Source organism: Blautia sp. An249 (assembly GCF_002159835.1).
GTDB lineage: Bacteria > Bacillota > Clostridia > Lachnospirales > Lachnospiraceae > Blautia_A > Blautia_A avistercoris.
Window position 1 is genome coordinate 57,672 of sequence record NZ_NFJL01000001.1, and the last position, 56,994, is coordinate 114,665.

Here is a 56,994-nt window from a genome sequence, read left to right on the forward strand (position 1 = left end):
GGAAAGCAGGATAAGAAAGCAGAAAAGAAAAGCGTGACGGTCCGCGGGGCTTTGCGATTTGGGGAATTTGCCAGACCTAAGTACGATATTATGGGGCCGTTTGCCTGGATTCCCGCAATGGAATGCCGGCATACGGTTTACAGTATGAGACATCGGGTGGATGGGTATCTGAGAGTGGATCAGGAGAAGCTGATTTTCCAAAAGGGAGCGGGCTATATGGAAGGGGACAGCGGACACTCCTTTCCGGAAAAATATATCTGGACACAGCAGTTTTTCCCCCGGGGTTCATTTATGACTGCGGCCGCGACTGTTCCTCTGGCCAAAGTGGGTTTTACGGGAACGGTGGGCTTTCTTTTTACCGGGAAGAAAGAGTATCGTTTTGCAACGTATTTAGGAGCCGTGGTCGAAAAGATGGAAAAGCAAAAGCTGGTGATACGTCAGGGACGTTACAGACTTTATATCCGCTTTTCAGAAACCAGTGGAAATATGCTAAAGGCTCCGGAGAGCGGGAATATGACCCGGAGGGTGCGGGAAAGTGTGGCCTGCAATGCAGAGTATCTGTTAAAGCGGGGAAACCGGACACTACTGCATGTGAAGTCAGGGAAAGCCGCAGCAGAGCGGGATGTCAGATAAATATAGAGGAGATGAGGTGGTCTTTACGACTCCGGCTTACGGGCCGGAGTTATTTTATGCAATAGGAAATTCCGCCGGATTTCCTATTGCATAAAAATCGCTCCGCTGTGGATGCGACCAGATGCATTTGGAATTATGACTGCCTGCGGCAGTCTGCATCTGGCGCGCAAAGAGTACAAGTCCCTCATGAGTGAGGGATGTAGGGAGTTGAAGAGGACTTGTCCTCTTTGTTCTTATGTAATAGGATTAGGGTGTCAAAAGCCGCTCTTTTTTTCTATACTTGGCAAAATGCACAAAATATCCTTCCGCGCGAAGCGCACAAAAACACTCCGATGAGCCTCCGAAACCGGAAATCGTGTTCAGCAAAGGCTTCCACGATTCCCTGAGTCTCATCTCCATTGTGCGCAAAGTCGCGACGTCCGGATGATTTTGTGTATTTTACCGAAACATAATTCCAGAAGAGGCTTCTGACACCCGAATCGTAATAGGAAATCCCGTCGGATTTCCTATAAAACCTATTGACAATCTATGATATATCGGTTATGATAAATGCAAGTTAGTTAGTTACTCAAGTAACAAACATACAAACTAAGGAGTGATAGTGTGCGCATAGATACAAATTCGGAAAAACCGATTTTCATTCAGATAGCAGAACAACTGGAGGATTCCATATTCACCGGGGTTTTTCCGGAGGGATCGAAAGTTCCCTCTACCAATGAAATTTCCGCGTTGCTGAATATTAATCCCCATACGGTCCTGAAAGGGATGAATATGCTTGTGGATGAAGAAATTATTTATAAAAGGAGAGGTCTGGGAATGTATGTGAAAGAAGGGGCAGTCAGTAAGATTCGTGCGAAACGGCAGGGACAGTTTTTTGAACAGTACATAGCCACGTTAGTTGCTGAGGCATCGAAGCTGAACATGTCAAAAGAAGAAGTTATCCGGCTGATAGAAAGGGGTTATGAAAATGAATACAATTGAGATCAGGAATATAACGAAAAAATATAAGGATGTTACCGCCCTTGACAATGTCTCTTTCTCCTTTGAATACGGGAAAATTTATGGGTTTTTAGGAAGAAACGGTGCGGGGAAATCTACCTTGATTAACATTATTGCCAACCGTATTTTTGCAGATGAGGGTGAGATTCGGATTGATGGTTTAACGGCCAGAGAAAATATGCAGATCCATGAAAAGATTTTCTGCATGAGCGAGGCGGATCTGTATTCCACAGGTTTAAAAATCAGAGATCAGTTTAAATGGATTGACCGTTTTTATGAAGCGTTTGATTTGGAAAAAGCCTTTGAGACTGCAGAAAAATTTGAACTGAATGTGAACAAAAAATATAAACAGCTTTCCAAAGGGTATCAGTCCATTTTCAAATTAACGGTGGCTCTGGCGCTTAAGGTACCGTATGTGATTTTTGACGAGCCGGTGCTGGGGTTGGACGCCAACCACAGAGAACTGTTTTATCATCTTTTACTGAAAGAATATGAAGAAAGCGAACGAACCATTATTATTGCCACCCATCTGATTGAAGAAGTATCCCACCTGATAGAGGAAGTGGTGCTGATTGACAAAGGAAAAATACTGCTGCAGGACAGTGTGGAAAATCTGATGGAATCCGGATACAGTGTATCCGGCACTATGCAGGAGGTAGACGCTTACTGTAAAGGGAAGAATGTAATCGGCTGTGACGAACTGGGCGGATTGAAAATTGCCTATGTGCTGGGAGAAAAATCACCGCTGCCCCAGGAAAGTCACTTGCAGATTTCGGCCATAAATTTACAAAAGCTGTTTGTAAAACTGACAGAGAAAGGCGGGAAGGAAGATGAATAAATTAAAGGCGGTTATTCAATTTGAATGTATGACTTCATTTAAGTATATCTGGATTTTCTATGGAATTCAGTATGCAGTCGTTTTACTGGCGACGCTGATCGTGAGGGTCAGTGTCGATAACGCAGAATATATCGGGGTCAGTGGTCTGGAGACAAATACCTTTATTTATGTTGGGATTCTGGGAATGCTGGGATATAGTGAAGACTTTAAAATGCTGATACAAAACGGTTTTACCCGCAGATACATATTTATCGCCTGCGTTGCCATGTTTGGCTTTATATCAGGATGCATGGCTCTGGTAGATACAGTAGTGGGAAATGTGCTGCATTATGTTCTGCCCGGATACCAGTCTATATACGGCGGTTTATACGGATATGAAAATATTCTGCTAAACTGGCTGTGGCTTCTGCTTCTGTATATGCTTCTATGCAGTCTGTTTTATCTGGCTGTTCTGGTAGTGAATAAGGCAGGAAAGATCCTGTCCATTTCCCTGGGAGTTATCATTGGCAGTGTTGGATTGTTAGTTATGACTCGATTTGCTTTATCCGATTCCGCAGCAAATAAAGTGAGTGTGTTTCTGATGAAGGCCTTTGGCTTTATGCCGGACGGTACCATCAATCATTTTCTGCCTTTACTGACAATGCTTTTGCTGACAGTGGCTGCAGGCGCCGGCGCTTACGGGGTAATACGTAAAACAGAACTGAAATAATCCAGGTCTTTTGAGAAAAGTCTGTATACCTAAATGGGTGTATGGGCTTTTTCTTTTGCTGTTTAAAGAAGAAAAAGCAATGGGAAAGGCAGCTTTAAGCGGCAGTCCGAAAACAAAACTGACATAATGTCAAAATAAGTATTGACACGATGTCAGAAAAGTGGTATGTTGTAGATACTGACACAGAGTCAGAATAGATTAAAAGAGGAGTGATTGAAAATGAAGAAAAATATTGGTTCTCAATTGGCATTATATCCCACTCCCGTAACGGTCATCGGGGCAATGAATGGAGAAAGGCCCACATGGACACTGGTGGCGCATGTGGGAATTATCGGTCACGATCGGGTGCTGGTCAGTCTGGCAGCCCCTCATTTCATTAATCACTGTATTAAGGAGACCAGGAAACTTTCCGTCAATATCGTGGATGAGGAACTTCTTCCTTTGGCGGATTACAGCGGTTCTGTCAGCGGAACGAAAGAAGATAAAGGTGGGCTGTTTGCCTATACAAAGGGAGACGCAGGAACGCCAGTCATCGAAAGAGCACCTCTTACAATGGAATGTACCGTTGAAGACGTATACAATACAAAGGGATTCGAGAGTTTCATCTGTACCATTGACGGAACGTATGTGGAAGAAACACATCTGGATGAAAAAGGGAAGATTAATTATGGTTCCCTTAAGCCCGTGCTGTTTGAATTCCCGACGTATGAATATTTAAGAACAGGCGATGTGATTGGGAAATGTCTGTCCTTTAAAAATAAGGAGTGAGAATATGCCTAAAGGATCACCGGAGCGTACACAGGCAAGAAGAGAAGAAATTATTCATGCCTGTTCAAAACTGTACGAGACCATGGGTTTTAAAGAAATAACCATTAAAGAAATTGCAGCGTTTACCTCTTTTACCCGCCCTTCTATTTATAACTACTTTCAGACGAAGGAAGAAATTTTTCTGGGACTTTTGCAGCAGGAATATGAGCTGTGGACAGAGGAGCTGGACAGGATTTCCTTTTCCGGAAAGGGCAGTTCCAGACTGGAAGCGGCGGATAAGATTGCCCGTACTTTAGAGAACAGAGAGCTGCTTTTAAAACTGTTGTCTACCAATCTGAAAGAGATGGAACAGAACAGCCGACTGGAAAATCTGGTGGAATTTAAGAAAGCATATGGAGGGTCTATTCAGGCTGTCCGGGACTGTTTAAAGCGTTTCTGTCCGGATATGGAAGAGGCAGAGCGGGAAGAATTTGTCTATTCTTTTTTTCCGCTGGTATATGGAATTTATCCTTATGCTGTCGTTTCGGATATGCAGCGTGAGGCAATGAAGCAGGCAGATATAAAGTATCAGTACATGACGATTTATGAGCTTGCTTATCTTGGAGCAAGAAGACTGTTAGGGGTGTAAATTTGGAAGTGAACTTCCAAATCTACCATTATTGGCGCAGCCAGTGCGCCATGAAAGGAGTAAAAATGAAGATTGTTGTAATAGAGGGAAGTCCTCACAAAAAAGGATCTTCCAATCTGCTGGCAGAACAGTTTATGGAGGGTGCGAAAGAAGCCGGGCATACGGTCGGTGTCCTGGATGCAGCCCATATGAACATCCATCCGTGCATAGGATGTGAGCATTGCGGGATGGACGGAGACTGTGCATGGAATGACGATGTGGTGCAGATAAAAGAGGCATTATTGTCGTCAGATATGGCAGTTTTTGTGACACCGGTTTACTATTTTGGAATGTCGGCGCAGTTAAAAATGGTTATTGACCGTTTTTACAGCTATACAATGAAACTTTCCGGGAAAAGGCTGAAAACAGCCCTTATTGCGGCTGCCTGGGACAGCGATGAGGATGTTATGCCCTGCCTGGAAGCTCATTACCAAAAACTGTGCAGATATATGAACTTCGAGGACTGCGGCAGGATCCTTGGAACAGGGTGCGGAACGCCGTCCATGACAAAGAGAAGCATACATATGAAAGAAGCTTATCAGTTGGGAAAATCGTTATAAACGGGAAAGGATGGAAAAAGAGATGGATAAGAACAGAAACTTACCCAAAATCGCAATGGGTGCATGGGCCTGGGGCGATGACGGAACATTTGGAGGAGTTCATACGGCAGAAGCGATGAAACCGGTCTTTGAGGCAGCGATGAAAAACGGCCTGAATCTCTGGGATACGGCGTACGTATATGGTATGGGAACGTCAGAAAAGACGCTGGGCAGTTTTTTGAAAGAGCTTCCCAGAGATTCCTATTATTTATCCGATAAGTTTACGCCTCAGTGTGCTGACAGGAAATCAAATACCCCTGTCGCGGATATGCTGGAGACACAATACCGTTTATTGGAAACAGATTCCATGGACATTTACTGGATTCATAACCCTGTGGATGCACCTCATTGGACGAAAGAGCTGGCAAAGTATTTTGAAGGCAGGGAAAACGTCCCCATGCTGGGAATATCCAACCATAATCTGGCGGAAATCAAAGAAGCGGCCCGGATTTTAAAGGAACACGGATTAAGACTGTCTGCAGTACAAAATCATTACAGTCTTTTAAACCGTACTTCGGAAAGTTCCGGGATTTTGGAATACTGCAGAGAAAATGGGATGATATTCTTTGCCTATATGGTTCTGGAGCAGGGTGTTTTATCTGGTAAATACGATGTCGGACATCCGCTGCCTCAGGGAAGCGACAGGGGCGAGGTGTATAACGAAATTCTGCCTAAGGTAGAACCGCTGCTTGAAAAAATGAGAGAAATTGGAAATGAAAAAGGTGTTTCCCCGGCACAGATAGCTACAGCATGGGCGATTGGAAAGGGAACTCTCCCCATCGTCGGCGTAACGAAAATAAAGCATGTGGAGGATGCCGTAAAGGCACTGGAAATTTCTTTAAATGAGGAAGAAACTAATGCTCTTGAGCTTCTGGCTGACCAGGCAGGTGTAAATACGATTCGTTACTGGGAAAAAGCGATGGAATAATCCGGGGAGGTATGCCAATGAAAAAATGGACTTCCGTTTTTCTGACTCTGTTTTTGCTGTTTGGCCTTTCTGCCTGCAGTCAGAGTACAGAAAAAGCAGAGGATACAAAAGAGCAGGAAAGAAGAAAAGAAAATGGCACGGAACAGGTTTCAGCTGATGCTCCAAAGGTGTATATGACCACAGATATTAGCCCCCAGGGGCTGCAGGCGCTCTATGAGGCTTTAGGGGCTAAACCTGCGGGAAAAGTGGCGGTAAAGCTCTCCACCGGAGAAAACGGGAGCAATTACCTGCGGCCGGAACTGATTGGAGATTTGGTGCGGGGACTGGACGCAGCCATAGTAGAATGTAATACGGCCTACGGCGGACAGCGTGCCAGCACAGCCATGCACTATCAGGTTGCGGAGGATCACGGATATACAGAAATTGCAGAAGTGGATATTATGGATGAAGAGGGTTCCATGGTGCTTCCGGTGACCGGGGGAAAGAACCTGACAGAGAATTATGTGGGTTCCCACTTCGCCAATTATGATTATTATGTAGTGCTTTCTCATTTCAAGGGCCATGCTATGGCCGGATATGGAGGAGCAGTCAAAAATATTTCCATCGGTATTGCCTCCTCTGAAGGAAAAAGTCATATTCATACGGCCGGACAGGGAGGCAGCATGTGGACCGCGGATCAGGATTCTTTTCTGGAATCCATGGCTGAGGCAGGCAAATCGGTGGTCGATTATCTGGAGGGAAATATTCTGTATATCAATGTGATGAACCGGCTTTCTGTTGACTGTGACTGCGATGGAAATCCGGCAGAACCGGACATGCATGATATAGGGATACTGGCTTCTTTTGATCCCGTTGCTGTGGATCAGGCCTGTATTGATCTGGTTTACGATGCAGAGGACGGCCAGTCCCTTATTCAGCGCATTGAGTCCAGAAACGGCCTGCATACACTGGAATGGGCGGAGCAAATCGGACTGGGAAGCCGCGGCTACCAGCTTATATCTGTTGACTGACACAGAGAGAGGGAGGTGCCTGTATGGAAATCCTGCAGAGAGAACTGATTTATCTCTGGTACTACTTTTGCATACAGCTGGAACAGATTTTTCCTTACTGGGTATTGGGCATGGGGATTGGTTCCCTTATCTCTGTCTTTGCCAGAGATAAAATCCATCGGTTATTTGAAAAAATGGGGAACAGGAAACTGGGGATCTCCGGAATTGTTATCGCATGCATTCTCGGGATTCTTTCCCCTCTTTGTATGTACGGAACCATTCCCATTGCCGCTTCCTTTTCTCAGAAAGGGATGCGCAGTGACTGGCTGGCTGCTTTTATGACGGCTTCTTTGCTTTTAAATCCTCAGTTATTGATTTACAGTATGGCGCTTGGACAAACAGCGTTTTGGGTGCGGCTGTTATCCTGTTTTTTCTGCGGTACAGCGGCCGGACTGCTGGTATTTCTCTTCTTCAGAGAAAAGGAATTATTCAATTTTACCGACTTTGCCGCGCCGAAAACCCGGGACACAGATCCCCGTCCTTTCTTTCGGCTGGCAAAGAATTTCGGGCGCAATATAAAAGCCACAGGTCCTATGTTTCTACTGGGGATTGTCCTGTCAGCGCTGTTTCAGCGCTATGTTCCGGCTGAGACTTTTGCGGGGCTTTTCGGAAAAGAAAATGAAGGGTTTGGTATCTTAATGGCCGCCACAATCGGCGTTCCTTTATATGCCTGCGGAGGAGGTACTATTCCTCTTCTCCAGCAGTGGCTCTGGGACGGAATGTCTATGGGAAGCGCCGCCGCCTTTATGATTACCGGTCCGGCAACGAAAATTACGAATCTTGGGGCAGTAAAAATCGTACTGGGCATCCGCCATTTCCTTCTTTATCTGGCATTTATCATGATCTTTGCCCTAATGACCGGTTTCACTGTAAATCTGATTCTTTAAATCACAGGGGAATCCCTGGGAGAGTATGTAAAAACAGAGAAAAGCCTTAGTGTGTATTTTTATAATTACGTCCCCATTCTTCCATTGCGTCCAGAATCGGGCGCATGGACTCTCCCAGATCGCTTAAAGCATACTCCACCCGGGGAGGCACTTCCGGATAGACAGTACGGGTAATGATTCCGTCTTCTTCCATAGAACGAAGGCTGTCAGTTAATACTTTCTGGCTGATTCCTTCTAAATCTTTTTTCAATTCATTAAAGCGCCACGGCCGCTGCAGTAAATTTCTTATAATCAGTATTTTCCATTTGCTGCCAATCAACTGAACAGTAGTTGCCACAGGGCAGGCGGGCAGTTCTTCTTTCGTCAGCATCAAATCCCTCCTTTATGGTAATTTCGTACTGTGAAAATCAAGGTCTCTGTCATACTGGTATATTATCATATCCCCCGATATTATTCTAAGCGATTCCTTAAAGTTGTTCCATCTGTTCAGCGGGAAATACAATTCTCTGATATGACTTGAAGTTCCGTAGGACTACTTCCAAATTCATATTTCTCACAGAGCATGTTTGAGATAAGAAAGATGTTTTTATCTGTGTCAAACGTATTTTTAATTAGCTCAACGGTATTCTCTGGGCCGGCCCCATCAGCAATGCACTGGCTGCGATATTAAGTGCAGTTATGCTTATTTATCAGTGGAAACGTATCTTTAAGGAGAGATATAATGAGCAGTAAAATCATTTAAACGCAGAGCGTATAACACACTACACATTGTAAGCAAAGTTGTGTGTCAAGGGGCAAGCCCTTGTAAAGTGCTTGCCGCAACTCCTCTACAACATTGCCAAATAACTGTACAGCCTTTCATTCACATACCCTGCAAATAATTTCTCCATTGCTCCTAAATTATGTTTAACATGATATTCATCAAAAGCGTTATAATAGGCAATCCGATCTGTAAATTTAATATCAATCGGCGGATAACCTGCTTTCATCAATTCCAGATTCACAAGTAACCGTCCCGTGCGGCCGTTTCCGTCGATAAAAGGGTGGATGCCCTCAAACTCAATATGAAACTGTGCAAGCCGGGGGATGATATGCTCTGTGCTGTTCCTATAGTCATCCAGCAACTGTTCCATCTTAGGCTGGATAAGATAAGGCTGCACCGGTTCATGCTGCGCTCCCATGATTCTTACCGGAACTCTTCTGTAAACTCCACGGTCATCTTTTTTATCAGCCAGAACCAGATAATGAATCTGTTTGATTACGCGCTCTGATAAAGGCACCTGCTCTTTTACTAAATCCTGTACAAAATAAAAGGCTTCTTTATGTCCCACCGCCTCCATATGATCTTTTAACGGCTTTTTGTCAATCGTCAGCCCGCGCAGTACCATGTCCGTTTCCCGAAGGGTCAGCGTATTTCCCTCAATCGCATTGGAATTATAGGTGTATTCAACTACAAATTCCTCCGTGAGACGTTCCACCTCTCCCTCTGTCAGCGGACGTCTGGAGTTCAATTCTGTTTTTTTTCTGTCAATCATTTCCAATAAATTTTCTGTAGTCTTATATCGTCTATCCTCTGGTTTCTTTGCATTTTCTGGTATTTTCCAGCTACGTCCCTCACGGGTAACGCCTGGTATCTTCCCTTCTGAACAAAGTATCCTTACTCTTCTATCTGAAATGCCCCATTTCTCTGCAGCCTGCTTCACTGTCATGTACATAAATCTACACCTCACTTCAAACAATAGTATACCCTGTTATCGGAACAATATCAACGGTATCGGAACAATATTTTTTACTTATCGGAATAATGCAAAAGTTTTCCATGGTGCGCGTCCATTTTAAAGCCAGCCGCCTTGTGATAAACGGATAACGGCACACACCAAATTTTTTAATCAAGGAGGACATAGGAAATCCAAACTTTTCAGGTTACAAAAAGGTAACTATGTAATAAAAAAGTGCGTACTGTTTTTCTTTTTTTCCATGTTCTACAATAAGACCATGGAACAGGAAATCGTTCCAAAAATGAAAAGCGGAGGTAATATATTATGGCACTTTCTAATTTATTCGGATGGGCGAAGAAACAAGAGGAACCGGCAGCATCTGCCTGTGGAACCGCCTGCGGAGCCGGAGACAAACCGGAAGAGAAACCCGCTGCCTGCGGAACTGCCTGTGGTGCCGGAGACAAACCGGAGGAACAGCCCGCCGCCTGTGGAACTGCCTGCGGAGCCGGAGATAAATAAATCCGGACTCTTATTTCCGGCAGGAGTAAACCTGCCGGAAACAGGATTCAGGTGATTTCAAAGGAGGAAAAGAAGATGAAAGAGTATTTTGCTTTTCAATGGCATATAACAGATGAGTGTGATCAGCGTTGTAAGCACTGTTACATTTTTTCAGAAGATAATTGTAAGAAACCGGAGGCAATGACCTGGAACCAGATGCAGAAAACATTTGAGAACTGTCTTGATTTCTGCCGGACATTCGGACGACTTCCGTATTTTTATATTACAGGGGGCGATCCTATTTTGCATCCGGATTTCTGGAAACTGCTGTCATTGTTTAAAGAGCATGAAATTCCATTTACGATTTTAGGAAATCCATTCCATCTGAACACGCAGGTCTGTCAGAAACTAAAATTCTATGGATGTCAAAAATATCAGCTTTCCCTTGACGGGATGCGAAAAACTCATGACTGGTTCAGAAAACCGGGGTCCTTTGACTGCACTCTGGAAAAAATCCAATGCATCAAAGAGGCAGGGATACGTTCGGTGATTATGACAACCGTATCCGGTAAAAATATCAGGGAAGTTCCGGATATTATTGATACGGTAGTGAAATACGGGGCGGATGTATTTGCCTTTGCCCGTTATTGTCCTACAAGTGAGGAGAAAGAAATAGGAATCACGCCCTTGGAATACCGGGAACTGTTAGACCTCTGTTATAAAAAATTCCGAAAATATGAAGATGAGGGATGTTCTACTTATTTTAACAGAAAAGATCACCTCTGGACCCTTTATGAATATGAAGAGGGAATCTTTAAAATTCCCGAAGACGCTCAGGAGGGAATGATTTACGGCGGGTGCAATTGCGGAAACTGCCATATGACCATTCTCCCCACCGGAGATATTTATGCCTGCAGACGAGTACAGAACAGTAAAGTCGGAAACGTATTGAAAGACCGTATATCCGATGTCTGGGTCTGCCGGATGGAAGAATACCGGGACTATGGAAAGTTTGAAAAATGCTCCAGATGTGAATTACTGGCCTGGTGCCGGGGCTGTCCGGCAGTAGCGGCAGGAAAGGACGGCAACTTCTATGGTGTGGATCCCCAGTGCTGGAAAGAGGTGTAAAAATGGATGCACAGACTTGTCTGAAAAAACTGCAGTATGTGGGCGTATTAAATTTTGCCACGGTTGGGCTGGATAAATCTCCCCAGGTGCGGTGTATCAGCGCCGTTCATTACGAACCGGATGCATTGTATTTTTTTACTGCCAGAGGAAAGGAGTTCTGCAGAGAACTGCTGCATGACGGTCAGGTGCAGATCCTGGCATATACCAGATACAAAGAGATGATCCGCGTATCAGCAAAAGCGGTTGTAGTTCCCGAAGAAGAACAGAAAAAATACAGAGAACTGATTTTTCAGGAACAGCCCTATCTGGCTAATGTATATCCTGGTTCCACAAGGGAAATCGGAATCATATTCTGTGTCCGGGATATGCAGATAGAATATTTTCATCTGGGAGTTCATCCCATTTTCCGTATGCAGTATACTATAGGAAACGGTGAGAAAAAACCGAAAGGTTATACGATTACCGGGGACTGTATCGGATGTGGAACCTGTGCGGGGGTATGCCCTCAGGGATGCATTGAACCGGGAGAACCTTTCCGCATTATGCAGGAGCACTGTCTTCACTGCGGGAGTTGTTTAGAGCACTGCCCGGTACAGGCGGTAAGAAATATAAAGGAAGAAGTATGAATTTATTAAGAAGAAAGGCGGTGTATCCAATGCCAGGATGGTGTGTGTCGAAACCCCGGTTTACCATGGATGAAATACGGAGACTGGGTGAAGTCATAGAGCGGGCCGATGCAATTCTTATGGGAGCAGGAGCCGGGCTGTCTGCATCGGCGGGCTTTGATTATACAGGAGTCCGCTTTCAGAAATATTTTTCTGATTTTGCAGAAAAATACGGTTTCAGAGATATGTATTCCGGAGGCTTTTATCCTTATGAAACGTTGGAAGAACACTGGGCCTACTGGAGCAGATATATTTATATTAACCGCTATAGGAACGCCCCAAAACCGGTATATGAAAAGTTGTATGAGCTGGTGAAAGAGAAAGATTACTTCGTTCTGACAACCAATGTGGATCACTGTTTTCAGAAAGCCGGTTTTGATAAGAGCCGGTTGTTTTACACCCAGGGGGACTATGGATTGTTTCAGTGCAGTGTGCCCTGCCATCAGGAGACGTATGATAATGAAACAGTTATCCGTAAGATGGTTGAGGCTCAGGGATACGAAATTGCTGAAAATGGGGAACTGTATCTGCCGGAAGGAAGAAGACCGGAAAGGAAGGTTCCTTCGGAATGGATTCCTTACTGTCCCAGATGCGGAAAACCTATGAGTATGAATCTACGTGCGGATGACACCTTTGTGGAAGATACGGGATGGCGTAAAGCAGCCGGGCGTTATGCAGATTTTCGGCGCAGACATCAGGGAAGAATCCTGCTTTTGGAAATCGCTGTAGGATATAACACCCCGGGGGTCATCAAGTATCCCTTCTGGCAGATGACCTATGAGAATCCCATGGCGGTGTATGCCTGCGTGAATCTGGGGGAGGCCGCCGCTCCCGGGGAAATCGCAGACCGGTCAATTTGTATTGACGGGGATATTGGAGAGACGCTGAAATTTTTATAAAAGTATCTTTACCCGTGCTATTAGATGGGATGTGTGCTTTTCATATTCTTCAAAAATGATATAATTTAAATATTCATTGATATAAAAAATAGGGCGGAGGATAAATACTTGGAAAAAGAAATTGTGTTATTTGAAGATAATGGAATCAAACTGGAGGTTCCGGTAACTCCAGAAGAAGAAACAGTATGGCTCAACCGTGTTCAAATGGCAGAGTTGTTTGACCGAGATGTGAAAACAATAGGTAAGCATATTGCCAATGCCAGACGTGAGGAACTGGAAGGGCAAGTGGTGGTCGCAAAATTTGCGACTACCACTCCTCATGGGGCAGTAGAAGGAAAAACACAGACCCATATGACAGAATTTTATAATCTGGATGTTATCATTTCAGTTGGTTATCGTGTAAAATCAAAACGAGGCGTGGCTTTTCGCAAATGGGCAAATTTACCTGAAACGCCGGGTAAATTCTTCATAAGTAATTTTTCCCAATGCAAGTTCCGACATGGTAAGATACAGTTGTTCTCCCTTCGTATAGGGGCGATTCAGAGCAGGTTCCAGCAGGTTCAGTTCGTTTTTCAGCGGATGCAGTACATGGGTTCTTTTGGAAAAGGCTTCATAATAACGGACTCCGAATTTTCGCTGGGAGACGGCATTGATATGGATTCCGTCAGGATTAGAGGTCAATCCGCGGGCAGTGACGAAATACGTGTTTTTCTGCTCTCTGGCAAATCTCAGCAATTCGCAGTTTATCTGTTCGTATTCGGTACAGTTTCGTCCAAAGCCGTATTTCCCCAGAAAATCTGCCAGACCGCCGATCAGAAAGGGAACGTCTGGAGCATTCAGCTCTTTTCGCAGGGTATCGGAAAGAACTTTTAATTTATCATAATAGGTCTGATAGCGTCCTTCATAGCTGTCATTTTCCCCCTGATGCCATAAAATGCAGATAAGCTCACTGTTCTGGAGAGCAAATTTTGTCTGGAAGACGGCATTTCTGAACAGGATTTTATCTGCAGACCAGTCATCTAAAGAACTTCCGCCTTCGGCACAGGGAATGAGGCCTATTTTTTCTTTTTTATTTTCCAGGCACCACATGGCGGCGAATGAGACAGCAGGGCTGATTCCGGAAACAGGCCTATCATAATTAACAGGTTCTTCCATCATCTGCCATCTTCCGTTTCGGAGCATTTGAATCCGTTCATTACAGATGGCCGGTACTTCTTCTATAAATCCACGGCCGGCCATATTGGACTGGCCAATCATTAATACTGATTTCATAGAAAATTCCCCCTTACAGTAGTTTCAAAAGATTATATCACAGAGAAACTCCGGCAGCAATGGAATTTAGATTTTATAGAAAAGGAGGGGCAAAGGTGACCCATACGGAAAAAAGAGAATATCTGATAAAAGAATTACTGGGGGAACTTCCCCAGTACAGAGACATGGAGATACCAGGGGAGGAAGAGGAGCAGAAACGGCTTCTCAGAAGTCTGATGAATATTCGTTCTCCCCGTCTCATAAGCGATGAGTTCCTTGAAATTCAGGATGAATATTTAAGGGAAGAAGTCGAAAGAAAGGGAGTTACAGACAGTGCGTCTCTGCCGGTTTCCTCCCTTGACAGCCGTCTGGCATTATGGCGGGGAGATATTACCACTTTAAAAATTGATGCCATTGTAAATGCAGCTAACAGCGCTTTAAGGGGATGTTTCATACCCTGCCATTCCTGTGTAGATAATATCATTCACAGTGTGAGCGGTATTCAGCTAAGACTGGCCTGCGATGAATTAATGAAAAAACAGGGATATGACGAACCGACGGGAAAAGCAAAAATCACGCCGGCGTATAATTTACCTTCTGAATATGTAATCCATACGGTAGGCCCTATTGTATCCGGATGTCTGACGGATAAACACTGCAGACAACTGGCAGACTGCTATCAATCCTGCTTAAAGCTTGCCGCAGATAATGGACTGAAAAGTATTGCGTTCTGCTGTATTTCCACAGGAGAATTTCATTTTCCCCAGAAAAAAGCAGCGGAAATTGCAGTAAAAACAGTTACGGACTTTCTGGGTAAAGACACATCCGTGGAGAAAGTAGTATTTAATGTTTTCAGGCAGGAGGATTATGATATTTACCAGAAGCTTATGGGCTAAAGCCAGAAATACCTGAAAGGAATAGTCAGTTACTTAAAATAGGCATTTTACTTTTTGGCTTTTTGGAATTACAATAGAAACATAGTTCACAGACGTTATGTCTGTCTGACAGAAATGGAGGAATAGGGTATGAGTAAAACATTAGTTGCTTATTTTTCAGCCAGCGGTGTGACCGCAAAATTAGCAAAAACACTGGCCGACGCCATCGGGGCAGATTTGCATGAGATAAAGCCGGAGACTCCTTATACGGATGCAGACTTAAACTGGAACAATCCCAAGAGCCGCAGCAGTGTGGAAATGAATGATAAATCTTTCCGTCCCCCGGTTGCCGGAGGAGTAGATCATATGGAGGAGTATGACCGGATTTTCGTAGGTTTTCCTATTTGGTGGTATGTGGCCCCTACAATTATTAATACCTTCCTGGAACAGTACGATTTGGCAGGGAAAACGGTGGTTCCATTTGCAACTTCCGGTGGCAGCGGAATGGGAAATACTAACCGGGAGCTGAAGGATTCCTGTAAAGGAGCCAACTTAAAGGAAGGAAAAAGATTCAGCGCAAATGCAGGAACTTCGGAACTGAAAACATGGGCAGAACAGTTCTGAAACGTATTCTTGGGTAGTATTGTGAATGGATTTTTTAGAAAAACTGGTAGTCTGTTGTGTTGGAGGTGAGAAAGCGAGAACTGTATTTAAGACAGTGACTCTAATCTAATAAAAGGCGAATAAGGACTTGCGTCCTACCGTCAGCTGTGCTATATTGATAATAGAAAAAGGGAAACCAGAGAAGCGGCTACCCTTTATAATTACAACTGTTATTTACAAACAGCCGTCAACTATTGCAGTAGTTGGCGGCTACTTTCGTCTATCCCTGAAAATCTCGTAAACAAGACCGACAAGGGCAACAATGAATATCAAAAGCTGAATCAAGTCAGCGTATGTAACATACATTGGCAACGCCCTCCTTTCTTCTTCAGTCTGGAGGGTTAGCCCCTCCGAAAAGCAGGAGGGTTAGCCGCCTTAGGCTCTCTGGTTTCCCATGTGGGAAGTATAGCATATCTTCCCTTCTTCGGCAATAATCAATAGACACTTGTATATAATCGGCGTATTACCGTAGTGGCAGAACGATAAATTCAGCTTTGCAGGAGTTATCCGGAGGCAAAAGCCAAAGAATAGTAAAAAATCAACTACATATCATTATTATTTTTATCAGGCATCTGTTTATTGGGCAGGTGCCATTTTTGTAAACAGATAGTATTCCTTTTATATACAGGAAACAGTTGGTAAATATCTGGTTTTTTATCTCCGGATGTTGTATGATTATGCTTACTATACCTATTTTCGTTTTCTATACGTTAAGATACAGGAGGCTGGAAAGATGATTCGAGAATTTCATGCACCAGAGGATACCAGACAGGTCATGGATTTGTGGCTTGAAGGAAATAAAGACGCACACTCTTTTATCCCTGAGGAATACTGGCGTTCTCATTTGGAAGAAGTGCAGGAACAGATATTACAGGCGGAAGTTTTTGTCTGTGATACAGGCGGAAAAATACAGGGGTTTATCGGTATTGTAAACGGATATATTGCCGGAATTTTCGTGGATAAAAACTACCGTTCCCGAGGGATTGGAAAACAGCTTTTAGATTACGCCAAGGAAAGACATGCGGCTTTTACCCTGAGCGTGTATCAAAAAAATACAGGGGCAGTTGCATTTTATCTGAGAGAAGGATTTTCTGTACGGTCAGAAGCTGTTGATGAGACCACAGGAGAATATGAATATACCATGTTCTGGAAAAAGAAGCAGACAGCTATAGAACAGGCATTCTGCAGTAAGAAAGATTTGAGGTGAAAATGATATGAAACTGATTATGTTGGGGACAGGAAATGCTCTTGTGACAGAATGTTATAATACCTGTTTTGTCCTGGAGGAGAACAGGGAATATTTTCTGGTAGACGGGGGAGGCGGAAACGGGATATTGAGACAGTTAAAGGATGCGGGAATTAACTGGAAAAAGATTCATGAGATTTTTGTCACTCATAAACATGTGGATCATTTGCTGGGGATTATCTGGATGGTTCGTATGATCTGCCAGTATATGAATCAGAATCAGTATCAGGGTGAAACCAGGATCTATGCCCATGAGGAAGTGACCGCCCTTATCCGGGAGATGACTCCAAAACTGCTTACGGAAAAAGAAGCGCAGTTTCTCGGAAAAAGACTGCATTTAATTAGTGTGGAGGATAAAGAAGAACGTTTGATTCTGGAAAGAAAGGTGACTTTTTTTGATATTCATTCTAAGAAGGCGAAGCAGTTCGGATTCTGTATGGAACTGGGAAAAGGACAGAAATTAACCTGCTGCGGAGATGAACCTTATAATGATTGGGAAGAAGCGTATGCGAAAGAAAGCCGGTGGCTGCTCCATGAAGCTTTCTGCCTGCATTCTCAGGCAGAGGTGTTTAAGCCTTATGAGAAACACCATTCTACTGTAAAAGACGCCTGTGAATTGGCGGAAAGATTAAAGGTAAAAAATCTGCTTCTATATCATACAGAAGATAAAAATATACGAAACAGGAAGAGCTGTTATTTTTCAGAAGGAAAGAACTATTTTCATGGGAATCTTTATATACCCGATGACCTGGAGGTACTGGAATTAGAGGAAGAATAAAAAAACAGGTAAAAGGACAGGAGTGTGACAGGATGAAAGAAAAGTACTGGTCAGAAGAAAAAATCAGAAAGACAGGTCTGCTTCACCTGGCTGTTGTCTTAGCGGCAGCTCTTATATCCTTAAAAGCAGGGGAAATGCTGCAGGATACGCTGCCGTTATCGGTAAGAGAAGCAGGGAGCGCCCTTCCTCCGGCTTTATGCAGCGGGGCGTTGTATCTGTTTTATAAAAGCAGATGGGATCTTAGTGAATACAATTTAAAGAAAGGATTTTCCAGGGCGGCCGGAGCACTCTACATTTTCGAGGAAGTGATTTTCCGGGGACTTTTTCAGAATATGATGTGTCATCTGTTAAAGAAAAAGAACAGAATATATCCAGTGGCTGCTTCTTCCCTTGTTTTTGCTCTCCTGCATCTGCTTAATCTGACAGAGAATCCGCAGTTTCTGCTGGGAACGCTCACTCAGGTGGGCTATACCTTCTGTCTGGGGATGCTGCTGGGAACAGCCTATCTTATCTCCGATTCTCTCTGGGCGGTGATTTTGCTTCACGGAGGCTTTAACTTTCTGGGACAGTTTGTCTCTGTTTTTCAGACGGGGGGACAGCAGCCTGTACAGGGAGACATTCCGCTGTCTGCCATGGTGATTCAGATAGCGGTGATGCTTCCCTGTATCTGGATTGCTTTAAAAATCAGGAAACGAAATTTTACGTAAAAGATTCAGGATTCCAGGGCTGCTTTTGCATTTTTAACAAAAAATACAGCGATGAGAAACAGAACCAGGGCGCCGGCAGTCATCCCCCAGAATGCGGTATTTAATCCGTGCATATTTGCTTCTGCGCCGGAAAGAGCAGCCGAATGTCCGGCTGTAAAAGTCATAATACCAACAAAAACGGCTGACCCGATGGCTCCCGCTATGGTACGCAGGGAGGTCAGAAGGGCGGTGCCGTCCGCCACAAGGGAGGGACGCAGATGGGAGGTTCCCCAGGTGATCAGGGGCATCATCAGGCATCCGATGGCAATGCAGCGGATGACATTGTAAAATGCAGCCAGGAAAAGCGGGGTATTCATAGTAATAAAGCCCATTCCCAGGTTGCTGATAACCAGAAAGGCAGCTCCTGCCACAAACAGAGTTTTCATCCCCAGCTTATCAAAGATTTTTCCGGCGAAGGGGCTGACAATTGCCATAGCCAGAGAGCCCGGGAGGGTAGTCAGACCGGAAACCGTAGCTGAATACCCCATAACAGACTGGACGTACAGGGGCATAATCACGGAAGACCCCATCATAATGAAGTAAAGAAGCATACTTCCGATTACACTGAGGGTAAAATACCGGTTATTGAGAATTCTCAGATCCAGGAAAGGCTCTGTAATTTTAAACTGGCGAAGGGCGAACAGGATGGAAGTCAGGATTCCAATTCCCAGCGGGAGCAGCACAAAGGGATGGGAGCCTCCGTAAGTTCCCAGATTGCCAATGCCAAGGGTAACGCCGCCAAAGGCGAAGATACTTAACAGGAAAGAGAGACTGTCGAATTTCTTCTGCCAGGTCTCCAGCACGTTATCGAAGATGCCCCAGGCGATGCAGAAGGCAATGACCATTACGAGCAATGCCAGAGCAAAGATGGCTCTCCAGTTTATGACATCTACCAGGATGCCGGCCAGAGTAGGGGCAATGACCGGGGCCGCGCCGCAGGCCAGTCCATACCAGCCCATAACCGTGCCCTTTTTCTCTTCCGGATAAATAGTAAGGATCACCACCTGAGCAATGGACATAAGAACGCCGTTTCCGCAGGCCTGCAGGATTCTTCCTGCCATCATGGTCAGAAAACTGCCGGAAAACAGGCTGATTACAAGTCCTGCCATAAAGACAAAGATGCCTCCCAGATACAGTTTCCGGGTGGGAAGCCTGTGAATCAGAAAAGCAGTAAAAGGCATAATAATTCCCATTGCCAGAGAATATCCGCTGGTGAGCCACTGGCCGGTAGACACGCTGATGGACAGATCCGCCGAGATAGGCGGCAAAGCAGTGGTCATGGCTGTGGAAAGCATGGAAGAAGCAATGGTAGAAACCAGGATGTTGAGAAAGATGAGAAATCTTTTTTTATCTGTCATTGATTTTGAAGCATTCATTTCGTTATCCCCCTCTGTTCATAATAATCTTTTATTTTCGTAAGAATCTGATATAACTGCTGTTTGTCATCCCCGGAAAGGGGATCAGTCAGTTCGTGATGTTCTTTCAGACGCAGGCTTCGTACCCGACGAACCTCTTCTTTTCCCTCTGAAGTAATAGAAAGGATATAGGTGCGCTTATCTTTCTCGGAAAGTCTCCTGGTAATGTATCCTTTTTTCTCTAATTTACTTACCAGTTCACTGAGAGAAGGAGAGCGTATTTCCAGAATGGCAGCCAAGGCTTTCTGAGAGATGAAATCCACTCCGTCTAAGAGAAACAGACATTTATATTGCCCGGAGAAAGGATTCACATTCTGAGGAAAAGACTTTGCCAGTTGATTTAACTGACGGACAACCTGATAAAACAGCTCCGTCAATTCCTGATCGGTTGGATTCAATGATGTCACTCCTTTATTATAAAATTAAGAGGTACCTCTTGTTTTTAGAGGTACCTCCGAATAATACAATAACTATACGGGGATTGTCAATCATAAATTTGTGACAGGATTCGTTCGGTCAGTTCTTTTGCCCGGTTCCCGGAAGCGTCGGAATCCGCCTGAATATTGGTGGCGAAATAGGAGACATTCCCCTGATTTTCCAGACAACCGACGAACCAGCCGCTGACTTCCTTCTGATCGATTTGCCCGGTGCCGGTTTTGCCGAAAAGACGCCCGCGGGAAGAGGAAGACAGGAACAGGGACTGCTTCACTGCGTTCACATTTTCAGCAGAAAAATGGAAATCATTATGATATAGTTTCTGCAGCAATTCCACCTGTTCTGCGGGTGAAATTTTCAGAGAAGAGTCGGTCCAGTACAGATCCAGACGGCGGCTCATTTTCTGATTTCCGTATCCTATTTCATCCAGATAATCCTGCACCTGCGAAGCCCCCAGAGCTTCATCAATTCTCTGAAAATACCAGTTGACGGAGTTTTTTATGGCGGAATTCAGATCCTGATCGGCCTCCCAGGCATCTATGGGAAAGCTTTGGCCATCCCATGCCATCCGGGAATCTTCCGGAGTGATAATGCCCGATTCCAGCCCCAGAAGGGCGTCATAAATTTTGTAAGTGGAATAGGGGGAAGTCCTGGTGAGGGCAGCCTCCTGATTATAAATCTGCCAGAGGTCTTTTCCTTCATCATAGAGAACAAAGCATCCTTCATATCCTTCAAACTCCCGGCTGAGATCCAGATAAGTAACTGTTTCCGGCGCTTTTTCAAAGGAATACCTGTCCTCTGAGGCGTCGGATGCGAAAACGGGAGAAATTCCCACGGTAAAAGTCAGAGCCAGCAGACAGATAAAAGCGCCCAGAGTTCGTTGGCGGCGGGTACTTTTTCGGTAAGAGGCAATCTGAAGAATTCGCTGTTTTAACTGTTTTTTGGCTGCACCCATGGGGACAGCCAAAAAAAGAGAAGGCTTTTGCAGACTTTCTGTAACCTGAAGGAGTGTGAAGCCATAAGCGGAATAATCGCATTCCGGAAGCAGTTCCAGGACAGAAGCGTCACAGGCCAGTTCCCGTTCTCTTCGGAGCGTTTTCTGCATATACCAGACCAGGGGATTGAACCAGTATAAAATACAGGCTGCATTGGCCAGGCAGCTCATAAGGATGTCGTTGCTGCGGTAATGCTGCAGTTCATGAAGAAACATAAAGCGCATATCTTCAGCAGAAAAGTCCGAGATCATCCGGATGGGAAGATAAATACGGGGCCGGAAAAATCCGGCCAGAACAGGAGACGGCAGAAATGCCGTGCTGTAAACAGGAATTCTTCGCCGGATGTTCAGTTCGCTGAGGCAGCTTTCGCAGATATGCCTTACGTTCTCGTTTTGCAGCAAAAGGGCCGATTTGCGAATCCGTTGCAGCAAAAGCCAGGAGCGGAAAAAGGATAGGGAAAAAAAGAGGATTCCCAGTATCCAGACAATCAGTAAAAGGCAGCATATGGCAGAAGGAACCGGACGGCTGATGGAAACCGAAAAATCAGGAAGCTCATTGACGAAGAAGGCTGACGGAGTCCGTCCGGATGTCTGTCCTGCCGGAAGAAAAGCGGCAGAAGAGACTGCAGCTTTTTGGGGCAGCCAGGACCAGAGCCATGCAAAGTCTTCCCGCTTTAGAGGGAGAAAGGGAAGAAGAAACAGGAAAAAAAGAGGAAACCATAAGCGATACTGGGTACGGCTGGATAAAAGGTTTCTTCCCAGGTATTTGATCCCTGACAGAAGGCTAATGCACAGGCAGAGAAACAGATTACAGATTAAAAAATGGATTACAAAGGGCAGCAGATTAATCCCCTCCTTTCTCCCGGTGGTGACAGAGAAGGCCGCGGAGGGTTTCCAGCTCCGACGGGGAGAATGTTTCCTCCTCCAGGTACGAACATACCATGGCAGTCAGATCTCCGCCATAATAGCGGTTCAGAAAGGAACTGCTCTTTTGCCGGAGGTATTCCTGTTCCTGAACCAGAGGAGTATAAACAAAAACCCGGCCCTGCTTTTCATAGGTAAGGGCTTTTTTTGACACCAGGCGTTTTAACATGGTCTGGATGGTTTTCGGACTCCAGTCCGTGACGGATACCAGCATTTCTGTTACCTGATTGGTGTTGATGGGAGCGTATTTCCAGATGATTTTCATCACTTCAAATTCTGCTTCTGAAATCTGCGGAAGCTTTTCTGGTTTCATTTTCATTCCTCCAATCTTACGATTGTAATAGTTATATTATAAAGGCAGAACCCAAGGAAGTCAAAGGGAAGACGAAGAAATCTTGAAACAAAAGGGCTGGGATGATATATTAGGATAAAAGGCGAAGGGAATTGGAGGTTTAAAATATGACGGCTGTTTATAAATATGCTTCTCCCCTTGGAGAAATTACCATAGCAGGCTCGGAAAAAGGAGTGACGGGGCTCTGGCTGGAAGGGCAGAAATATTTTGCAGAGACGCTGCCCGGGGACTGTACAGAGGAAATGCTGCCTGTTTTTAAACAGACAAAAGAATGGCTGGATGTCTATTTCAGCGGAAGAGAGCCGGATTTTCTGCCTCCTTTGCAGCCGGAAGGATCTCCGTTCAGAAAGGCGGTCTGGAAGATCCTGTTGGAGATTCCTTATGGACAGACTATGACCTACGGAGAAATTGCAGAGAGAATGGCCCGGCAAATGGGTAAGACTTCCATGTCGGCTCAGGCAGTGGGAGGAGCAGTGGGGCATAATCCGATTTCCATTCTGATTCCCTGCCACAGGGTGGTGGGAACCAATGGAAGCTTAACCGGATATGCAGGAGGTATCCGGAAGAAAATACAATTACTTACTCTGGAGAAAGTGGATATGGAGCGATTCTTTATTCCCAAAAAGGGAACCGCTCTTTAAACGAAAAGACAGGAGGAACGAAAATGGCAGACGCAGTGGTAGTGCTGAAAAAAGGAGGGGGACGTTCTCTGAAAATGGGAGGTCTCTGGATTTACGATAACGAAGTGGCGCAGGTTATGGGAAGTTTTGAGGATGGAGATCTGGTTTTTGTCCGGGACTTTGACGGCTATCCTCTGGGAAGAGGATTTATCAACCGCAATTCCAGACTGCTGGTTCGGATGATGACCCGCAATTCTCATCAGGAGATTGACGATGCCTTCCTTCGGATGCGGGTAAAAAATGCCTGGGAATATAGGAAAAAGGTGGTAGATACCAAAAGCTGCCGGCTCATTTTCGGAGAAGCGGATTTCCTTCCGGGGCTTGTAATCGATAAGTTTTCTGATGTGCTGGTAGTGGAATCCCTGGCTCTTGGAATTGATCGGATGAAGATGAAAATCGTGGAGCTTCTCAAAGAGGTGCTGGCTGAGGACGGAATTGAGATTCGGGGCGTTTATGAAAGAAGCGATGCAAAAGTCCGGGAGCTGGAGGGAATGGAACGGTATAAGGGCTTTCTGGGAGAGCCTTTCGATACGAAAGTGGAAATAGAGGAAAACGGAGTCCGCTATCTGGTAGATGTAAAAGAAGGACAGAAGACGGGATTTTTCCTGGATCAGAAATATAACCGGAAAGCCATCGGAAGGCTCTGCAGGGGAGCAGAGGTTCTGGACTGTTTTACCCATACGGGATCCTTTGCCTTAAATGCGGGACTTGCCGGGGCTTCTCATGTAATTGGTGTGGATGCTTCCCAGCTTGGCGTGGAGCAGGCAAGAGAGAATGCAGCTTTGAATCATCTGGAAGATCGAGTGGAATTTCTGTGTGCAGATGTGTTTGATTTGCTGCCTGAACTGGAACGGCAGGGGAAGAAATTCGATGTAGTGATTCTGGATCCGCCGGCTTTTACCAAATCCAGAAATTCCATAAAGAAAGCAGTAAAAGGGTACCGGGAGATCAATCTGCGCGCCATGAAACTGGTAAAAGACGGAGGGTACCTGGCCACCTGTTCCTGTTCTCATTTCATGGACTACCAGCTTTTTACTCAGACTATCGGACAGGCAGCCAGAAATGTACATAAACGTCTGCGGCAGGTGGAGTACCGTACCCAGTCGCCGGATCATCCGATTCTGTGGGCGGCAGAGGAATCTTATTATCTGAAATTCTATATTTTCCAGGTATGCGGCGAATTCTAACTATTAAAAAAGTTTTTAGATCTAAGAAAGGAGAACGATATGGAACTGCAGGAAGCATTACAGAAACGAAGGAGCGTTCGTTCCTATCAGAAACAGAAGGTAGAAGAAGAAAAGATTAAAAAGATGCTGGAGGCGGCGATTCTGGCTCCTTCCTGGAAAAACTCCCAGGTGACCAGGTATTATGTGGTAACGGGAGAGGAAATGCTGGAGAAAGTAAAGGAAACCCTGCCGGAATTTAACAGAAAAAATGTACAGGACGCACCGGTTCTGATTGTTTCGGCAATCATCCGGGATCGTTCCGGATTTGAAAGAGACGGGACGCCTTCCAACGAACTGGGAAACGGCTGGGGATATTATGACTGTGGAATGCAGAGTATGAATCTGCTGCTGGCGGCAAAAGAACAGGGACTGGATACGCTGGTGATGGGGATCCGGGATGCCGGAAAAATCGCAGAGCTTCTGGAGATTCCTAAAGAGCAGTCCGTAGTCAGTGTAATAGGCGTGGGCTACAGTCAGGCAGAGCCTGCTATGCCAAAGCGAAAAACGGTAGCAGACATTGCCAGGTTTTATTAACAGGGAGGGCAGCTTTGAGCCAGGATGAGAAACGAAAGCCAGATGCGGTCTGCTTTACGAATATGTGTATGGTATATGACGGGAAAGGCAGAATCCTTGCACTGGATAAAGAAAATGATACTTATACAGGAACCACCTTTCCCGGCGGACATGTGGAAAAAGGAGAAACCTTTCAGGAAGCCGTAATCCGGGAAGTTCGGGAAGAGACGGGACTTGAGATTGAAAATCCTCAGTTATGCGGAGTTTATCACTGGATAAAATCGGGAGTTCATCAGGTTTTGTTTCTGTATAAGACCCAGGAGTATAAAGGGACATTGAGACGATCAGAAGAAGGGCCTGTTTACTGGATTGAGCGGGAAGCCTTTAAGAAGAAGGAGCTGGCCGGAGGAATGGAATATGTCCTGAAAATCATGGAATCCCCGCAGATAAACGAATGCTATATGCGTCTGGAAAACGGAAAATATGTGGAAACCCTCTATTAGGAGGCGCAAGCCGGCAGGAACAATTCTGCCGGCTTTTTATGGAATTAAATGCTTTTTGTAGCCGCAGGATTTCCGGATGGTCAGTTCCGGAGTCAGAAGAATTTCCTTTTTGGGAAAAGAAGCGTCTGAAAGCCGCTCAAATAAAAGTTCTGCCGCTATAGTTCCCATTTCGTAAGCAGATACGTCGATACAGGTCAGCGGAGAAAAGCAGATGGAGGCCCAGTCCGGCTCATAAAAAGAGACAATAGCAATATCTTCCGGAACCCGTATATTATGGGAATGTAAATAGTTAAGGCAGCCCAGGGTCATAAGATTATTGCCGATAAAAATCGCAGTGGGAGGCGTCTCCAGTTTCAGCAAGTCCCGGGTGGCTCTGTAGGCAGACTCGGCGGAGAAATCACAGGCACAGATATAAGAGTCTTCAATGGGAAGACGGCCGTCTTTCAGTGCGTTTAAATATCCCTGCAGACGCATCTGCCCGGGATAGGTGTCCTGCTTACCGCTGATGGTAGCGATTTTTTTGTGGCCGTTTCGAATCAGGTGAGTGACAGCCCGGTAAGCTCCGTAGTGATCATCAATCCCCACAAAGTCCGCTTCCACACAGGAGCATTTCCGGCTGATCATCACGAAGGGAATGTCCTGATAATTGATTTTCTTTAAACTGGGATCGTCTTCAGAAACCACAGAGATGACAAAGCCGTCGCACAGTCTGCCCCGGATTCCCTCCAGGTAGCTGTTTTGTTTCTCCAGGTTTTCATCAGTATTGCACAGAAGGAGACGGTACTTATGCTGGAGGCACACATCCTCCACACCTCTTGCAATATTGGTATAAAAAGGATTGCATACATCCGGAATCACCAGTGCGATTTGATTGGTTTTTCCCCGGATCATACTCTGAGCCACAGTATTTGGCGTATACCCCAGCTCTTCAATTGCCTTTAAGACTTTTATTCTGGTATTTTCAGAACCAAAATCAGACTCATTTAAAACTCTTGAAATCGTAGAGACGGACATCCCCACTTTATTTGCCACATCTTTTAAAGTAACCATATCGAATTGCTGTCCTCCTGTAAAATAAAAGTAATACGTTTTATCTCAGATGTTCTTCATTAAGTATAGACGATTTAAGGAAAAAAGAAAAGACAGAGAAAAATAAATAAAGGGATTGACAGAGAAAAAATAAAACGTTATACTTAAAAAAGAAAAGATAATACTATTAAATATGAAATATTATCAGAAAACAACAGGAAAATATGTATAAAATATACGAAAATAACCCTATAATGCGCGCGGATATAGGTTAAATAAGTAAAACGTTATATAAAGGAGGAGAGAAAGAACACATGAAAGCTCAGTTAAGTTCCAGAGAGAGGGTAAATCGCAGTTTAAACCATGAGGAAACGGATCGGATTCCTCTGGATTTAGGCTCCACTCCGTTTACTACACTTCACCTGGAAGTGGCAAAAGACCTGAACCGTTATTTCGGACTGACCCAGGAGAAGTATGAGTTTGTGTCCTTTAGCGCTCAGGCAGTGAAAATAAGTCCGGCGCTGAAAGAGAAACTGAACATTGATACCTGCGGTGTGACTACCCGTCTGCCGGATTCCTATAAGATGGTCATCGATGAAACAAACTCCTATGTGGATGAATGGGGGATTCAGTATCGGAGAGTTCCTCATTCCTTTCAGTACGATTTTGTAAAAAATCCTCTGGAAGAAGCCGATTTAGAGGAACTGGAAAACTTTGAATTCCCGGATCCGGTGGACGATACCCGGTTTGCCGGATTTCGGGAACAGGTAAAACAGCTCTATGATGAAACGGACAAAGCAATTGTATTAAATCCTCCCTATGGATGTCAGATCATGGCGGTGGAGGCGTGGCTGACGGGGTTTGAAAGGCACTACTGTGACATTGCAACGGATCATGAGTTTCTTCACGCCTTGTCGAAAAGGCTGCTGGACTGGTATGAGAAATGGCTGGACAGAGCTCTGGACGAAGTGGGAGAATACATTTCCGTGGTGGCCTGTGCAGATGATCTGGGAATTCAGTCAGGGCCGATGATTCGGCCGGAGACGTATCGGGAGTTATTCCAACCCTACCATAAACAATTGTATAACTACATAAAGGAAAGAACAGACGCTAAGATCTTTCTGCATTCCTGTGGCTCTGTGGTGCAGTTTATGGATGATATGATTGAAAATGGAGTAGAAATTCTCAATCCGGTTCAGGTAACGGCTAAGGACATGGATACTCAGTATTTAAAGAAGAACTGGGGAGACAGACTGACCTTCTGGGGAGGCGGATGCAATGCGCAGAAGATTCTGCCTTTTGGAACAGTCGAAGAAGTGAAAGAAGAAGTACACCGCAGAGTCCGGGATTTAAAACCTCAGGGAGGATTTGTATTTGCACCCATTCATAACGTGCTTCCGGGAATCAGCGGAGAAAAAGTGGCTGCCATGTATCAGACGGCATGGGAATGCGGACAGTATAAGCCGTCCTATTAAGTAAGAGAGGAGGGGACAGGATGGATGAAATTAATCAAAAACTTTCAGTATCAAGATTAGGTGTGCTGGGTCTGCAGCATGTACTGATTTTGTATTTCAGCTCGGTATCAGTTCCTATTATTGTGGGAAATGCGCTGGGATTTTCCACAGAGGAAACGGCGTTTCTGATTAACGCCAGTCTTTTATGCGCGGGAATTGCTACCCTGGTACAGAGTATTGGATTCGGGAAATATGTGGGCTTAAAGCTTCCTGTTATGCAGGGAATGACCCTGATGGCATCGGGAGGACTTACTGCCATTGCCACCGGCTATGATATTCAGACCGTGTTTGGATCCGTCATTGCTTCCGGAATTGTCTGTCTGGCAGTGGGGCCGGTATTCGGAAAACTGATGCCTCTGTTTCCGGGAATCGTCAGAGGCTGTGTAATCAGTATTGTGGGACTTACCCTGATTCCGGTGGCGGTAAACTGGATTGCAGGAACCAAGGACACCCCTATGTACGGACATCCCAGGAATTTCCTGCTGACATTAATTGTAGTGGCTGTTATTGTTGTATTAAATAAATTTGCCAGTGGCTTTGTGAAGAATATTGCGGTTCTGATTGCTCTGTGCGCCGGATTCCTGGCTGCTGTTGCCATGGGAATGGTGGATCTTTCCCAGGTGGCGGATGCATCCTGGTTTGGTGTGACCCTTCCGTTCCATTTCGGAATGCCGAAATTTGCAGTTACACCTATTTTATCTCTCAGCATTGTCATGCTGGTAATTATGGCGGAGTCGATTGTAATCTATCTGGCCATCGGGGAGATTGTAGAGAAAGAGATTACGGAACAGGACATGACCAGAGGCTTTCTGGCCAATGGAATCAATGCTATCTTTTCCGGAATTTTCAACTCTTTTGTCTTTACTTCGTTTACTCAGAATATCGGTTTGGTAGCTCTTACCAGAGTAAAGAGCAGATATACCACAGCGGCGGGCGGAGTAATCTTAATTTTGCTGGGCTTCTTTCCCAAAATAGCCACCGTGGTGGCATCCATTCCCTCTCCGGTACTGGGAGGCGTAGGGATTGTGGTGTTTGCTACCATTACCACAAGCGGAATGAAAACCATGTTAAGCAGTGGACTGGAGAAGGGGGAAAATGCGCTGATTGCGGCCCTTTCTATCGGAGTGGGACTTGGCTCTACCCTGCTTAAGAATCTGTCTGCGTTTGCAGCCTTCCATTCCAATATCCGGATCTTTCTGGAAGACGGTGTGATTACCGGATGTATTACGGCTGTGGTTCTGAATCTGATTTTTAATGGTTTAAAAGAAAAAAAGAAATGATAACCAGCCGGATGTGAAGGCGTTTTCCATCCGGCTGAATTTGTCAGAGAAAGGAGGGGTTAGATGGAAAGCCCGCAAGCCGTATTGGAAATGAAAGGGATCCGGAAGCATTTCTCTGAAAATCTGGTATTAAAAGATGTGGATTTTACTTTAAGGGCAGGTGAGGTTCATGCCCTTTTAGGAGCTAACGGCGCGGGGAAATCCACGCTGATGAAGATTGCCTGCGGAGTTCTTCCCTACGACCGGGGTCAGGTTTATGTGAGAGGAAAACAGGTACAGTTCCGGTCAGTGACAGAAGCCCGAAACGCCGGTCTGGCTATGATACATCAGGAACTGAGTCTGTTAAAAAACCGATGTGTATACGAGAATATTTTCATGGGAAGAGAGCTGACGAAACCAGGTTTTCCTGGTCTGTTAGACGAGAAAAAGATGATAGAAATCAGCCGGAAGATCCTGGGAGAGATGGGATATGAATTAGACCCGCAGAGAAAGACAGCAGATCTCAGTGTAGCCTGGCAGCAGATTGTAGAGATTGCCAAGGCTGTCTGGAAAAAAGCGGATATTATAATTATGGACGAGCCTACTTCCAGTCTCACGAAACAGGAGACCAGTCAACTGTTTCAGTTAATCGGCAGGCTGAAGGGGGAAGGCTGCGGTATCGTCTATATTTCTCATAAAATAGAAGAATTGTTTCAGATTGCAGACAGAATTACTGTACTAAACCAGGGAAAGGTCTGCCTGGAAAAGGAGATGTCACAGGTTTCAAAAGAAGAGCTTCTGTATGCTATGACAGGGAAACATATTTATGAAACCAGAAGGGAAAAAGCACGGACAGGAGAGGGGATTCTGCGGGTGGAAGGACTGGGCGGAAAAGGATTTCACAACTGCAGTCTCTCCGTCAGAAAAGGGGAGATTGTATCCATAACCGGAATTGTGGGAGCCGGAAGGAGCGAACTGGTCAGCAGTATTTTCGGGATAAATAAAGCGTCAGAAGGAAAAATTTTCCTGTTGGGGGAAGAAGTTCCTCTGCGTCATTCTCCCTCTTATAGTATAAAAAAGAAACTGGGGCTTTTGCCCGAAGATCGGAAAAAACAAGGGCTGATTATGGGAATGTCTGTGGAGAGAAACATTGTCCAGGCGGCATTGAACCTGCTGTTTCCCAGAGGGTTTATTTCAGCCTCTGCTGTTTCTGAACAGGCCGGAAAGTATGGCCGCCAGGCATTGTACCAACAGGAAATGGAGAAACTTCCGGAAAAGTTAAGCGGAGGAAATCAGCAGAAGGTTGTGCTGGCAAAATGGCTCTGTACAAACTGTCAGATACTCATTTTTGATGAACCCACAAAAGGGATCGATGCGGCGGCCAGAGAAGAAATTTACCGGCTAATGGAGGAACTGGCACGGCAGGGAAAAGGAATTCTGATGGTATCTTCTGACCAGAGAGAGGTACTGCAGATGAGCGATCGGGTTTATGTGATGAAACAGGGAACGATAAGCAGAGAATTAAAAAGAGAGGAAATAACAGAAGAAAAAATCATTTCAGCGGAATTTTAAGGGGATGGGAAAATGAGAAGAGGTGAAAAAAACAGGACTTCTCAGAGGGAAGGAATCGCTGCGCTGCAGGGTACAATTATGGTGTTTTTACTTTTTTCCATAGTTTCTGACAATTTTTTTACTGTGTACAATATATCGAATGTATTAAAAAACAGCGCTGTTTTATTTCTTGTATCCATTGGAATTACAATGGCAATTGTAATAGGCTGCAACGATATTTCAGCAGGTTCCGTGATGTCGGTAAGCGGTATAATAACAGCTCTGCTGTTAAAGAACGGGTTCGGACTTTGGACTGCCATTGCTGCCGGACTGGGGACGGGAATCCTGGCCGGCGTTTTAAACGGTATTCTGATTGTGTGGTTTCAGGCCAATTTCTGGGTTGCTACTTTTGCAACCTATAGCATTGCACAGGGCGCTGCCCTGGTTATGAGTAACGGAAACGGGATTGCAGGTTTTCCGGGCGCTTTTCGTTTCCTGGGAACAGGGAGGCTGGCCGGGATTTATGTGATTGTATATCTTGCTTTTTTTATGGGAGCCGGAGCCTGGTTTCTTATGAAAAAGACACGTTTTGGAGAACATATTTATGCAGTGGGCGGAAGTGAAGAGATTGCCCGCCTTTGCGGACTGTCTGTGGAAAAAATAAAGTTCGGAGTCTTTGTACTAAGCGGAACACTTGCGGGGGCCGCCGGGATTTTATTGGCGGCGAAAACGAACGTGGCTATGCCTTCGGGAGGCGCCGGATATGAATTCGACGCCATTGCGGCCGCCATGATTGGAGGCACTTCTCTGGAAGGGGGAAAAGGAACCATTCAGGGAACGGCGGTAGGCGTTTTTCTGATAACCATATTAAGAAATGGGCTGACTGTTCTGGGAATTTCTTCTGTTTTTCATTATCTTCTGATTGGTCTGATAATTATGGGGGTGATTATTCTGGATGTGACCCGTACAAGAGTGCAGGAGAGGAAAAAAGGAGGGAGGAGAGGTTGAAAAGCACAAGAAGACAGAAAATTTTTTCCTATGTTCCCCAGGTCGTCATGCTGTGGACGTTAGTACTGTTTCTTTCGGTAACAGAGCCGGCCTTTTTAACAAAAGAAAATCTGAGCAATATTTTTATCGGTCAGGTGCCTTTTTTACTGTTGCTTAGCCTGGGGATGACAATCTCTGTCATTGTCAGGGGACTGGATTTATCAATCGGCTCCAACATGGCGCTGTCCAGTTGTATTGCCGGACTGGTAATGAAACAGGCAGGGATGCTGCCGGGAATTCTGTCCGGACTTCTGACAGGCTGTCTGCTTGGAATGGCTAATGGGATACTGATTGCTAAAGTCCGCCTTCCCGCCTTTATTGCAACATACGGAATGGACTGGATTGGAAAAGGGCTTGCCTATGTGCTGATGATGGGAACCACTGCCTATGGATTTTCCCCCGCCTTCCGTAGTCTCAGCCTGGGAAGTACCGCTGGAATTCCTCACCTGCTGCTGATATGCCTCACAGGGTTTGCTGTGGTCTGCTTCCTCTTTTCCAGGACGGTATTCGGATGGAAAGTGTATGCAGTGGGCTTAAATACCCAGGGAGCAGTCTGCAGCGGAGTGGAAGTTGACAGGATTCTGACAGGCGCTTACATGCTGAACGGTCTGTTGGCTGGTTTGACAGGGCTTCTGTATATCAGTCAGCTGGATGCAGTAGATCCTACCATTGGAGAAGGATGGAGTATGAAACTGATTGCGGCTGTGTTAATCGGAGGCGCATCTATGAAGGGCGGTAGAGCCACTATGGGGCATACTCTGTTTGGGGTGCTGATTCTGGCAATTCTGACGAATGGGATTAATCTCTGGGGTGTTTCCTCTCTGTGGCAGCAGGTTGTTACAGGATGCGTGATCCTTTTTTCCATTCTGTTGGAACAGAGCAGCCGCCTGTTTAGAGCATATATGGAAAAGCGTCAGTGGGAGCAAAAGGAGAAAAAGATATGAAGAGATCGGTTTCCTGGGGGATTTGTATTATTCTGGCCGGGATTCTGGCCGTAAAAGTAATCACCGGCCAGAACGGTCAGGAAGAACCGAAAAAAGTGGCGGTTATCTTAAAAGGACTTACTACTTCCTACTGGTATTCGGTAAAAGACGGGGCGGAGGCAGCAGCAGAAGATTTGGGAGTAGAGATTGATATTTTAGCCCCGGTAAAAGCAGACAGCAATGAACTTCAGCTTCAGCTTCTGGAAGAAGCGGTGGGAGGTCAGTACGAAGTAATCTGCATCAGCCCGGCAGATTCCCGGGGGATTCTTCCGGGAATTGAACTGGCAAACGACGCAGGGATTCCTGTTGTGAATTACGCCACCGGTATAGACGGAGATGTGGAGATTGCAAGTTTCATCCGAATTGAAGATTTTGATGCAGAATATCAGGTGGCATCCCGTCTCTGCGATATAATTGGAGAAGGGGAAGTTGTTATTCTGGAGGGGCCGGCAGGACAGCAAAATGCCATAGATAAAACGGAAGGTGCGAAAAAAGCCATCGAAGAACATCCTCAAATCCAGCTTGTGGCCTCCCAGACAGCCAACTGGATCCGTAACGAGGCCTTTGTGGTGACCCAGAACCTCCTGCAGGCCCACCCTGATATCCGGGGAATCATTGCATGCAACGACGATATGGCAGTGGGTGCGGCAGAAGCGGTGGAGCAGGCAGGAAAAAAGGGAGAGATTTCTATCAGCGGGATGAATTGCGCGGATTTTGCCCTGGAAGCCATAAAAGAGGGAAGAATTCACGTTACCATTGACGTTATGGCTTACGAACTGGGGTATCAGGCTGTAGAAGTGGCAGATAAAATCAGGAACGGGGAAGAATATGAAGAAAATATTATCATGGAAACGGAGATATGTGATATAGAAAACGTAGAAAAGATGGAGAAGAAGCATCAGAGAGAATAGGCAGGACTTTATTCTCTTTTCTGTTCTTGAGACTTTCCGGGAAAAGGGATATACTGGGAAGAAAGAGAGCCTTCCTATGTGGTTTGGCAAAAGAGAAAGGAAATAAAGTCATGGAAAACAGAAAAGGATGTATATTTGAAAACGGAAAAATTTTTACATCCGATAAGAACAACTTATATGCAGATTCTATGATTGTAGAAGAAGGCCGGATTCGCTGGATTGGGAAGAGAGACAGCCGTCCGGACTGCGACTATGAAAAGGTGGATCTCGGGGGTGCGTGTGTCATTCCTGGATTTGTAGACGCTCATATGCACCCGGTGATGCTGGCGGATTTCAGCAGGAAAATTTCTGCACTGCCTCCGAAAGTCCATTCTATCGAAGAACTGGCAGAAGAAATCAGGAAAAAGCGAAAAGAGCAGGGGCCGGGTCAGTGGATTCAGGGTTGGGGTTATGATGAAGGAAAATTTTCGGAAAGACGTTCTCCTAACCGTTATGATTTGGATCGGGGGTGTGACGACGCACCTGTATCTATCCTCCGGACCTGCAGTCATATCCGCTGTGTGAACAGCTATGCCCTGAAAATGGCAGGAATCGACAGAAATACGCCGGATCCTCCGGGAGGAGAAATCGAAAGGGATGAAAAGGGGGAACCCACCGGTGTTTTGAAAGAGAATGCAAGAAACCTGATTATTCCCTTTATCCCCGAAGAAAAGAGGGAAGACACGGTACAGAGTCTGGTGGATTTAGGAGAGCTTCTGTTATCTCAGGGAATTGTGGCCGTCACCGATATGGGAAACCTGGACGGAGGGGACAATTATCTGCTGTATGAGGAAGCGGCAGAAAAAGGATTTAAACAGGAAGTGGCCGTTTATTATATATGGGATTTCTTTATGGATAAAGAAGACTTTACTCTTCCGGAAGAGGGAAGGCAAAAAGACAGGCAGATCTTTGCCGCAGGGCTGAAACTGATTGGGGACGGAAGTGTTTCCGGAAGAACTGCCTGGATGGAGAAACCATATCTGGGAAGTGAGAAAGAATATGGGATTTCTGTCTGCACAGACCGGCAGATGGAGACGGCCATTGAATTCTGTAAAAAAAATCACTGTCAGCTTTCTATGCATGCAATGGGAACAAAAGCCATCGCCCGTGTGGTAGACAGAGCGGCCAGGGAAGAAAAATGGACTTTGGATGATACTCCCTATGTCCGTGTAGAGCATATTACCGATCCTCGGGAGGAGAGTATTAAACTGGCAGCGGAAAAAGGAATCGGCTTTGCCACCCAGCCTATTTTTATGTATGCGGAGATTGAAAGTTATTTAAAAAATCTGGGCGAAGCATGGATGAAAACCTGTTATCCTGTCCGCCATATGCTGGAGAAAGGGGTAAAAGTCTGCTTTTCAACCGATGCTCCGGCTACCTCCTGGGCGGAGCCGTCCGATCCCTTCCCCTGCCTGAAAGGAGCTGTTACGCGAAGGGCTTACGATGGCACAGATTGCGGACAAGAGCAGGCAGTAGATGTGGAAACAGCCATTCAGTTATATACCAGAGAGGCGGCTGAAATGGCCGGATTTCAGAAACTGGGGCAGTTGAAATCGGGATACAAAGCGGATTTCGTAATTCTGGACAGAGATATTTTCCGGATTTCCAGGGAAGATATTGATAAAGTGAAGGTACAGGAAGTCTATATAAAAGGGAAAAGAGAGTTTCTCAGACAGACAAAAAAATGAGAAGGGAGAACCAAAATGTTTACATTTCCAAAATACAGGGAGCCGGATTTTCATCAGGAAAAATTTGAGAAATCTCCGGATGTGAAATGGGAGAAAGTCGCTCAAAAAGGAGTGGCGCCGGAAAATTTCCACAGTACATCCATGTATCCGGAATACTTTAAGATAGACGGAAAATGGATTCTGGCGGCTCAGAGCCGAATGGATTCCAGCGTGGTTTTAGGAGATGACGGCAGTCTGAAAGTGGTGGAAAACCGAAACCTGGAAGTGGGAGATAAGGTGATTGTGGGAAGGACAGAAAATGCAGAAGAAGGGATTTACCTTCACAGCAGAGGATTTGAAGATCCGGAAGATAATCCTGATGATCAGTTTGTTTTCCGCCAGGGGCGAAGCAGGGAAACCTCTTATGCCAGAGACTATGACCGTCTGTTTGAACTGCTGAATTATGAAAGAGAACACGGCAATATTTTATGGGTTATGGGGCCGGCCTTTGCCTTTGACGCAGACGCCAGAGCCGCCATGCAGGCGATGATTGAACATGGCTATGTGGATGGACTGATGGCAGGGAATGCCCTGGCTACCCATGACCTGGAAGGAGCCCAGTTTCATACGGCTCTGGGCCAGGACATCTATACTCAGAGATCTCAGCCAAACGGCCATTACCACCATCTGGATGTGATTAACCGGGTAAGAAGAAGCGGCTCTATTCCCCGGTTTATTGAAGATTACCAGATCGACAACGGTATTATCTATAGTTGTGTAAAAAATGAAATTCCCATTGTTCTAACGGGTTCCATCCGGGACGACGGTCCCCTGCCGGAGGTAATCGGGGACGCTTACGAGGGACAGACACAGATGCGGAAAATGGTATCTAAAGCCACTACAGTAATCTGTCTGGCTACTATGCTTCACACCATTGCAACCGGAAATATGACGCCTTCTTATAAAGTGCTGGAGGATGGAACCGTTCGTCCTGTGTTCCTGTATACCGTAGATGCCGACGAATTTGTGGTCAATAAACTTCTGGACAGAGGAAGTCTGTCGGCCACAACAATTGTTACCAACGTACAGGATTTCATAATGCTGGTAGTAAAAGGACTGGGCGTTTTATGAGGGCGATTTCAGAAAACATTCCTCTTTCTGTACAAAATATACAAAAAACAGAAGATGAAAATAGTAAGAATTTCGTATAGACAAAAATGAAAATTATTGCTATAGTATGCCTAGAAAGCAAGTTTGTTATTACGTAAGGGTAAGCAAGACTGCTTATAATGCTGAAGGAGTATTATAAGCAGTTTTTTTTATGAAAGCCCCGGACTGCGGTTGTGTGCCCGGGCAGGCTTGCCTGGGCGGACACACAGCCATAGGACGGGCAAGACAGAATGAGCACGGGGGCTGCCGTCAGGCAGACCGAAAAGAGCTAGAGAGGGGATTATCTGTCATGAAAATCATCAGAGTTCTGAATACAAACGCAGTTGTCTCTGTGGATGGAGAGAACAGAGAAGTCATCATTACCGGTCCCGGAATCGGCTTTAAGAAAAAGAAAGGGGAACACCTGGACGAATCCCTGATTGATAAGACCTACTGCCTGCAGAGCAAGGAGAGCAGTCACCGCCTTCAGGAAGTGGTAAAGGCCATATCGGAGCAGTATCTGGAGATTGCAGCCAGGGTAGTCCGGGCGGCCAGAACTGAACAGGGACTGAAAGTAAACGATATTTTATACGTAACCTTAACGGATCACATTCATTCGGCAGTAGAACGGTATCGGGCCGGGATACAGCTGAAGAATATCATAAAGATGGATATCCGCAAGTTCTATTCCAAAGAATATGCGGTAGGGAAACAGGCAATCCAATGGATTTATGAAGAATCCGGCATTGATTTGGGAGAAGATGAGGCGGCATTTATAGCCATGCATATTGTAGCTTCTGAGCTGGAGAACAATGAAGTATCCGATGTGAAGAAGATTACGGAATTGATTACCTCGATTGTACAGATTGTCAGAATACATTTTAAGGTCAGCTTCCATGAGGATTCTGTTTCTTATCAGCGTTTTATTACCCACCTGAAATTCTTTTCCGCCAGAGTGTTTGACCATACTGCTTATCAGGACAGCATGGAAGAAATTTATGAGGTTATGGTAAAGCAGAATGAATACGCCTATACGGGTGTGGAAAAGGTGGCGCAGTTTATTGAGAAGCAGTACCAATACAGCCTTAGCATTGATGAAAGACTGTATTTACTGATACACATTAAGAGAATTTTAGATGAACAGAAAAACGATTAAACGTTGTCTGGGCTTGTAATTATTCAGTTAAGCAAGGCCCGGTTATAAAGGGTGTATATCCCGGGAAGATATACCCTTTATAATCGGGTCTTTTTATATGAAAAAATTCAGAGAGGTGAAAATTATGGATTACGCAAGTGTAGCAAAAAAGATTTTACAGCGTGTAGGAGGTCAGGAAAATGTAATCAGCCTGATCCACTGCATGACAAGACTCCGTTTTACTTTAAAGGATGAGTCCATCGTAGACGATGAGGCAGTAAAGAAAACAAAAGGTGTTATGGGTGTTATGAAAAAGGCCGGACAGTACCAGATTATCATTGGAAATGATGTGGGAAATGTCTATGCTGAGCTGAACAAACTGGGAAATTTCTCCCATGATGCGCCTAAGAAGACAGAAGAGAAGAAAGAGAAAAGAAATCTGTTATCCATGCTGATGGATACCGTTTCCGGAGTTATGACTCCGATTATTCCGGCAATTATCGGAGCAGCCATGATCAAAGTGCTTCTGACACTGCTCCCGATGATTGGAATTCTGGATACCGAGGGAAATACCTATAATCTGCTGAGTGTTATCGGAGACGGAGCCTTCTTCTTCATGCCGGTACTCATTGGTATTTCCGCGGCTAAGAAGTTTGGAACTAATGTATATTATGCGGCCAGCATTGCCCTGATTATGCTTCATCCCAACTTCATCAGCATGATGGAGGGGGCTCATGAAGCAGAAGAAACCATTAAGTTTTTAGGCTTTCTGCCGGTAACCTATGCCACCTATTCCTATTCTGTCATTCCTATTATCCTGGCAGTCTGGTCACTGAAATATGTGGAAAAACTGGTGGACAGAATTACGCCTGTGGTAACGAAAAACTTCCTGAAACCGATGCTGGTGGTGCTGATTGAAGCCCCCATTGCGCTGATTGTTTTAGGACCGCTGGGAGCTATCTGCGGAAACGTATTATCTGACGCTGTATACTTTGTTCATGATAAACTGGGCTTTATCGCCATCGGACTTGTAGCCGGAATTTATCCTTTCGTGGTTATGGCAGGAATGCACCATGCCTTCACTCCTATTAAGCTGGGCGTGATTGCCACATCCGGATTTGAAAACTTTATCTGTATCGGAGAGCTTTGTTCAAACATGGCACAGGGAGCAGCGGCTCTGGCGGTATCTGTAAGAAGCAAGAATAAAGACTTTAAACAGATTGCGGGATCCTCTGCATTTTCAGCCCTTCTTGCAGGAATCACAGAACCGGCTCTTTATGGTGTTACTCTTCGTCTGAAGAGACCTATGCTGGGAGCCTGTATCGGCGCCACAGTGGGCGGACTTTTCGGAGGATTCTTCCAGATGAAATGTTTCGGAATCGCTACGCCGGCCATTGTAACCATTGTACAGTATGTGGAAGAAAGCCGTCCCGCCAGTCTTCTGATTGCGGCCCTGACGATTCTGCTTACGGTTGTGGTAACTTTTATTGCAACAGTTCTTATTGGATTTGAAGATGTGGTTGATGAAGAGGATGAAGAAGAAACAGCAGGAGGAATGGAGTTGGCAGCAACTGTGGCAGAACCCCTGCCGGAAGGAAAAGAGATTTTTGTTTTAAGCCCGGTGCAGGGAGAACAGATTCCTCTGGAAAAAGTAAATGACGCCACATTCTCTCAGGAAATTCTGGGGAAAGGAACCGCTGTGATACCGGAAAAAGGCGTGATTTGCGCCCCCTTTGACGGAAAGGTAGATGTGATGTTTGAGACAGGACACGCGGCAGGGCTGGTCAGCGAAGAAGGCGTTGAGCTTCTGGTACACGTGGGTGTGGATACCGTTAATCTGGAAGGGAAATACTTCTATCCCAAAAAGAAATCCGGAGATACCATTAAAAAAGGCGAAGTGATTCTGGAATTTGACAAAGAGAAAATCGCGGAGGCAGGATACGATATTACTACCCCGGTGATTGTATCAAACTCAGAACGGTATGCCCGGATAACCCCGGTACAAAATGGAAAGGTACAGGAACTGACGCCTATTTTAGAAATCGTATAAGTGAAAAACAGGAGGATTATAACATGGAAGAAAGAGAAAGAACCGGTTTTCCGGAAGGCTTTTTATGGGGAAGCGCATCTGCTTCCTACCAGGTAGAAGGCGGTTATCAGGAAGATGGAAAGGGGATGACCAACTGGGATACTTTTGTGAGGATTCCCGGGAAAACCTATAAGGCAACAACGGGAGATACAGCGGTGGATCATTACCACCGCTACAAAGAGGACATCGCTCTTATGGCAGAAATGGGACTGAAAACCTATCGTTTTTCCATTGCCTGGGCCAGGATCTACCCGCAGGGAAACGGACAGATCAATGAAAAAGGAATTGCTTTTTACCGGGATATTATTGAGGAGTGCAGAAAACATCAGATCGAACCGATGGTAACCATCTTTCACTGGGATTTGCCCCAGGCGCTGGTGGACGCCTACGGAGGCTGGGAAAGCCGGGAAATCGTGGATGATTATGTGAACTATGCTAAGACACTGTTTCAGTATTTTGGAGATAAGGTGAAGTATTGGATCACTCTTAATGAGCAGAATATTTTCACCTCTCTGGGCTGGCTGACTGCGCAGCATCCGCCGGGAAAATTCGATGACCAGAAGACATTTTACCAGGTAAACCACCATGCTTTTATGGCACATGCCAAGGCAGTGCTGGCTTACCGGGAGATGGGAGGCACAGGGGAAATCGGCGCCAGCTTTGCCTATACGCCTTCTTACGCTCTGGACTGCAATCCCATCAATGTTATGGCAAAACGGGACTATGACGAATTAAAGAATTTCTGGTGGATGGACGTATACGGCTATGGCCGTTACCCTAAAGCAGCCATGGCATATCTGAAGAAAAAGGGATTCGCCCCGCATCTGGAAGAGGGAGACGAAGAGATTCTGAAGAAAGCGGCGAAAGAGATTACCTTTATGGGTGTGAACTATTACCAGAGCTGTGTATGCGAATACAATCCCCTGGACGGAGTGACGCCCTACGGTACCATGAATACCACTGGAGTGAAAGGTTCCGCCCAGGAAGTGGGAATACCGGGCATTTATAAAAATCCGGCCAATCCGTATCTGATGACTACAGACTGGGACTGGACCATTGATCCTGTGGGACTGCGTTTCTGCTGCCGGGAGATTACCAGCCGCTATGGACTTCCCATCGTAATTTCCGAAAACGGTCTGGGAGCCTTTGACAAAAAAGAAGAAGATGATAAAATCCATGACGATTACCGGATCTGTTATTTAAAGGAACATTTGAAAGAACTGGAAAAAGCCATCGAGGAGGGCTGTGATGTGCTGGCCTACTGTACCTGGTCCTTCACAGATTTATTAAGCTGGCTGAACGGGTATCAGAAACGGTACGGCCTGATTTATGTGGACAGAGAGGAAGAAGAGGGAGCTTCCATGAACCGGTATAAAAAAGACAGCTATTACTGGTACCAGGAAGTGATCCGCACCAACGGGGCAAGTCTATTTGACAAATAAAAACAGAAAATGAGACAGGAGCTTATTCCGACGTTGCAGAAAAATGTGGGAATAAGCTCTTTTCTTTGAAAATTTTTGGCGGTATATAGGAGCATATTTTAACGGAAAAAGGCAAATCCTAAGAAAAGAATAGAAGGAAAAGAACAAGGAGGAAATACAGAGATGGAAGCCTTTGGTGTGATTGCGTTGGGAGTATCTGCAGCTTTGGCGGCTTTTTATGGTGTGAGAGCATGGAATCGTGCGGCAGACAGAGAAAGGAAACGGGAAGAAGTAAGAAAAGATATGAATAAATAAAGAAGAACTTTCAGGATAAGGGCTCCGGAGACATCTAAAAAAATGTCTTCGGAGCCCTTTTTGAAAGAATGAGAGCTACTGGCGGATAAATACGCCGCTTTCTTCAATGAAATCATCCAGGTCGGCCAATGCGTCCTGGGCCCATGTTTCTGATAATTCTTTTGGCTGTTCCTGTACGCCGTCCTTCTTTTCCATTTCCTCCTGAGGAAAATCTCCGTTCTCTTTTCTCATTTGAATCACCTCCGAATAAGAATAAAAGCCGATACCAGGAGAATTTCTGCAGGTATCGACTTCCTTGTCCGCTGTTATTATTATACAGGGAAACCGGAAATTTTGTCAATGATCTTTCAAAAGAGAGAATTGACAAACAGAAACAAAAAATATATATTGCAGTTAGAAAAGCGATAAGTAAATGAGAAAGGAAACGGATGCCCATGACTTTAGAAGAACAGAAACAGAGAATTCTGAATGGAGAAATGTATGATGATACCACAGAGGAACTGGTAAATGCCAGAGAACGAACAGTATTTCTAACTAATGAATATAATAAGACGTTCGGACAGCCCAAAGAAGTAAGAGAGGCTGCTTTAAGAAAGATTTTAGGAGAAATGGGAGAAAATGTGTTCTTTGAGCCCACCTTTCGCTGTGAGTTCGGCTTCCATATTAAAATAGGAAATGATTTTTATGCTAATTTTGACTGTGTGATGCTGGACGGCGGCGGAATTGAAATCGGTAATAACGTTTTATTCGGTCCCAGAGTCGGAATCTATACCACCAATCACGCAAATGATGCAGAAGAAAGGGCGAAAGGAGCCTGTTATGCGAAACCGGTGAAAATCGGAGATCGTGTATGGGTCGGCGCAGGCGTCCATATTACCCAGGGAGTTACCATTGGAGAAAATACCATAATCGGTGCGGGAAGCGTTGTAACGAAAGATATTCCGGCCAATGTAATTGCAGCAGGAGTTCCCTGCAGAGTTATCCGGGAAATCACAGAAAAAGATAAAACAGATTATCTGGAAAAACAGGGTTGACATTCCCCGTTTTTTTGCATAGAATATGTAGGATGCGACATATATAGCAGGGAAAATGAAGGAGCAAAAGAAGTGGAAGATGTAAGCATTGCCTCAATGATTAAGATTTTAAGCGAGACCATTGGGCGCAGAGCCAATAAGGATTTCAGGGAATTTAACCTGACATTACAGCAGATGAAAATTCTGTGGTTTTTAAAAAGCCGTGAGGGAGAACTGGAAACCAGCCAGAAGGATATTCAGAAACATTTGAGAGTGGCACATCCAACGATTGTGAGTATTCTGAAAGGCATGGAAACGAAGGGATTCATCACAGCTTTTCCCAGTGAAAAGGACAGGAGGATGAAAATTGTCCAGTTGACGGGAAAAGAGGAGTGTATTTTCCGGGAACTGGAAAAAGGCAGAGAGAAGATGGAGGCGCAGCTGCTGAAAGGATTTTCTTCGGAAGATCAGGAGCGTCTGTTATGTTATCTGAAGTTACTATATGAGAATATTAGGGAGGAATGATAGAAACATGAATAGAAAACTTTTACAGTCTGTTCGGGAATATAAAAAGGAATCTATTCTGGCACCTATTTTCGTAATCTTAGAGGTCTTCATGGAAGTGCTGATACCTTATCAGATGGCTAAGATTATTGATGATGGAATTCAGCTGGGAAATCTTTCCTATATTGTTAAGGTAGGAATCAGCCTGGTGATTATGGCCATGCTTGCCTTGCTTTTCGGTGTGATTGCAGGAAGGCTGGCGGCAGTTGCAGGTGCAGGATATGCTAAGAATTTAAGACATGACATTTTTTACAAAATACAGGAATTCTCATTTAAGAATATCGACCATTTTTCCACCTCCGGTCTGGTAACCCGATTAACCACAGATATTACAAACGTGCAGATGGCTTACATGTTCAGTATAAGACTGCTGGCAAGAGCGCCGATCATGATTATTTTATCCCTGATTATGACGGTGGCCATCAACAGAAAGATTGCACTTTTATTCTTGATTGTAATCCCATTTCTTGGATTTGCTCTGATTTTTATTGCAAAGAAAGCGCATCCTCATTTTATCAGAGTATTTGACGAATACGATGTACTGAATAATTCCGTTCAGGAGAATGTAAATGCTGCCCGTGTGGTTAAAGCATATGTAAGAGAGGATCATGAGATTGAGAAGTTCCACGGAATTTCAAAAGTGGTTTATGATCTGTTTTCCAAAGCGGAGAAAATTGTGGCATGGAACTCACCGGTGATGCAGTTTACCATGTATGTGGTTGTTCTTTGCATGGTTTTAATCGGCGGAAAGGACATTATCTTCGGCGCTATGGCGGCAGGGGAACTGACCAGTGTGATTGTCTATGCCCTTCAGATCCTGATGTCTCTGATGATGGTTTCTTTCGTGTTTGTTATGATTATGATTGCGGAGGCATCCTCTGATCGAATCCGGGAAGTACTGGAAGAAGTACCGGAAATGCAGAATCAGCCGGAAGCAGTAACCGATGTGCCAAACGGAGACATTAAATTTGAAAATGTAGATTTCAGTTATGCAGGAGAAGGCGGAAATCTTTCGCTGAAGAAGGCCAACCTGCATATCAAATCCGGCCAGACCGTGGGAATTATCGGCGGAACAGGAAGTTCCAAATCCACACTGGTGCAGTTAATCCCCAGACTTTACGACGTCACAGGCGGAAGCGTAAAAGTCGGAGATATTGATGTGAGAAATTATGATCTGGAAGCCCTTCGGGATCAGGTATCCATGGTACTGCAGAAAAACGTCCTTTTCTCCGGAACCATTTATGAGAATATCCGGTGGGGGGATGAAAACGCCAGCAACGAAGAAGTTAAAAGAGTCTGTAAACTGGCGCAGGCAGACGGCTTTGTACAGGAATTTCCGGCCGGTTACAATACAATGATTGTGCAGGGCGGAAATAACGTTTCCGGAGGCCAGAAACAGAGGCTCTGTATTGCAAGAGCGCTGCTGAAGAAACCGAAGATCCTGATTCTGGATGATTCCACCAGCGCGGTGGACACCAAGACAGACGCCATGATTCGTAAGGCATTTCGTGAGGAAATACCGGATACCACCAAGATTATCATTGCCCAGAGAATTTCCTCAGTGGAAGACGCAGATATGATTATTGTAATGGATAACGGTAAGATTAACGGAATCGGAACCTCAGAGGAGTTACTGAAGAATAATGCCATTTACAGAGAAGTTTATGAGTCTCAGATGAAAGGAGGAGAGGAAAATGAATAAGAAGCCAGGTTTATCCAGAAATACGTTGAAAACAGCGAAACGTCTTTTGGGATATGTAACGAATACGTATAAAGTTCAGTTTATTATTGTCTGCATCTGTATTTTAGTCAGTTCTGTGGCGACAATTTCTGTATCCTTTTCTCTCAAGTTTCTGCTGGATGACTTTATTATGCCGCTGATAGGCCAGACAGATCCGAATTTTAAAGAACTGTATCAGGCGCTGACGGTTCTGGCAGGAATCTTTGCCTTTGGTGTAATTGCATCCTTTGTTTATACCAGGCTGATGGTTGTTATCGGGCAGGGAGTTCTGAAAAAAGTCAGAGACGAAATGTTTGAACATATGCAGACCCTTCCTATCCGCTACTTTGATCAGAACACCAACGGTTCCATCATGAGTCTTTATACCAATGATACGGATACCCTCCGTCAGATGATTAACCAGTCCATTCCCCAGGTACTGATGTCCGCCTTTACCATCGTGGTGACCTTTTTTTTCATGCTGGTGCTGAGTCCGCTGCTTACGATTTTAGCGGTGCTTATGATTATGCTGATGTTTTTCGTCTCCCGAAAAATCGGCGGACAAAGCGGAAAATACTTTGTAAAACAGCAGTTGGATTTGGCCGCGGTTACCGGTTTTGTGGAAGAACGTATGAATGGTCAGAGAGTGATTAAAATCTTTAACCATGAAAGAATCTCCGAGGAAGAGTTTGACAAATTCAATGATCAGTTATATGAGAGCGCTTCCAACGCCCATACCTTTGCAAGTGTTATGGGACCGATAATCGGAAACCTGGGAAATGTGCAGTTCGTATTAACGGCGATTCTGGGAGGTATTTTATCTGTTTCCGGTATTGGCGGAATCACCATTGGTGTTATTGCCTCTTATCTGCAGTTTACAAAGAGCTTTACCCAGCCTTTCATGCAGATTGCCCAGCAGTTTAACTCGATTATCATGGCCCTTGCAGGCGCTGAGCGTATTTTTAACATGATTGATGAAGAACCGGAAGTGGATAACGGTTATGTTACTTTAGTAAATGCGAGAAAAGATGCCGACGGAAACCTGACCGAATGTAAAGAGAGAACCGGAGTATGGGCGTGGAAACATCCCCACCAGGCCGAGGGTACCGTTACCTATACAGAGTTAAAAGGAGACGTCCGGTTCTTTGATATGACTTTCGGATATACAGAGGAAAAGATGGTACTTCACGATCTGACCCTGTATGCGAAGCCGGGACAGAAGCTGGCGTTCGTTGGTTCCACCGGAGCAGGAAAAACCACCATTACCAATCTGATTAACCGTTTCTATGACGTACAGGATGGAAAGATCCGTTACGATGGAATTAACATCAATAAGATTAAAAAAGCAGATTTAAGACGTTCTCTGGGAATCGTTCTTCAGGATACCCACTTATTTACGGGAACCATTATGGAGAATATCCGTTATGGTAAATTAGACGCCACAGATGAGGAAGTATATGAGGCAGCTCGTCTGGCTTATGCCGATCAGTTCATCCGGATGCTTCCCAATGGATATGATACCATGCTGACCAGTGACGGAGAGGAATTATCCCAGGGACAGAGACAGCTTCTGGCCATTGCCAGAGCAGCCGTTGCCAATCCTCCGGTGCTGATTCTGGATGAAGCAACTTCCAGCATTGATACCAGAACAGAAGGCATTGTACAGAGAGGAATGGATAACCTGATGAAAGGCAGAACGGTATTTGTAATTGCCCACCGTCTCTCTACCATCCGAAACAGCGATGCGATTATGGTTCTGGAGCACGGACGCATTATCGAGAGAGGTACCCATGAAGATTTGATTAAAGAACATGGAACCTATTATCAGTTATATACAGGAAAGCTGGAACTGTCTTAAGAAAAAAAGAAAGAGAAAAACACCCTGTAATGCAGAAAGCAGATGCATTATGGGGTGTTCTTTTATGTAATAGGAAATTCCGTCGGATTTCCTATTACATAAAAATCGCTCCGCTGTGGATGCGACCAGATGCATGTGGAATTATGACTGCCTGCGGCAGTCTGCATCTGGCGCGCAAAGAGTACAAGTCCCTCATGAGTGAGGGATATAGGGAGTTGAAGAGGACTTGTCCTCTTTGTTCTTTAATAGGAAACTGCGTTCCCTATTAAACAAAACGCTCCGCGTGGAGCGCACTGCGTCGGAGTGGAAGAAGGCGCTTTGCGCCCCGCCGCAGGCGGAGAATCCTGCGAGCAGGATTCTTTTTTATCTTAACTTCGGGTGGCAGTATCCTGGAAGCAGAAGTAGTCCGGCCGGTGGCGGGACTGAGTATATTCAAACATAATTCCCTCGGAATTAAAAATCTGTCCGGATACTACAGCAAGAAAATCATAATCTTTTAATTCCAGGTATTTATGATCGATCTGCGTAGCCCGTTCCACAGTCATTTTCCGTTTGCTGACATCAATCTGCATTCCCAGGGTTCCTTCCAGATATTCGTAGACAGACTGGGCGGCAATCCTGGGGGTTAAACCAGGAACCTGGGATTTCAGAAACATATTAATATCAAAAATCAGGGCTATTTCATCCAGATACCGGACACGCTGTATATAGTAGAGCTCGCTTCCTACAGGAAAGCCGGTTTTTCTGGAAACCCGCTCATCTGCCGTAAGCTCTGCGAACTGGATGACTTTCGTAGCGGCTTTCTTATGATTTCTGGCAGCGGATTCCTTAAAAGATTCAATTCCTCCGATGGTAAAATACGCAGGATCCACAGGCTGATAGATTACGCGAACCCCTTTGCCGTGAAGAGACTGTACATACCCGTCCTTTACCAGCAGAGAAACCGCTCTGCGTATGGTATTGCGGGAACATTTGTAAATGGTAACCATGGTATTTTCCGAAGGAAGGAACTGCTGAAATTCATATTCCTGGGTTTCAATTTTCTGCTTTAAGTCTTTATAAATTCCTTCAAATTTCATTTTTGGCATAAATATCACCTTCGTATAACTTGTTTAAACATCTTAGTATTTATTATAAACAAACCTGATTAGAAGTCAACGTTACAATTCTTAAAATTCTTTAAAATATCCTTGACTTGTTTAAACAAGTATGTTATAAAAGAAGTATCAAAAGTACTTGTTCAAACAAGTAAAAGGTTGGGAGGTAAAAAAATGGGAAAATATTCTCAGGACGCACAGCAGTTATTAGAGCTGGTCGGAGGAAAAGAGAACATAGCTGCTGTCACACATTGTATCACACGTATGCGGTTCGTTTTAAACGATCCGTCCATTGCAGACGTGAAGAAAATTGAAGCAATGAAAGTCGTAAAAGGAAGCTTTACCCAGGCAGGACAGTTCCAGGTAATCATTGGAAACACAGTAGCTGACTTTTACAATGATTTCATCGCCGTATCAGGCATCGAAGGTGTTTCCAAAGATGCGGCTAAAAGCGCTGCAAAGAAAAATCAGAATCCTGCCCAGAGGGCAGTGGCGGCTATTGCAGAAATTTTCGCGCCGCTGATTCCTGCCATTATCGTAGGCGGTTTGATTCTTGGTTTCAGAAACTGTATTGACAGTCTGTATTTATTTGAAAACGGAACAAAGACCCTGTGTGACCTCAGTCAGTTCTGGAGCGGACTTGACAGCTTCTTATGGTTGATTGGTGAAGCTGTTTTCCACGTGGGCATCCCGGTGGGTATCTGCTGGTCTGTAACCAGAAAGATGGGAACCACGCAGATGCTTGGAATTATCTTAGGTTTAACCCTGGTTTCCAGCCAGCTTCTGAACGCATATTCCATGGCGTCCACACCGGCTTCAGAGATTCCGTTCTGGGATTTCGGATTCTTTAAAGTCAACATGGTTGGTTATCAGGCGCAGGTAATACCGGCGATTCTGGCGGCATTTACCCTGGTTTATCTGGAGAAATTCTTCAAAAAGATTACTCCGCAGGTCGTTTCCATGATTATAGTACCTTTCTGCAGTCTGGTACTTGCAGTTATCATCGCCCATTTCGTTTTAGGACCCATTGGATGGAAGATTGGCTCTGCAATTTCCAGCGTTGTTTATGCGGGAATCACCGGTCCGGTGAGAGTCCTGTTTGGAGCAATCTTCGGATTTGCCTATGCACCATTGGTTATTACCGGTCTGCATCATATGACAAACGCGGTGGATTTACAGTTAATTGCAGATTATCAGGGAACTATGTTATGGCCAATGATTGCCCTGTCTAATATCGCTCAGGGGTCTGCAGTATTAGGTATGATTTATCTTCAGAAGAAAGACGTTGACGCTCAGGAAGTAAACGTTCCGGCATGTATCTCCTGTTATCTGGGAGTTACCGAGCCTGCTATCTTCGGTGTAAACTTAAAACATGTATTTCCGTTTATCTGCGGTATGATTGGTTCCACCTGTGCGGCAATCGTATGTACAGCTACCGGCACCACAGCAAACGCCATCGGTGTAGGCGGTATTCCCGGAATCCTTTCCATTCAGCCGCAGTATATGCTGACATTTGCTGTCAGTATGGTACTTGCAGTAGTAATTTCTTTCGGACTGACGGTTGTTGTAGGAAAGAAAAAAGGCCTTGGAAAAGGCACTGCACAGGCAGAAGCAGAGCAGATTACAGAAGCTAAAGCAGAGGAGAACGTTCCTGCAGCAGAAGAATGCCACAGTTTAAAAGCGGTTTTAGATGGTGAAGTAATTGCATTAAAAGAAGTAAACGACGGTGTATTTTCAGAAGGCGTTATGGGAGATGGTCTGGCCATCAAACCATCCAATAATACGGTTTACGCTCCGGCAGACGGAAAAATTACTGTTGTTATGGAAGAATCCAAACATGCCTGCGGACTGACCCTGGCAAACGGTATGGAATTGTTAATCCATGTGGGGATTGATACCGTTGACATGAACGGAGACGGATTCCAGTATCTGATTCGGGAAGGACAGCAGGTAAAAGCAGGGGATCCGCTGATTATCTTTGACAGGAAAAAGATTGAGGCAGCAGGACATCCGGATACCACGGTATTTATCATCACAGAAGAAGGAAATGCCAAAAACATTCAGATTAAAACAGGTATGACAGCAAAAGCAAAAGAAACAGAAGTAGTTGCATTTGATTAAAAAAGAAAGGCGGGTACGAAAATGAGAAGTTTTAGTGATAAGGTAATTTATCAGATTTATCCGAAGTCTTTTAAAGATTCCAACGGAGACGGAATCGGTGATTTAAGAGGTGTGATTGAAAAATTAGACTATCTGAAGGAACTGGGAGTGGATTATCTCTGGCTGACGCCATTTTTCGTATCGCCTTTAAATGATAATGGATATGACGTTGCGGATTATTTAAATATTGATCCTCTGTTTGGAACTATGGGCGATCTGGAGGAACTAATTCAGAAAGCCGACCAACGGGGAATCGGACTGATGCTGGATATGGTATTCAACCATACATCAACAGAACATGAATGGTTCCAGCGCGCCTTAAAAGGCGAGAAAGAATATATGGACTACTATATTTTCAAAGACGGAGAACCGGATCAGTATCCTACAAACTGGCAGTCCAAGTTCGGCGGCCCGTCCTGGGAATATGTTCCCCATCTGAAAAAATGGTACCTGCATTTATTCGATGTGACCCAGGCAGATTTGAACTGGGAGAATCCCAAAGTAAGAGAAGAACTGAAAAACGTGATTCGTTTCTGGAAAGAAAAAGGAATTAAGGGATTCCGTTTCGATGTGGTAAATCTGATTTCCAAACCGGAAGTATTTGAAGATGACTTTGAAGGAGATGGAAGAAGATTCTATACAGACGGCCGCCACGTTCATGAATTCTTAAAGGAACTTGTGGCTGACACAGGAATTGAGGATATGGTAACGGTTGGAGAAATGTCTTCCACCACCATTGAAAACTGTATCCGTTATTCCAATCCTCAGGAGAAGGAACTGTCCATGTGCTTTAACTTCCATCATTTAAAGGTGGATTATAAAGACGGACAGAAATGGGAGCTTATGCCCGCGGACATAGACGCTCTTAAGAATCTGTTCAGAACGTGGCAGGAAGAGATGCAGAAACAGGGAGGCTGGAACGCCGTATTCTGGTGCAACCATGATCAGCCCAGAGTGGTTTCCCGTCTGGGAGACGATAAGAAGTACTGGAAAGAATCAGCGAAAATGCTGGCAGCCAGTATCCATATGATGAGAGGAACCCCTTACATTTATCAGGGAGAAGAGCTGGGAATGACAAATGCCGGATACACGGAAATCGGTCAGTACCGCGACGTGGAAAGTTTAAACTATTATGAGATTATGAGAAAGGATGGAAAAACCCAGGAGGAAGCTCTGGAAATTCTGGCAGCCAGATCCAGAGACAACAGCCGGACCCCCATGCAGTGGACAGGGGAAAAAGGAGCCGGATTCTCAGAAGCCGAGCCGTGGATTTCCATTCCGGAAAATCATACATTTATCAATGCCGAGGCAGAGAGAAAAGATGCAGATTCTATCTTTTCCTTCTACCAGAAACTGATTCAGCTTCGGAAGGAGAAAAAGGCCATTGCTGAAGGAACCATAGAATTCCTTTTCCTGGATCAGAAAAACGTATTTGCCTATAAACGTTATCTGGAAGGACAGGAAATTCTGGTACTGAATAATTTTTCCGAAGAAGAACAGACAGTAAAATTAGAGGAAGATTTCCGGGGATTTGAACGTTTAATCGGAAACTATGGGGAAGACAATACGAAAGGAGCAGAAAAGGTTCTGCGTCCGTATGAGACAGCCGTTTACGAGAAATTGAACTGATAAAACCCAACCAGACAAAGGGAGAGCGCGTTTGCGCTCTCCCTTTGAGGTTAATGATCCTCACTCCACTTTAAGAAATTTCCGGTATTTGCATCAATTTCAAATTCATATTCCGTCCGGTTATAATGGATTTCCCCTTCATAAATAAGCTGTCCGTCATCATGCTCCAGCTCAATCTCCAGATTCGCCTCCGATGCTCCCGGGACTCTTTCCAGGACAGCCTGTTTTGCCTGCTCCATAGAAATGCTGCCCGAAGGTGCGGCGTTGTCAGCCGGTTCCCTGGCAGGCGAGGCAGTGGCGGAAACCGAAGGAGAAGCAGCAGGAGTCGGAGAAGGAGAAACTCCTGAAGTCTGTTCCTGTGAAGCAGAGGGATTTTTGATTTCATAATCAAAGGAAAGAATTTCTCCGTCCGAAGCGGCAATCTCATATTCATATTCCGTATTATCTGCCAGAAATTCTACTTCATAATAAGTTTTGCCGTCGTCCCGGTCTTTGGAAATACGCAGATGGGAGAGACGGGATTCGTCTGCCCCCGCATCATCCAGGGCAATCTGCCGGGCTTTATCCTGGCCGATGTCTTTGGTATTTCCCAGGCCGCAGCCGCTTAACAGACCCGTAAGAGAGCAGGCAAGAGCAAAGGTAAACATATATTTTTTCATATGGAAATCCTCCTGTCTTTTTGTTTTTCAGTAAATACAGTATATCATAAAAAGATTAGAATAAAATTAAAAAGTATCCGAAATCTTCAGAGGATGTGCTATAATTGCTAAAACAGCAGGAGGAGATATAATGAAGACCATTCGATTACTGTATCCGGACTATTTAAGCGGCGGTCTGGATACCTATTATTTCGGAGCAAATTTACTTGTTCACATTCTGCCCGAAAATGAAAATCAGCCGTTGGTAAAAGTAACCATAGATCCGCCTGACGGGAAAGAATATCAGACAGTGGATGGAATGTATGCACGGGAAGAGGTTGTGACAGGAATTCAGCGGGCCATGGAGGCAATTGAAGAGGAGAAACCGGATAAGATTATCACCATCGGAGGAAACTGTATGGTTTCCCAGGCTCCCTTCGATTATCTTCACGGGCTTTATGAGAATCTGGGGATCATCTGGATTGACGCCCACCCGGATGTTTCTACGGTGGAAAGCAATTATCCCAACGCCCATGCGATGGTACTTGGATCCCTTCTGGGAGACGGAGATAAAGAACTTACCGGACTGATGAAGAATCCCAAATTTAAGGCAGATGAGATTCTGTACGTGGGGCTTCAGGAGCTTCATGACTATCAGGAACAGTTCTTAAGAGACAAAAACGTAAACTTTAAGGTGCAGACAGAGGAATTTGTATCAGAGACGGAAATCCGGGAGTTTGCAAAAAGGTTTGATCATCTGTTGGTTCATCTGGATATTGATGTACTGGATGCAAAGCTGTTTCATTCCACGTATTTTGCAGACAGCCAGCTGGTAGGCGACGGCAGCGGAAGCGGGAAAATGACCATGGAGAAATTATCTGAAATACTGAAAGATATTTCCGGTTGGGGAGATATTGTGGGCTTTACCATTGCAGAATATCTTCCCTTTGACGAACAGAGGCTGCACCATATGCTGAAAGGTATCTCCATATTCAGTCAGTGAGAAAAATGGAAGGGTAACGGGCATATCTGATGATTCTAATCGGCAGACAGCATCTTTATAAGAGCGTATAATAAGAGAATCAACAGATAAGGAGGAAAAAAATGAGTTTAGGAAACAGCTTATTTCACGCCAGGAAAAAATGCGGATTTTCCCAGGAGGATGTGGCGGAAAAACTGGGTGTGAGCAGACAGACCGTTTCCAAGTGGGAGACAGATGAAACCATTCCGGATATTCGGCAGTCCAAGAAAATGGCGGTGCTTTATAAAATGTCACTGGATGATCTGATTGACTTCGATCTTGAAAGAGAAGAAATTCAGGAGGCCATTGACAAAACCAGGGAAGAAACAGAAGAAAAAATAGACTGGACACGCGCCTGGGGGAAAAAGTATCCGATTCTTCTGAAATATCAGACGGAAGTGAATATTCCCAACTATGCCCGAAGGATAACAATTATGTTGGATGAATTAAAAAGAGACTATCAGTTTTCTGAACAGGATGCCATGCTGGTTCTGAAAGATATTTTATATCAGGTCTGGAAAAAACGGAAAAGCAGTGATTGATGAGGAGAAAGATGGCTGTGGAAATTTTAAAACTGAGAGAACACAAAGAAAGAACAGAGGAAGCTGCAGACTGGTTTCATTCCAAGTGGGGAATTCCTGCTGAGGCATATAAGGAAAGTATAACCGAAGGATTTGGAAACAGGATTCCCCAGTGGTATATTGCAGTAGAGAAGAACCGCATTGTGGGCGGTATCGGTGTGATAGAGAATGATTTTCACAACCGGAAGGATTTAAGGCCAAATGTGTGTTCCCTCTATGTGGAAGAGGCATACCGCTGCCGGAAAATCGCCGGAAATCTACTGCGGTATGTCTGTGAGGATATGAAAGAATCCGGGATAGAAACCCTTTACCTGATCACAGACCATACCTCCTTTTATGAAAGATACGGATGGGAATATCTGTGTATGGTTCAGGGCGACGGAGAACCGGAAATGACACGGATGTATGTTCATAAGGAGACGGACTTCAGAGGAATCTGAAAAGTAAAACGGCTCCCCTCTCCCGGAGTGCTTTCGGCGCTTATTGTGCCGTGGTGGGCTTTGACAATCCACTGGACCATGGAAAGGCCCAGACCGGAATGTTTTTCATCAGATCGGACAGTTCTGGAAGAGTCTTCACGGAAGAAGCGTTCCCAGATATGGGGAAGGGCCTCCGGGGAGATTCCGATTCCGTTATCTTCCACGATTCCTGTGGCTTCTCTTCCGTCAGAGGTCAGGGTCAGTTTTACGTAACCACCGTTTTTCCCATAAGAGACGGCATTTGACAGAAGATTTACCAGAAGACGGATGAAAAAGGTTTCATCTGCCCGGGCGATAATGTCCGGCTGTATTTGGGTTTCTACGGTGATGTTGTGCCGGGCGGCCAGAAGGCTCTGCTCTTCGGCTGCCATTTCCGCCAGTTCACTGATATTAATGTCCTCCAATTGGAGCTTCTGTCGTCCCTGATCCGCCCGGGTCAGCAAAAGGAGATGAGAAATCATCTGGGACATTTCTCTGGCCTTGCGGGAAATAGTCTGAATCTGCTCTTTCTGTTCCTGCGTATAAGTCGGATCGGAAAGAAGTACATCACACTGGGAGAGAATCACAGCCACCGGGGTGCGCAGTTCATGGGAAACGTCGGAGGTAAACTGTTTCTCCCGGACAAAGGCCTCTTCCAGCTTCTGCAGCATTTGATCAAAAGTATCCGCCAGTTCATAAATTTCATCCCGTCCCTGAGATAAACCGATTCTCTGGGAGAGATCTTCATTTTCCTGAATTCTCTTTACGGTATCGGTGATTCTTTTTACCGGTTTCAGTGCCCGGGAAGTCATCCGGTATCCGATAAACGCAGTCAGAATGGTTAAAAGAGGAAGAACAATCAGGGCCAGCCGGAGAGTGATGGAAAGGGAGGCCTCCGCATCGGTCAGAGAGGTGATGCCCCGCACATAGACGGTGGTCTGATCTTCTAACTGATACTGCAGATCAAAGACATACCATTTTCCCGAGTCGCTGGAAAGAGTCCTTAGACGCTGATCCTCTATGGGAGGCGCAGATGGAAATCCGTAGGGGATCCGCCCGTACAGAAAATCGGAGTCCTTACTGTAGAGAGACAGATAGACGCCTCCGTCCAGATCATAGAAATCCGAATTTAAGTCAATTCTGCCATTTTCCATTTGAATATCATGAAAGCTGTCCGCCACCTGTTCTTTTAATGCGGACTGTACAGAGGTCAGAATTTCCTGACTGCTTAAAGAAAACAGGATCGCCAGAGAAAGACAGGTGACCAGAGTCATAAAAAAGGTATATAGGATAGTCAGTTTTACTTTCAAAGATAATTTTTTCATAAATTCCCTCAGAATAAATGCTTATTTTTCTTTTAACACATATCCGGTGCCCCGGACGGTATGAATCAGTTTCCGGGTATGCCCTTCGTCAATTTTTTTACGCAGATAACGAATGTAAACATCAATCACATTAGACCCTCCGGTAAAATCATAATTCCAGATATGCTGCTCCAGCTTGTCCCGGGAGAGAACAATCCCTTCATTTTGCATCAGGTAGCGGAGAAGAGAGAATTCTTTTCCTGAGAGGGTGATCTCTTTTTCTCCCCGGAATACCTGGTGCGTATCCAGATAAAGGGTCAGATCCCCGGTCTGAAGAAAAGATTTGGGAGTCTGGCTGGGTTTGCGAAGCAGAACCCGGATTCTGGCAAGGAGCTCTTCCAGGGCGAATGGCTTTATCAGATAGTCATTGGCCCCCGCATCCAGGCCGGTAACCCGATCTTCCACACTGTCTCTGGCCGTGAGAAGTAAAACAGGAATCGAAGATCCCCGGCGGCGGATGGTCTTTAACAGGGTCAGGCCGTCCATTACAGGCATCATAATATCCAAAATGAGAGCGTCATATTCGGCACATTCCAGATAATCCAGAGCGTCTCTTCCGTTTTCGCAGGAATCCACACTGTAATGCTCAGATTTCAGACTGGACGTTATAATCTGATTTAAATCTCTATCATCTTCTGCAACAAGAATACGCATACTGATTCCTCCTTTTGGGATAGTATAAAACAGATTGAAAAGAAAGGGAATATCCAAAAAAATAAAAAAGAGGAAATTGTTGGAAGATAATTTGAAAAGTGTTATAATTTCTGTAAATAATGAAGTCCAGGAAAGGATGGTGGAAGATGAAATACGCAGAAGAAGGATACCAGTATCATATTCAGATAAAGAAAGGGGACGTGGGAAGATACGTGATCCTGCCCGGAGATCCCAAACGCTGCAAAAAGATTGCAGCCTATCTCACCGACGCCAGGGAGATTGCCGACAGCAGGGAGTTTATTACGTATACCGGCTATCTGGGGGAAACGAAGGTAAGCGTTACCTCTACAGGAATCGGAGGGCCTTCCGCAGCGATTGCAATGGAAGAGCTGGTTCAGTCGGGTGCAGATACCTTTATCCGTGTGGGAACCTGCGGAGGAATTCAGCTGGATGTGCAGAGCGGGGATTCGGTGATTGCCACCGGGGCCATCCGGATGGAGGGAACCAGCCGGGAGTATGCGCCCATCGAATTTCCCGCTGTG

At 45.1% G+C, this 56,994-nt stretch carries 58 protein-coding genes and 1 pseudogene (2 of these 59 running past the window's edge); 46 read left to right on the forward strand and 13 right to left on the reverse strand.

The window, feature by feature from the left end; genetic code table 11:
* From B5F53_RS00280 to B5F53_RS00325, 10 genes are all read left to right on the forward strand, one after another.
* Positions 1-633, forward strand: partial view of a tocopherol cyclase family protein gene (locus B5F53_RS00280; protein ID WP_087218035.1) — the 3' portion only. 276 nt of this gene lie to the left of the window's left edge; only the last 633 of its 909 coding nucleotides appear in the window; its start codon lies beyond the left edge, outside the window; its stop codon occupies positions 631-633.
* Positions 634-1,236: 603 nt separating this feature from the next.
* Complete coding sequence (locus B5F53_RS00285) at positions 1,237-1,614, forward strand: GntR family transcriptional regulator (RefSeq protein ID WP_087218038.1); 378 nt, start codon at positions 1,237-1,239, stop codon at positions 1,612-1,614.
* Positions 1,601-2,470: an ABC transporter ATP-binding protein gene (locus B5F53_RS00290; RefSeq protein ID WP_087218041.1), complete on the forward strand. Its 870-nt coding sequence runs from the start codon at positions 1,601-1,603 to the stop codon at positions 2,468-2,470. The genes B5F53_RS00285 and B5F53_RS00290 overlap by 14 nt, the downstream gene beginning before the upstream one ends.
* Positions 2,463-3,179: a hypothetical protein gene (locus B5F53_RS00295; protein ID WP_087218044.1), complete on the forward strand. Its 717-nt coding sequence runs from the start codon at positions 2,463-2,465 to the stop codon at positions 3,177-3,179. The genes B5F53_RS00290 and B5F53_RS00295 overlap by 8 nt, the downstream gene beginning before the upstream one ends.
* A gap of 219 nt (positions 3,180-3,398) precedes the next feature.
* The gene (locus B5F53_RS00300; RefSeq protein ID WP_087218047.1) at positions 3,399-3,947 is read left to right on the forward strand and encodes a flavin reductase family protein; all 549 of its coding nucleotides are present in this window, start codon (positions 3,399-3,401) and stop codon (positions 3,945-3,947) included.
* A gap of 4 nt (positions 3,948-3,951) precedes the next feature.
* On the forward strand, positions 3,952-4,575 hold the full coding sequence (locus B5F53_RS00305; protein WP_087218050.1) for a TetR family transcriptional regulator: 624 nt from the start codon (positions 3,952-3,954) through the stop codon (positions 4,573-4,575).
* Positions 4,576-4,640: 65 nt separating this feature from the next.
* Complete coding sequence (locus tag B5F53_RS00310; RefSeq protein WP_087219012.1) at positions 4,641-5,174, forward strand: flavodoxin family protein; 534 nt, start codon at positions 4,641-4,643, stop codon at positions 5,172-5,174.
* Between the two features lie 22 nt (positions 5,175-5,196).
* A complete protein-coding gene (locus B5F53_RS00315) occupies positions 5,197-6,141 on the forward strand; it encodes an aldo/keto reductase (RefSeq protein ID WP_087219015.1) in 945 nt (314 codons plus the stop codon).
* Between the two features lie 173 nt (positions 6,142-6,314).
* Positions 6,315-7,151: a DUF362 domain-containing protein gene (locus B5F53_RS00320; RefSeq protein ID WP_334293646.1), complete on the forward strand. Its 837-nt coding sequence runs from the start codon at positions 6,315-6,317 to the stop codon at positions 7,149-7,151.
* Between the two features lie 23 nt (positions 7,152-7,174).
* Complete coding sequence (locus B5F53_RS00325) at positions 7,175-8,077, forward strand: permease (RefSeq protein WP_087218055.1); 903 nt, start codon at positions 7,175-7,177, stop codon at positions 8,075-8,077.
* A 46-nt stretch (positions 8,078-8,123) separates the two neighbouring features.
* On the opposite strand, the gene B5F53_RS00330 is transcribed toward B5F53_RS00325, so the two are convergent.
* Together B5F53_RS00330 and B5F53_RS00335 are read right to left on the reverse strand one after the other, a co-directional pair.
* Positions 8,124-8,447 (reverse strand): winged helix-turn-helix transcriptional regulator, encoded by a 324-nt coding sequence (locus tag B5F53_RS00330; RefSeq protein ID WP_087218058.1) that lies wholly within the window; start codon positions 8,445-8,447, stop codon positions 8,124-8,126.
* Between the two features lie 457 nt (positions 8,448-8,904).
* Positions 8,905-9,792 carry a Fic family protein gene (locus tag B5F53_RS00335; protein ID WP_087218061.1) on the reverse strand — a complete coding sequence of 296 codons (888 nt, stop codon included), beginning with the start codon at positions 9,790-9,792 and terminating at the stop codon, positions 8,905-8,907.
* 327 nt (positions 9,793-10,119) lie between these two features.
* Here B5F53_RS00335 and acgA point away from each other — a divergent pair, with 327 nt between their 5' ends.
* The 5 genes and pseudogenes from acgA to rhuM form a co-directional block, all read left to right on the forward strand.
* Positions 10,120-10,314, forward strand: coding sequence for an ACGX-repeat peptide (acgA, locus tag B5F53_RS00340; protein ID WP_087218065.1), 195 nt, complete (start codon positions 10,120-10,122; stop codon positions 10,312-10,314).
* Positions 10,315-10,389: 75 nt separating this feature from the next.
* The gene (gene acgM, locus B5F53_RS00345; RefSeq protein ID WP_087218068.1) at positions 10,390-11,421 is read left to right on the forward strand and encodes a radical SAM/SPASM domain protein, ACGX system; all 1,032 of its coding nucleotides are present in this window, start codon (positions 10,390-10,392) and stop codon (positions 11,419-11,421) included.
* A 2-nt stretch (positions 11,422-11,423) separates the two neighbouring features.
* Positions 11,424-12,047, forward strand: a complete 624-nt coding sequence (locus B5F53_RS00350) for a 4Fe-4S binding protein (RefSeq protein WP_087218071.1) — start codon at positions 11,424-11,426, stop codon at positions 12,045-12,047.
* Positions 12,048-12,112: 65 nt separating this feature from the next.
* A complete protein-coding gene (locus tag B5F53_RS00355; RefSeq protein ID WP_087219018.1) occupies positions 12,113-12,985 on the forward strand; it encodes an SIR2 family NAD-dependent protein deacylase in 873 nt (290 codons plus the stop codon).
* A 204-nt stretch (positions 12,986-13,189) separates the two neighbouring features.
* A pseudogene (gene rhuM, locus B5F53_RS20775) lies at positions 13,190-13,414 on the forward strand (RhuM family protein); the annotation flags it as partial.
* Positions 13,415-13,426: 12 nt separating this feature from the next.
* On the opposite strand, the gene B5F53_RS00365 reads toward rhuM, so the two are convergent.
* Positions 13,427-14,257, reverse strand: a complete 831-nt coding sequence (locus tag B5F53_RS00365; protein ID WP_087218074.1) for a sialate O-acetylesterase — start codon at positions 14,255-14,257, stop codon at positions 13,427-13,429.
* A gap of 95 nt (positions 14,258-14,352) precedes the next feature.
* Between B5F53_RS00365 and B5F53_RS00370 the strand changes: the two genes are divergently transcribed.
* The 5 genes from B5F53_RS00370 (at position 14,353) to B5F53_RS00390 (ending at position 18,505) form a co-directional block, all read left to right on the forward strand.
* Positions 14,353-15,132, forward strand: a complete 780-nt coding sequence (locus B5F53_RS00370; protein WP_204246883.1) for a protein-ADP-ribose hydrolase — start codon at positions 14,353-14,355, stop codon at positions 15,130-15,132.
* A 129-nt stretch (positions 15,133-15,261) separates the two neighbouring features.
* A complete protein-coding gene (locus tag B5F53_RS00375) occupies positions 15,262-15,735 on the forward strand; it encodes a flavodoxin (protein ID WP_087218080.1) in 474 nt (157 codons plus the stop codon).
* A gap of 772 nt (positions 15,736-16,507) precedes the next feature.
* Entirely contained in the window at positions 16,508-16,981 is a 474-nt protein-coding gene (locus tag B5F53_RS00380; RefSeq protein ID WP_087218083.1) for a GNAT family N-acetyltransferase, read from the forward strand.
* Positions 16,982-16,988: 7 nt separating this feature from the next.
* Positions 16,989-17,798 carry an MBL fold metallo-hydrolase gene (locus tag B5F53_RS00385; protein ID WP_087218086.1) on the forward strand — a complete coding sequence of 270 codons (810 nt, stop codon included), beginning with the start codon at positions 16,989-16,991 and terminating at the stop codon, positions 17,796-17,798.
* 32 nt (positions 17,799-17,830) lie between these two features.
* Entirely contained in the window at positions 17,831-18,505 is a 675-nt protein-coding gene (locus B5F53_RS00390; RefSeq protein WP_087218089.1) for a CPBP family intramembrane glutamic endopeptidase, read from the forward strand.
* Between the two features lie 5 nt (positions 18,506-18,510).
* Here the strand turns inward: B5F53_RS00390 and B5F53_RS00395 are convergent, their stop codons facing one another.
* The 4 genes from B5F53_RS00395 to B5F53_RS00410 all read right to left on the reverse strand — a co-directional run bounded on the left by B5F53_RS00395 (position 18,511) and on the right by B5F53_RS00410 (position 22,625).
* Positions 18,511-19,920, reverse strand: a complete 1,410-nt coding sequence (locus B5F53_RS00395; protein WP_087218092.1) for an MDR family MFS transporter — start codon at positions 19,918-19,920, stop codon at positions 18,511-18,513.
* On the reverse strand, positions 19,917-20,357 hold the full coding sequence (locus tag B5F53_RS00400) for a MarR family winged helix-turn-helix transcriptional regulator (RefSeq protein ID WP_162610502.1): 441 nt from the start codon (positions 20,355-20,357) through the stop codon (positions 19,917-19,919). Before B5F53_RS00400 ends, B5F53_RS00395 begins: the two co-directional genes overlap by 4 nt.
* Before the next feature lie 86 nt (positions 20,358-20,443).
* Complete coding sequence (locus tag B5F53_RS00405) at positions 20,444-22,336, reverse strand: BlaR1 family beta-lactam sensor/signal transducer (RefSeq protein ID WP_087218098.1); 1,893 nt, start codon at positions 22,334-22,336, stop codon at positions 20,444-20,446.
* Positions 22,233-22,625 carry a BlaI/MecI/CopY family transcriptional regulator gene (locus B5F53_RS00410; RefSeq protein ID WP_087218101.1) on the reverse strand — a complete coding sequence of 131 codons (393 nt, stop codon included), beginning with the start codon at positions 22,623-22,625 and terminating at the stop codon, positions 22,233-22,235. The genes B5F53_RS00405 and B5F53_RS00410 overlap by 104 nt, the downstream gene beginning before the upstream one ends.
* A gap of 146 nt (positions 22,626-22,771) precedes the next feature.
* On the opposite strand from B5F53_RS00410, the gene B5F53_RS00415 reads away from it, so the two are divergent.
* From B5F53_RS00415 to B5F53_RS00430, 4 genes are read left to right on the forward strand one after another with little or no spacing between them, the layout of a single operon-like run.
* Entirely contained in the window at positions 22,772-23,305 is a 534-nt protein-coding gene (locus B5F53_RS00415) for a methylated-DNA--[protein]-cysteine S-methyltransferase (protein WP_087218103.1), read from the forward strand.
* Between the two features lie 23 nt (positions 23,306-23,328).
* Complete coding sequence (locus tag B5F53_RS00420) at positions 23,329-24,531, forward strand: class I SAM-dependent rRNA methyltransferase (protein WP_087218106.1); 1,203 nt, start codon at positions 23,329-23,331, stop codon at positions 24,529-24,531.
* A gap of 39 nt (positions 24,532-24,570) precedes the next feature.
* Positions 24,571-25,104, forward strand: a complete 534-nt coding sequence (locus tag B5F53_RS00425) for a nitroreductase family protein (protein ID WP_087218109.1) — start codon at positions 24,571-24,573, stop codon at positions 25,102-25,104.
* A 14-nt stretch (positions 25,105-25,118) separates the two neighbouring features.
* Positions 25,119-25,586 carry an 8-oxo-dGTP diphosphatase gene (locus tag B5F53_RS00430; RefSeq protein ID WP_242970195.1) on the forward strand — a complete coding sequence of 156 codons (468 nt, stop codon included), beginning with the start codon at positions 25,119-25,121 and terminating at the stop codon, positions 25,584-25,586.
* A gap of 36 nt (positions 25,587-25,622) precedes the next feature.
* Here B5F53_RS00430 and B5F53_RS00435 read toward each other — a convergent pair whose 3' ends face one another.
* The gene (locus tag B5F53_RS00435) at positions 25,623-26,636 is read right to left on the reverse strand and encodes a LacI family DNA-binding transcriptional regulator (RefSeq protein ID WP_087218112.1); all 1,014 of its coding nucleotides are present in this window, start codon (positions 26,634-26,636) and stop codon (positions 25,623-25,625) included.
* Between the two features lie 293 nt (positions 26,637-26,929).
* On the opposite strand from B5F53_RS00435, the gene B5F53_RS00440 reads away from it, so the two are divergent.
* The 12 genes from B5F53_RS00440 (at position 26,930) to B5F53_RS20520 (ending at position 41,695) form a co-directional block, all read left to right on the forward strand.
* Positions 26,930-28,090: a uroporphyrinogen decarboxylase family protein gene (locus B5F53_RS00440; RefSeq protein WP_087218115.1), complete on the forward strand. Its 1,161-nt coding sequence runs from the start codon at positions 26,930-26,932 to the stop codon at positions 28,088-28,090.
* 20 nt (positions 28,091-28,110) lie between these two features.
* The gene (locus tag B5F53_RS00445; RefSeq protein ID WP_087218118.1) at positions 28,111-29,409 is read left to right on the forward strand and encodes a nucleobase:cation symporter-2 family protein; all 1,299 of its coding nucleotides are present in this window, start codon (positions 28,111-28,113) and stop codon (positions 29,407-29,409) included.
* 63 nt (positions 29,410-29,472) lie between these two features.
* Complete coding sequence (locus B5F53_RS00450) at positions 29,473-30,960, forward strand: sugar ABC transporter ATP-binding protein (protein WP_087218121.1); 1,488 nt, start codon at positions 29,473-29,475, stop codon at positions 30,958-30,960.
* 12 nt (positions 30,961-30,972) lie between these two features.
* The gene (locus B5F53_RS00455; protein ID WP_087218123.1) at positions 30,973-31,947 is read left to right on the forward strand and encodes an ABC transporter permease; all 975 of its coding nucleotides are present in this window, start codon (positions 30,973-30,975) and stop codon (positions 31,945-31,947) included.
* Entirely contained in the window at positions 31,944-32,930 is a 987-nt protein-coding gene (locus tag B5F53_RS00460; RefSeq protein WP_087218126.1) for an ABC transporter permease, read from the forward strand. Before B5F53_RS00455 ends, B5F53_RS00460 begins: the two co-directional genes overlap by 4 nt.
* Entirely contained in the window at positions 32,927-33,880 is a 954-nt protein-coding gene (locus B5F53_RS00465; protein WP_087218129.1) for a sugar ABC transporter substrate-binding protein, read from the forward strand. Before B5F53_RS00460 ends, B5F53_RS00465 begins: the two co-directional genes overlap by 4 nt.
* Before the next feature lie 110 nt (positions 33,881-33,990).
* Positions 33,991-35,607 carry an amidohydrolase gene (locus tag B5F53_RS00470; protein WP_087219023.1) on the forward strand — a complete coding sequence of 539 codons (1,617 nt, stop codon included), beginning with the start codon at positions 33,991-33,993 and terminating at the stop codon, positions 35,605-35,607.
* 15 nt (positions 35,608-35,622) lie between these two features.
* Positions 35,623-36,717, forward strand: a complete 1,095-nt coding sequence (locus tag B5F53_RS00475; protein WP_087218132.1) for an ornithine cyclodeaminase family domain — start codon at positions 35,623-35,625, stop codon at positions 36,715-36,717.
* A 328-nt stretch (positions 36,718-37,045) separates the two neighbouring features.
* Positions 37,046-37,891, forward strand: coding sequence for a BglG family transcription antiterminator LicT (licT, locus tag B5F53_RS00480; RefSeq protein ID WP_087219026.1), 846 nt, complete (start codon positions 37,046-37,048; stop codon positions 37,889-37,891).
* A gap of 124 nt (positions 37,892-38,015) precedes the next feature.
* Positions 38,016-39,920: a beta-glucoside-specific PTS transporter subunit IIABC gene (locus B5F53_RS00485; protein WP_087219029.1), complete on the forward strand. Its 1,905-nt coding sequence runs from the start codon at positions 38,016-38,018 to the stop codon at positions 39,918-39,920.
* 23 nt (positions 39,921-39,943) lie between these two features.
* The gene (locus tag B5F53_RS00490) at positions 39,944-41,401 is read left to right on the forward strand and encodes a glycoside hydrolase family 1 protein (RefSeq protein ID WP_087218135.1); all 1,458 of its coding nucleotides are present in this window, start codon (positions 39,944-39,946) and stop codon (positions 41,399-41,401) included.
* 162 nt (positions 41,402-41,563) lie between these two features.
* Positions 41,564-41,695 (forward strand): hypothetical protein, encoded by a 132-nt coding sequence (locus tag B5F53_RS20520; protein ID WP_275532187.1) that lies wholly within the window; start codon positions 41,564-41,566, stop codon positions 41,693-41,695.
* A 75-nt stretch (positions 41,696-41,770) separates the two neighbouring features.
* On the opposite strand, the gene B5F53_RS20040 is transcribed toward B5F53_RS20520, so the two are convergent.
* On the reverse strand, positions 41,771-41,926 hold the full coding sequence (locus B5F53_RS20040) for a hypothetical protein (protein ID WP_204246884.1): 156 nt from the start codon (positions 41,924-41,926) through the stop codon (positions 41,771-41,773).
* Positions 41,927-42,129: 203 nt separating this feature from the next.
* On the opposite strand from B5F53_RS20040, the gene B5F53_RS00495 reads away from it, so the two are divergent.
* From B5F53_RS00495 to B5F53_RS00510, 4 genes are all read left to right on the forward strand, one after another.
* Positions 42,130-42,729: a sugar O-acetyltransferase gene (locus B5F53_RS00495; protein ID WP_087218138.1), complete on the forward strand. Its 600-nt coding sequence runs from the start codon at positions 42,130-42,132 to the stop codon at positions 42,727-42,729.
* 72 nt (positions 42,730-42,801) lie between these two features.
* Positions 42,802-43,233: a MarR family winged helix-turn-helix transcriptional regulator gene (locus B5F53_RS00500; RefSeq protein ID WP_087218141.1), complete on the forward strand. Its 432-nt coding sequence runs from the start codon at positions 42,802-42,804 to the stop codon at positions 43,231-43,233.
* Positions 43,234-43,240: 7 nt separating this feature from the next.
* Positions 43,241-44,974, forward strand: coding sequence for an ABC transporter ATP-binding protein (locus B5F53_RS00505; protein ID WP_087218144.1), 1,734 nt, complete (start codon positions 43,241-43,243; stop codon positions 44,972-44,974).
* Entirely contained in the window at positions 44,967-46,850 is a 1,884-nt protein-coding gene (locus B5F53_RS00510; protein WP_087218148.1) for an ABC transporter ATP-binding protein, read from the forward strand. Before B5F53_RS00505 ends, B5F53_RS00510 begins: the two co-directional genes overlap by 8 nt.
* Before the next feature lie 368 nt (positions 46,851-47,218).
* Here B5F53_RS00510 and treR read toward each other — a convergent pair whose 3' ends face one another.
* Positions 47,219-47,938: a trehalose operon repressor gene (gene treR, locus B5F53_RS00515; RefSeq protein WP_087218151.1), complete on the reverse strand. Its 720-nt coding sequence runs from the start codon at positions 47,936-47,938 to the stop codon at positions 47,219-47,221.
* 183 nt (positions 47,939-48,121) lie between these two features.
* On the opposite strand from treR, the gene treP reads away from it, so the two are divergent.
* Both treP and treC read left to right on the forward strand, forming a co-directional pair.
* A complete protein-coding gene (treP, locus tag B5F53_RS00520; protein WP_087218154.1) occupies positions 48,122-50,068 on the forward strand; it encodes a PTS system trehalose-specific EIIBC component in 1,947 nt (648 codons plus the stop codon).
* 21 nt (positions 50,069-50,089) lie between these two features.
* Complete coding sequence (treC, locus tag B5F53_RS00525; RefSeq protein ID WP_087218157.1) at positions 50,090-51,736, forward strand: alpha,alpha-phosphotrehalase; 1,647 nt, start codon at positions 50,090-50,092, stop codon at positions 51,734-51,736.
* 50 nt (positions 51,737-51,786) lie between these two features.
* Here the strand turns inward: treC and B5F53_RS00530 are convergent, their stop codons facing one another.
* Positions 51,787-52,395 (reverse strand): PepSY domain-containing protein, encoded by a 609-nt coding sequence (locus B5F53_RS00530; RefSeq protein WP_087218160.1) that lies wholly within the window; start codon positions 52,393-52,395, stop codon positions 51,787-51,789.
* A gap of 130 nt (positions 52,396-52,525) precedes the next feature.
* On the opposite strand from B5F53_RS00530, the gene B5F53_RS00535 reads away from it, so the two are divergent.
* The 3 genes from B5F53_RS00535 to B5F53_RS00545 all read left to right on the forward strand — a co-directional run bounded on the left by B5F53_RS00535 (position 52,526) and on the right by B5F53_RS00545 (position 54,416).
* Positions 52,526-53,377 carry an arginase family protein gene (locus B5F53_RS00535; protein ID WP_087218163.1) on the forward strand — a complete coding sequence of 284 codons (852 nt, stop codon included), beginning with the start codon at positions 52,526-52,528 and terminating at the stop codon, positions 53,375-53,377.
* Positions 53,378-53,478: 101 nt separating this feature from the next.
* Positions 53,479-53,937, forward strand: a complete 459-nt coding sequence (locus B5F53_RS00540) for a helix-turn-helix transcriptional regulator (protein WP_087218166.1) — start codon at positions 53,479-53,481, stop codon at positions 53,935-53,937.
* Between the two features lie 11 nt (positions 53,938-53,948).
* Positions 53,949-54,416 (forward strand): GNAT family N-acetyltransferase, encoded by a 468-nt coding sequence (locus B5F53_RS00545; protein ID WP_204246885.1) that lies wholly within the window; start codon positions 53,949-53,951, stop codon positions 54,414-54,416.
* Here B5F53_RS00545 and B5F53_RS00550 read toward each other — a convergent pair.
* Positions 54,386-55,759 (reverse strand): sensor histidine kinase, encoded by a 1,374-nt coding sequence (locus B5F53_RS00550; RefSeq protein WP_087218169.1) that lies wholly within the window; start codon positions 55,757-55,759, stop codon positions 54,386-54,388. The two genes, B5F53_RS00545 and B5F53_RS00550, sit on opposite strands and share 31 nt — an antisense overlap.
* 21 nt (positions 55,760-55,780) lie before the next feature.
* Complete coding sequence (locus B5F53_RS00555; protein WP_087218171.1) at positions 55,781-56,452, reverse strand: response regulator transcription factor; 672 nt, start codon at positions 56,450-56,452, stop codon at positions 55,781-55,783.
* A 146-nt stretch (positions 56,453-56,598) separates the two neighbouring features.
* Between B5F53_RS00555 and udp the strand changes: the two genes are divergently transcribed.
* A protein-coding gene (gene udp / locus B5F53_RS00560; RefSeq protein ID WP_087218174.1) for a uridine phosphorylase crosses the window boundary here: on the forward strand, positions 56,599-56,994 show its 5' portion. It continues 381 nt past the right edge of the window; 396 of the gene's 777 nt are visible here — the first part of the coding sequence; it begins with the start codon at positions 56,599-56,601; the stop codon falls past the right edge of the window.

Excerpts from the sequence above, each read along its gene's own strand:
- B5F53_RS00290 (WP_087218041.1), top strand. The coding sequence starts at position 1,601 with ATGAATACAATTGAGATCAGGAATATAACGAAAAAATATAAGGATGTT.
- B5F53_RS00295 (WP_087218044.1), top strand. The coding sequence starts at position 2,463 with ATGAATAAATTAAAGGCGGTTATTCAATTTGAATGTATGACTTCATTT.
- B5F53_RS00300 (WP_087218047.1), top strand. The coding sequence starts at position 3,399 with ATGAAGAAAAATATTGGTTCTCAATTGGCATTATATCCCACTCCCGTA.
- B5F53_RS00305 (WP_087218050.1), top strand. The coding sequence starts at position 3,952 with ATGCCTAAAGGATCACCGGAGCGTACACAGGCAAGAAGAGAAGAAATT.
- B5F53_RS00310 (WP_087219012.1), top strand. The coding sequence starts at position 4,641 with ATGAAGATTGTTGTAATAGAGGGAAGTCCTCACAAAAAAGGATCTTCC.
- B5F53_RS00315 (WP_087219015.1), top strand. The coding sequence starts at position 5,197 with ATGGATAAGAACAGAAACTTACCCAAAATCGCAATGGGTGCATGGGCC.
- B5F53_RS00320 (WP_334293646.1), top strand. The coding sequence starts at position 6,315 with ATGACCACAGATATTAGCCCCCAGGGGCTGCAGGCGCTCTATGAGGCT.
- B5F53_RS00325 (WP_087218055.1), top strand. The coding sequence starts at position 7,175 with ATGGAAATCCTGCAGAGAGAACTGATTTATCTCTGGTACTACTTTTGC.
- B5F53_RS00330 (WP_087218058.1), bottom strand. The coding sequence starts at position 8,447 with ATGCTGACGAAAGAAGAACTGCCCGCCTGCCCTGTGGCAACTACTGTT.
- B5F53_RS00335 (WP_087218061.1), bottom strand. The coding sequence starts at position 9,792 with ATGTACATGACAGTGAAGCAGGCTGCAGAGAAATGGGGCATTTCAGAT.
- acgA (WP_087218065.1), top strand. The coding sequence starts at position 10,120 with ATGGCACTTTCTAATTTATTCGGATGGGCGAAGAAACAAGAGGAACCG.
- acgM (WP_087218068.1), top strand. The coding sequence starts at position 10,390 with ATGAAAGAGTATTTTGCTTTTCAATGGCATATAACAGATGAGTGTGAT.
- B5F53_RS00350 (WP_087218071.1), top strand. The coding sequence starts at position 11,424 with ATGGATGCACAGACTTGTCTGAAAAAACTGCAGTATGTGGGCGTATTA.
- B5F53_RS00355 (WP_087219018.1), top strand. The coding sequence starts at position 12,113 with ATGGATGAAATACGGAGACTGGGTGAAGTCATAGAGCGGGCCGATGCA.
- B5F53_RS00365 (WP_087218074.1), bottom strand. The coding sequence starts at position 14,257 with ATGAAATCAGTATTAATGATTGGCCAGTCCAATATGGCCGGCCGTGGA.
- B5F53_RS00375 (WP_087218080.1), top strand. The coding sequence starts at position 15,262 with ATGAGTAAAACATTAGTTGCTTATTTTTCAGCCAGCGGTGTGACCGCA.
- B5F53_RS00380 (WP_087218083.1), top strand. The coding sequence starts at position 16,508 with ATGATTCGAGAATTTCATGCACCAGAGGATACCAGACAGGTCATGGAT.
- B5F53_RS00385 (WP_087218086.1), top strand. The coding sequence starts at position 16,989 with ATGAAACTGATTATGTTGGGGACAGGAAATGCTCTTGTGACAGAATGT.
- B5F53_RS00390 (WP_087218089.1), top strand. The coding sequence starts at position 17,831 with ATGAAAGAAAAGTACTGGTCAGAAGAAAAAATCAGAAAGACAGGTCTG.
- B5F53_RS00395 (WP_087218092.1), bottom strand. The coding sequence starts at position 19,920 with ATGAATGCTTCAAAATCAATGACAGATAAAAAAAGATTTCTCATCTTT.
- B5F53_RS00410 (WP_087218101.1), bottom strand. The coding sequence starts at position 22,625 with ATGAAACCAGAAAAGCTTCCGCAGATTTCAGAAGCAGAATTTGAAGTG.
- B5F53_RS00415 (WP_087218103.1), top strand. The coding sequence starts at position 22,772 with ATGACGGCTGTTTATAAATATGCTTCTCCCCTTGGAGAAATTACCATA.
- B5F53_RS00420 (WP_087218106.1), top strand. The coding sequence starts at position 23,329 with ATGGCAGACGCAGTGGTAGTGCTGAAAAAAGGAGGGGGACGTTCTCTG.
- B5F53_RS00425 (WP_087218109.1), top strand. The coding sequence starts at position 24,571 with ATGGAACTGCAGGAAGCATTACAGAAACGAAGGAGCGTTCGTTCCTAT.
- B5F53_RS00435 (WP_087218112.1), bottom strand. The coding sequence starts at position 26,636 with ATGGTTACTTTAAAAGATGTGGCAAATAAAGTGGGGATGTCCGTCTCT.
- B5F53_RS00440 (WP_087218115.1), top strand. The coding sequence starts at position 26,930 with ATGAAAGCTCAGTTAAGTTCCAGAGAGAGGGTAAATCGCAGTTTAAAC.
- B5F53_RS00445 (WP_087218118.1), top strand. The coding sequence starts at position 28,111 with ATGGATGAAATTAATCAAAAACTTTCAGTATCAAGATTAGGTGTGCTG.
- B5F53_RS00450 (WP_087218121.1), top strand. The coding sequence starts at position 29,473 with ATGGAAAGCCCGCAAGCCGTATTGGAAATGAAAGGGATCCGGAAGCAT.
- B5F53_RS00455 (WP_087218123.1), top strand. The coding sequence starts at position 30,973 with ATGAGAAGAGGTGAAAAAAACAGGACTTCTCAGAGGGAAGGAATCGCT.
- B5F53_RS00465 (WP_087218129.1), top strand. The coding sequence starts at position 32,927 with ATGAAGAGATCGGTTTCCTGGGGGATTTGTATTATTCTGGCCGGGATT.
- B5F53_RS00470 (WP_087219023.1), top strand. The coding sequence starts at position 33,991 with ATGGAAAACAGAAAAGGATGTATATTTGAAAACGGAAAAATTTTTACA.
- B5F53_RS00475 (WP_087218132.1), top strand. The coding sequence starts at position 35,623 with ATGTTTACATTTCCAAAATACAGGGAGCCGGATTTTCATCAGGAAAAA.
- licT (WP_087219026.1), top strand. The coding sequence starts at position 37,046 with ATGAAAATCATCAGAGTTCTGAATACAAACGCAGTTGTCTCTGTGGAT.
- B5F53_RS00485 (WP_087219029.1), top strand. The coding sequence starts at position 38,016 with ATGGATTACGCAAGTGTAGCAAAAAAGATTTTACAGCGTGTAGGAGGT.
- B5F53_RS00490 (WP_087218135.1), top strand. The coding sequence starts at position 39,944 with ATGGAAGAAAGAGAAAGAACCGGTTTTCCGGAAGGCTTTTTATGGGGA.
- B5F53_RS20520 (WP_275532187.1), top strand. The coding sequence starts at position 41,564 with ATGGAAGCCTTTGGTGTGATTGCGTTGGGAGTATCTGCAGCTTTGGCG.
- B5F53_RS20040 (WP_204246884.1), bottom strand. The coding sequence starts at position 41,926 with ATGAGAAAAGAGAACGGAGATTTTCCTCAGGAGGAAATGGAAAAGAAG.
- B5F53_RS00495 (WP_087218138.1), top strand. The coding sequence starts at position 42,130 with ATGACTTTAGAAGAACAGAAACAGAGAATTCTGAATGGAGAAATGTAT.
- B5F53_RS00505 (WP_087218144.1), top strand. The coding sequence starts at position 43,241 with ATGAATAGAAAACTTTTACAGTCTGTTCGGGAATATAAAAAGGAATCT.
- B5F53_RS00510 (WP_087218148.1), top strand. The coding sequence starts at position 44,967 with ATGAATAAGAAGCCAGGTTTATCCAGAAATACGTTGAAAACAGCGAAA.
- treR (WP_087218151.1), bottom strand. The coding sequence starts at position 47,938 with ATGCCAAAAATGAAATTTGAAGGAATTTATAAAGACTTAAAGCAGAAA.
- treP (WP_087218154.1), top strand. The coding sequence starts at position 48,122 with ATGGGAAAATATTCTCAGGACGCACAGCAGTTATTAGAGCTGGTCGGA.
- treC (WP_087218157.1), top strand. The coding sequence starts at position 50,090 with ATGAGAAGTTTTAGTGATAAGGTAATTTATCAGATTTATCCGAAGTCT.
- B5F53_RS00530 (WP_087218160.1), bottom strand. The coding sequence starts at position 52,395 with ATGAAAAAATATATGTTTACCTTTGCTCTTGCCTGCTCTCTTACGGGT.
- B5F53_RS00535 (WP_087218163.1), top strand. The coding sequence starts at position 52,526 with ATGAAGACCATTCGATTACTGTATCCGGACTATTTAAGCGGCGGTCTG.
- B5F53_RS00540 (WP_087218166.1), top strand. The coding sequence starts at position 53,479 with ATGAGTTTAGGAAACAGCTTATTTCACGCCAGGAAAAAATGCGGATTT.
- B5F53_RS00545 (WP_204246885.1), top strand. The coding sequence starts at position 53,949 with ATGGCTGTGGAAATTTTAAAACTGAGAGAACACAAAGAAAGAACAGAG.
- B5F53_RS00550 (WP_087218169.1), bottom strand. The coding sequence starts at position 55,759 with ATGAAAAAATTATCTTTGAAAGTAAAACTGACTATCCTATATACCTTT.
- B5F53_RS00555 (WP_087218171.1), bottom strand. The coding sequence starts at position 56,452 with ATGCGTATTCTTGTTGCAGAAGATGATAGAGATTTAAATCAGATTATA.